Annotated in this window: 48 protein-coding genes and 2 pseudogenes; 32 read left to right on the top strand and 18 right to left on the bottom strand. The window is 45.2% G+C overall.

The annotated features are described in order from the left end of the window. The first annotated feature begins 18 nt into the window (after window positions 1-18). From ABUA47_RS05015 to ABUA47_RS04945, 15 genes and pseudogenes are all read left to right on the top strand, one after another. Window positions 19-294 (top strand): putative quinol monooxygenase, encoded by a 276-nt coding sequence (locus ABUA47_RS05015; protein WP_005826936.1) that lies wholly within the window; start codon window positions 19-21, stop codon window positions 292-294. Between the two features lie 78 nt (window positions 295-372). Further along, window positions 373-2,232, top strand: a complete 1,860-nt coding sequence (locus ABUA47_RS05010; RefSeq protein ID WP_005832990.1) for an SLC13 family permease — start codon at window positions 373-375, stop codon at window positions 2,230-2,232. Between the two features lie 88 nt (window positions 2,233-2,320). After that, complete coding sequence (locus ABUA47_RS05005) at window positions 2,321-5,062, top strand: heparinase II/III family protein (RefSeq protein ID WP_035449061.1); 2,742 nt, start codon at window positions 2,321-2,323, stop codon at window positions 5,060-5,062. Window positions 5,063-5,153: 91 nt separating this feature from the next. Further along, a complete protein-coding gene (locus tag ABUA47_RS05000) occupies window positions 5,154-7,958 on the top strand; it encodes a two-component regulator propeller domain-containing protein (protein WP_178611695.1) in 2,805 nt (934 codons plus the stop codon). Window positions 7,959-8,077: 119 nt separating this feature from the next. Continuing rightward, window positions 8,078-9,205: an ATP-binding protein gene (locus tag ABUA47_RS04995; protein WP_035449057.1), complete on the top strand. Its 1,128-nt coding sequence runs from the start codon at window positions 8,078-8,080 to the stop codon at window positions 9,203-9,205. 194 nt (window positions 9,206-9,399) lie between these two features. Next, the gene (locus tag ABUA47_RS04990; protein ID WP_009038048.1) at window positions 9,400-9,915 is read left to right on the top strand and encodes a sigma-70 family RNA polymerase sigma factor; all 516 of its coding nucleotides are present in this window, start codon (window positions 9,400-9,402) and stop codon (window positions 9,913-9,915) included. Window positions 9,916-9,961: 46 nt separating this feature from the next. Continuing rightward, entirely contained in the window at window positions 9,962-13,048 is a 3,087-nt protein-coding gene (locus ABUA47_RS04985) for a SusC/RagA family TonB-linked outer membrane protein (RefSeq protein ID WP_035449056.1), read from the top strand. A gap of 26 nt (window positions 13,049-13,074) precedes the next feature. Continuing rightward, window positions 13,075-14,913, top strand: coding sequence for a RagB/SusD family nutrient uptake outer membrane protein (locus ABUA47_RS04980; protein WP_035449053.1), 1,839 nt, complete (start codon window positions 13,075-13,077; stop codon window positions 14,911-14,913). 99 nt (window positions 14,914-15,012) lie between these two features. Then, window positions 15,013-16,611 (top strand): alginate lyase family protein, encoded by a 1,599-nt coding sequence (locus ABUA47_RS04975; protein WP_005832978.1) that lies wholly within the window; start codon window positions 15,013-15,015, stop codon window positions 16,609-16,611. A gap of 60 nt (window positions 16,612-16,671) precedes the next feature. Then, a complete protein-coding gene (locus ABUA47_RS04970; RefSeq protein WP_005832976.1) occupies window positions 16,672-18,603 on the top strand; it encodes a glycoside hydrolase family 97 protein in 1,932 nt (643 codons plus the stop codon). Between the two features lie 26 nt (window positions 18,604-18,629). Next, the gene (locus tag ABUA47_RS04965) at window positions 18,630-20,996 is read left to right on the top strand and encodes a GH92 family glycosyl hydrolase (protein WP_034529654.1); all 2,367 of its coding nucleotides are present in this window, start codon (window positions 18,630-18,632) and stop codon (window positions 20,994-20,996) included. 202 nt (window positions 20,997-21,198) lie between these two features. Next, window positions 21,199-22,171: pseudogene (locus ABUA47_RS04960) on the top strand (transposase). 1,119 nt (window positions 22,172-23,290) lie between these two features. Continuing rightward, on the top strand, window positions 23,291-23,875 hold the full coding sequence (locus tag ABUA47_RS04955; RefSeq protein WP_005816332.1) for a hypothetical protein: 585 nt from the start codon (window positions 23,291-23,293) through the stop codon (window positions 23,873-23,875). Between the two features lie 15 nt (window positions 23,876-23,890). Next, entirely contained in the window at window positions 23,891-24,073 is a 183-nt protein-coding gene (locus ABUA47_RS04950; RefSeq protein WP_004319908.1) for a hypothetical protein, read from the top strand. A gap of 829 nt (window positions 24,074-24,902) precedes the next feature. Next, window positions 24,903-25,289, top strand: coding sequence for a single-stranded DNA-binding protein (locus ABUA47_RS04945; protein ID WP_004319910.1), 387 nt, complete (start codon window positions 24,903-24,905; stop codon window positions 25,287-25,289). 355 nt (window positions 25,290-25,644) lie between these two features. On the opposite strand, the gene ABUA47_RS04940 is transcribed toward ABUA47_RS04945, so the two are convergent. Next, window positions 25,645-25,959 (bottom strand): hypothetical protein, encoded by a 315-nt coding sequence (locus tag ABUA47_RS04940; protein WP_224204806.1) that lies wholly within the window; start codon window positions 25,957-25,959, stop codon window positions 25,645-25,647. An 882-nt stretch (window positions 25,960-26,841) separates the two neighbouring features. Between ABUA47_RS04940 and ABUA47_RS04935 the strand changes: the two genes are divergently transcribed. The 6 genes from ABUA47_RS04935 to ABUA47_RS04910 all read left to right on the top strand — a co-directional run bounded on the left by ABUA47_RS04935 (window position 26,842) and on the right by ABUA47_RS04910 (window position 29,679). After that, a complete protein-coding gene (locus ABUA47_RS04935; protein ID WP_005816324.1) occupies window positions 26,842-27,396 on the top strand; it encodes a hypothetical protein in 555 nt (184 codons plus the stop codon). Continuing rightward, window positions 27,384-27,635 (top strand): hypothetical protein, encoded by a 252-nt coding sequence (locus ABUA47_RS04930; RefSeq protein ID WP_007837480.1) that lies wholly within the window; start codon window positions 27,384-27,386, stop codon window positions 27,633-27,635. The genes ABUA47_RS04935 and ABUA47_RS04930 overlap by 13 nt, the downstream gene beginning before the upstream one ends. Window positions 27,636-27,682: 47 nt before the next feature. Then, a complete protein-coding gene (locus ABUA47_RS04925) occupies window positions 27,683-28,039 on the top strand; it encodes a helix-turn-helix domain-containing protein (RefSeq protein ID WP_007837478.1) in 357 nt (118 codons plus the stop codon). Between the two features lie 53 nt (window positions 28,040-28,092). After that, window positions 28,093-28,518, top strand: a complete 426-nt coding sequence (locus ABUA47_RS04920; RefSeq protein WP_005816321.1) for a single-stranded DNA-binding protein — start codon at window positions 28,093-28,095, stop codon at window positions 28,516-28,518. Between the two features lie 119 nt (window positions 28,519-28,637). Further along, the gene (locus ABUA47_RS04915; RefSeq protein WP_005816319.1) at window positions 28,638-29,393 is read left to right on the top strand and encodes a ParA family protein; all 756 of its coding nucleotides are present in this window, start codon (window positions 28,638-28,640) and stop codon (window positions 29,391-29,393) included. A gap of 7 nt (window positions 29,394-29,400) precedes the next feature. Further along, window positions 29,401-29,679 carry a plasmid partition protein ParG gene (locus ABUA47_RS04910; RefSeq protein ID WP_005816317.1) on the top strand — a complete coding sequence of 93 codons (279 nt, stop codon included), beginning with the start codon at window positions 29,401-29,403 and terminating at the stop codon, window positions 29,677-29,679. A gap of 306 nt (window positions 29,680-29,985) precedes the next feature. Here the strand turns inward: ABUA47_RS04910 and ABUA47_RS04905 are convergent, their stop codons facing one another. Further along, entirely contained in the window at window positions 29,986-30,237 is a 252-nt protein-coding gene (locus ABUA47_RS04905; protein WP_225494525.1) for a hypothetical protein, read from the bottom strand. On the opposite strand from ABUA47_RS04905, the gene ABUA47_RS04900 reads away from it, so the two are divergent. Both ABUA47_RS04900 and ABUA47_RS04895 read left to right on the top strand, forming a co-directional pair. Continuing rightward, window positions 30,231-30,797, top strand: a complete 567-nt coding sequence (locus ABUA47_RS04900; RefSeq protein WP_005816315.1) for a hypothetical protein — start codon at window positions 30,231-30,233, stop codon at window positions 30,795-30,797. The genes ABUA47_RS04905 and ABUA47_RS04900 overlap by 7 nt on opposite strands. 3 nt (window positions 30,798-30,800) lie before the next feature. Next, on the top strand, window positions 30,801-31,292 hold the full coding sequence (locus ABUA47_RS04895; protein WP_005816313.1) for an SLOG family protein: 492 nt from the start codon (window positions 30,801-30,803) through the stop codon (window positions 31,290-31,292). A gap of 300 nt (window positions 31,293-31,592) precedes the next feature. On the opposite strand, the gene ABUA47_RS04890 is transcribed toward ABUA47_RS04895, so the two are convergent. The 10 genes from ABUA47_RS04890 to ABUA47_RS04845 form a co-directional block, all read right to left on the bottom strand. After that, the gene (locus tag ABUA47_RS04890) at window positions 31,593-31,772 is read right to left on the bottom strand and encodes a transcriptional regulator (RefSeq protein ID WP_005816310.1); all 180 of its coding nucleotides are present in this window, start codon (window positions 31,770-31,772) and stop codon (window positions 31,593-31,595) included. A 24-nt stretch (window positions 31,773-31,796) separates the two neighbouring features. Then, entirely contained in the window at window positions 31,797-32,033 is a 237-nt protein-coding gene (locus ABUA47_RS04885) for a hypothetical protein (protein ID WP_005816304.1), read from the bottom strand. 9 nt (window positions 32,034-32,042) lie between these two features. Beyond that, window positions 32,043-32,249: a hypothetical protein gene (locus tag ABUA47_RS04880; RefSeq protein ID WP_005816302.1), complete on the bottom strand. Its 207-nt coding sequence runs from the start codon at window positions 32,247-32,249 to the stop codon at window positions 32,043-32,045. Continuing rightward, the gene (locus ABUA47_RS04875) at window positions 32,246-32,683 is read right to left on the bottom strand and encodes a DUF4186 domain-containing protein (protein WP_005816300.1); all 438 of its coding nucleotides are present in this window, start codon (window positions 32,681-32,683) and stop codon (window positions 32,246-32,248) included. Before ABUA47_RS04875 ends, ABUA47_RS04880 begins: the two co-directional genes overlap by 4 nt. A 183-nt stretch (window positions 32,684-32,866) precedes the next feature. Continuing rightward, window positions 32,867-33,112, bottom strand: a complete 246-nt coding sequence (locus ABUA47_RS04870) for a hypothetical protein (RefSeq protein ID WP_005816298.1) — start codon at window positions 33,110-33,112, stop codon at window positions 32,867-32,869. 14 nt (window positions 33,113-33,126) lie between these two features. Beyond that, the gene (locus ABUA47_RS04865) at window positions 33,127-33,702 is read right to left on the bottom strand and encodes a DUF6155 family protein (protein ID WP_007837469.1); all 576 of its coding nucleotides are present in this window, start codon (window positions 33,700-33,702) and stop codon (window positions 33,127-33,129) included. Between the two features lie 10 nt (window positions 33,703-33,712). Then, window positions 33,713-34,012: a thioredoxin gene (gene trxA / locus ABUA47_RS04860; protein ID WP_005816294.1), complete on the bottom strand. Its 300-nt coding sequence runs from the start codon at window positions 34,010-34,012 to the stop codon at window positions 33,713-33,715. 194 nt (window positions 34,013-34,206) lie between these two features. Continuing rightward, a complete protein-coding gene (locus ABUA47_RS04855) occupies window positions 34,207-34,743 on the bottom strand; it encodes a hypothetical protein (protein ID WP_005816292.1) in 537 nt (178 codons plus the stop codon). 3 nt (window positions 34,744-34,746) lie between these two features. Beyond that, window positions 34,747-35,430, bottom strand: coding sequence for a DUF3800 domain-containing protein (locus ABUA47_RS04850; RefSeq protein ID WP_005816290.1), 684 nt, complete (start codon window positions 35,428-35,430; stop codon window positions 34,747-34,749). Window positions 35,431-35,446: 16 nt separating this feature from the next. Continuing rightward, window positions 35,447-36,070: a recombinase family protein gene (locus tag ABUA47_RS04845; protein ID WP_005816288.1), complete on the bottom strand. Its 624-nt coding sequence runs from the start codon at window positions 36,068-36,070 to the stop codon at window positions 35,447-35,449. Window positions 36,071-36,324: 254 nt separating this feature from the next. Here ABUA47_RS04845 and ABUA47_RS04840 point away from each other — a divergent pair, with 254 nt between their 5' ends. The 7 genes from ABUA47_RS04840 (at window position 36,325) to ABUA47_RS04810 (ending at window position 42,969) form a co-directional block, all read left to right on the top strand. Further along, window positions 36,325-37,437 (top strand): hypothetical protein, encoded by a 1,113-nt coding sequence (locus ABUA47_RS04840; RefSeq protein ID WP_211420645.1) that lies wholly within the window; start codon window positions 36,325-36,327, stop codon window positions 37,435-37,437. Window positions 37,438-37,461: 24 nt separating this feature from the next. After that, window positions 37,462-37,908 (top strand): hypothetical protein, encoded by a 447-nt coding sequence (locus ABUA47_RS04835; RefSeq protein ID WP_004319947.1) that lies wholly within the window; start codon window positions 37,462-37,464, stop codon window positions 37,906-37,908. A 54-nt stretch (window positions 37,909-37,962) separates the two neighbouring features. Next, complete coding sequence (locus ABUA47_RS04830) at window positions 37,963-38,400, top strand: hypothetical protein (RefSeq protein ID WP_349825827.1); 438 nt, start codon at window positions 37,963-37,965, stop codon at window positions 38,398-38,400. Beyond that, a complete protein-coding gene (locus ABUA47_RS04825; protein WP_005816282.1) occupies window positions 38,390-38,884 on the top strand; it encodes a hypothetical protein in 495 nt (164 codons plus the stop codon). Before ABUA47_RS04830 ends, ABUA47_RS04825 begins: the two co-directional genes overlap by 11 nt. A 79-nt stretch (window positions 38,885-38,963) precedes the next feature. After that, window positions 38,964-39,848: a hypothetical protein gene (locus ABUA47_RS04820; RefSeq protein WP_005816280.1), complete on the top strand. Its 885-nt coding sequence runs from the start codon at window positions 38,964-38,966 to the stop codon at window positions 39,846-39,848. Window positions 39,849-40,056: 208 nt separating this feature from the next. Further along, window positions 40,057-41,508, top strand: coding sequence for a MobV family relaxase (gene mobV / locus ABUA47_RS04815; RefSeq protein WP_005816278.1), 1,452 nt, complete (start codon window positions 40,057-40,059; stop codon window positions 41,506-41,508). Between the two features lie 54 nt (window positions 41,509-41,562). Then, window positions 41,563-42,969, top strand: a complete 1,407-nt coding sequence (locus ABUA47_RS04810) for an OmpA family protein (protein WP_005816276.1) — start codon at window positions 41,563-41,565, stop codon at window positions 42,967-42,969. A 140-nt stretch (window positions 42,970-43,109) separates the two neighbouring features. On the opposite strand, the gene ABUA47_RS04805 is transcribed toward ABUA47_RS04810, so the two are convergent. Continuing rightward, on the bottom strand, window positions 43,110-44,372 hold the full coding sequence (locus ABUA47_RS04805; RefSeq protein WP_005816273.1) for an ATP-binding protein: 1,263 nt from the start codon (window positions 44,370-44,372) through the stop codon (window positions 43,110-43,112). Between the two features lie 394 nt (window positions 44,373-44,766). Between ABUA47_RS04805 and ABUA47_RS04800 the strand changes: the two genes are divergently transcribed. Both ABUA47_RS04800 and ABUA47_RS04795 read left to right on the top strand, forming a co-directional pair. After that, window positions 44,767-45,060 carry a hypothetical protein gene (locus tag ABUA47_RS04800; protein ID WP_005816271.1) on the top strand — a complete coding sequence of 98 codons (294 nt, stop codon included), beginning with the start codon at window positions 44,767-44,769 and terminating at the stop codon, window positions 45,058-45,060. A gap of 2 nt (window positions 45,061-45,062) precedes the next feature. Continuing rightward, window positions 45,063-45,428, top strand: a complete 366-nt coding sequence (locus ABUA47_RS04795; protein WP_005816269.1) for a DUF2958 domain-containing protein — start codon at window positions 45,063-45,065, stop codon at window positions 45,426-45,428. A 106-nt stretch (window positions 45,429-45,534) separates the two neighbouring features. Here the strand turns inward: ABUA47_RS04795 and ABUA47_RS04790 are convergent, their stop codons facing one another. The 5 genes and pseudogenes from ABUA47_RS04790 to ABUA47_RS04770 all read right to left on the bottom strand — a co-directional run. Then, complete coding sequence (locus tag ABUA47_RS04790; RefSeq protein ID WP_005816267.1) at window positions 45,535-47,457, bottom strand: zincin-like metallopeptidase domain-containing protein; 1,923 nt, start codon at window positions 47,455-47,457, stop codon at window positions 45,535-45,537. Between the two features lie 6 nt (window positions 47,458-47,463). After that, entirely contained in the window at window positions 47,464-48,069 is a 606-nt protein-coding gene (locus tag ABUA47_RS04785; protein WP_005816265.1) for a hypothetical protein, read from the bottom strand. 72 nt (window positions 48,070-48,141) lie between these two features. Next, on the bottom strand, window positions 48,142-48,324 hold the full coding sequence (locus ABUA47_RS04780; RefSeq protein ID WP_005816263.1) for a hypothetical protein: 183 nt from the start codon (window positions 48,322-48,324) through the stop codon (window positions 48,142-48,144). Further along, a complete protein-coding gene (locus tag ABUA47_RS04775; protein ID WP_005816260.1) occupies window positions 48,321-49,877 on the bottom strand; it encodes a glucosaminidase domain-containing protein in 1,557 nt (518 codons plus the stop codon). Before ABUA47_RS04775 ends, ABUA47_RS04780 begins: the two co-directional genes overlap by 4 nt. A gap of 4 nt (window positions 49,878-49,881) precedes the next feature. Further along, window positions 49,882-51,232: pseudogene (locus tag ABUA47_RS04770) on the bottom strand (DUF1738 domain-containing protein); the annotation flags it as partial.

Raw genomic sequence — 51,232 nt, 5'->3', positions numbered from 1 at the left:
CTTAAAATTTATACAAGTATGATTAGATTAAATGTTTTTATTCAGGTAAGTGCGGAGAACCGTGCCGCAGTATTGGAATCTGCCAAAGAACTGGTTGCATATTCCTTGAAGGACAATGGATGCATTGCTTATGATGTGTTTGAGAGCGCCACTCGCAGCGATGTTCTTATGATTTGTGAAACATGGAAAGATGCAGAGTCATTGTCTGCCCATGAAAAAGCAGACCATTTTGTGGCCCTGGTGCCCAAAATCCAGGGGCTGGCTGCCATGAAGTTGGAAAAATTCGAGTTCTGAATCAGTAATTTGAGGTAGTAAGGGGTTGTGTGATCATGCGTAAATAAGTATATTTGTGCATTCTTAATATACATATTTATGCTGATTACCCTTATTATCCTTGTTCTCTCCGCTGCCTTTTTTGTAGCAGGCAAAGTCCGTTCGGACATTGTGGCGCTTTGTGCGCTGATTGGTTTATTGATATTTCAGATTCTTACTCCTGAAGAGGCCCTTTCCGGCTTCTCCAACTCGGTGGTGATTATGATGGTGGGCTTGTTCGTTGTGGGCGGCGCCATTTTTCAGACCGGGCTGGCTAAAATGATAAGTTCGCGCATTTTAAAGCTGGCAGGCAAAAGCGAGCTGAAACTCTTCTTGCTGGTTATGCTGGTTACCTCTGCCATTGGTGCTTTTGTGAGCAATACGGGAACGGTGGCTTTGATGCTGCCTATCGTGGTGAGCTTGGCACTGAGTGCCGGAATGAATCCTAGCCGTCTATTGATGCCTTTGGCTTTTGCCAGCAGCATGGGCGGTATGATGACACTTATCGGTACGCCTCCTAACTTGGTCATTCAGAATACATTGACGGGAGCGGGCTTTGAACCGCTGTCTTTCTTCTCCTTTTTGCCGGTGGGCATTGTGTGCGTGATAGTGGGAACTTTGGTTTTAATGCCTCTGACCAAATGGTTTCTCTCCAAGAAAGGTAAAAAGAATGACGGAACATTGTCGGGCAAATCATTGGACCAACTGGTACAGGAGTACGGACTTTCCAGCAATCTGTTCCGTTTGAGGGCTGTCAATGACTCCCGTCTGATAGGAAAAACCATCATAGACCTGGATGTACGCCGCAAGTATGGTCTGAATATCATTGAAGTACGGCGTGTAGACTCTTCCCAACATAGATTCCTGAAAACCATTACCCAGAAATTGGCATCGCCCGATACGACCATTTGGGTGGGCGACGTGCTTTACATTACGGGAGAGGTGTCGAACGTAAATCGTTTTGCTGAAGACTTTTTAATGGAAATGCTCGACGGGCATACCACTGAAGAAGCCTCCAAAGCCGACAAGTCCCTTGACTTTTATGACATCGGAATCGCCGAAATCGTGTTGATGCCCTCTTCCAATATTGTGAACCGGACGGTGAAGGAAGCAGGGTTCCGTGATAAATTTAATGTAAATGTATTGGGCATCCGTCGTAAGAAGGAATATATATTACGTGAATTGGGACGTGAGCGTATGCATAGTGGCGATGTTTTGCTGGTGCAGGGTGCGTGGCAGGACATCGCACGGATAAGCAGGGAAGATTCCGATTGGGTGGTATTGGGGCAGCCTTTGGCAGAAGCCGCCAAAGTGACGCTGGATTATAAAGCGCCCATAGCTGCCGCTATCATGGTGCTGATGGTTGCCATGATGGTCTTCGACTTTATTCCCGTGGCCCCGGTGACAGCGGTGATGATTGCCGGCTTGCTGATGGTGCTGACGGGATGTTTCAGGAATGTGGAAGCCGCCTATAAAACGATAAACTGGGAAACGATTGTGCTCTTTGCAGCCATGCTCCCCATGTCTCTTGCACTCGAAAAAACCGGTGCCTCGGAATATATATCCAACAGTCTTGTGAGCGGATTGGGCAGTTATGGTCCTATTGTGTTGATGGCAGGTATCTATTTCACCACTTCATTGATGACCATGTTCATCAGCAATACGGTGACGGCAGTGCTGATGGCCCCTATTGCTCTTCAAAGTGCGATTCAGATTGGAGTAAGTCCCGTTCCGTTCTTGTTTGCCGTGACGGTTGCGGCAAGCATGTGTTTCGCTTCTCCGTTCTCTACACCGCCCAATGCACTGGTGATGCCGGCAGGACAATATACATTCATGGATTATATAAAAGTGGGGCTCCCGTTGCAGATTATTATGGGAGTGGTGATGGTATTTGTGTTGCCGTTGCTGTTTCCTTTTTAGATATATTCTTATTAATTGGAAAAAACACACTTATTGGTTGAGTGTAAAGAGGAGATTGTACGTATTAAAAGGAAAAAAGATAGATACTATGAAAAAGATTCTTTTATTAATGGCAATTTTCTTTTCTGTATTATTGCAGGCACAGCTCAACACTCTGTCTATGAATCTTCCCCAAGGGCATCCGCGTTATCTGACTGATGCCGGTGGAAAAGAGACTACTTTGAAGTTGATAAGTAATGAACCGTGGGCGGAAGAAGTGTTCGGAAAGCTGAAAAGCAAGACGGATGTTTATGTCCGGTTGACAGAAGCACAGCCGGAATGGTTGCTTTCGCGACTTGCCATGTATTGGGAATCGCATGCCACGGATGTATATGTAAAAGGTGAAACCTTTGATTATGCCGGTGGAGAAAAAGCTCCAGTTCCAACCGTACGCTATACGGGGACACGAGGGACCTTTGCTACACACAGTCGTCCGAAGTTGGAAGATGTCGTTCCTTACGATGACGCCGGTGGCAATGTTACGTTTTGCAACAACTCTTTGCCGGGACGCCCCATGGAAAGTGTGCACCCTTCCAAAACCGGTCGTAACATAGAAAGCCTGAACCGTGAAATTATGGGCATTGCCCGTGATGCAGCTTTCCTTTACTGGCTGACGGATGATGAGAAATATGCAAAATTGGCAGCCGGAGTTTTTGATACCTACATGCAGGGCATCTATTATCGGAATGTCCCCGTTGACCTGAATCATGGGCACCAGCAAACTTTGGTGGGCATGACTTCTTTCGAGGTAATCCACGAAGATATTCTTAAAGATATAGTTCCTCTTTATGATTTTCTTTACGGCTATTTACATAGCAATTATGCCGATAAACTGGAAATCTATGCCGGAGCTTTCAAGAAATGGGCAGAGAATATCATAGCAAACGGAGTGCCTCATAACAACTGGAACCTGATGCAGGCGCGTTATGTCATGGACATTGGCATGATTTTGGAAGATAATAGATGTTATGCCGACGGTAAGGGGCGTGAGTACTACATTGATTATGTGCTCAACCGTTCCAGTATCCGTCAATGGAGCCTGAAGAAACTGGCGGATTATGGCTATGACTCAAATACCGGTATTTGGGCGGAGTGTCCCGGTTACAGTGGTGTTGTACTTAATGACTATGCCAACTTCACCAATCTGTTCGACCGTAATTTGGGATATGATTTGACTCTGGATTTGCCGGTTATTCCGAAAGCAGTAGCCGCTACTCCCCAATATCTGTTCCCCAACCGGATGATGTGCGGATTTGGTGATACCCATCCCGGTTATTTGAATACTTCTCCAATAATCCGTATGATAGAGAATGCCCAGGTCAATGGCAAGAAAGAGCAGGAGGATTATTTCACGGCTTTGTTGAAGTGCTTGAAGCCGGATATGGGTGAGGCGAACGGGAAACGGAATGCCCGTGTCTCCATCAATTCTTTTTTTGACGATAAACCATTGGTGCTGAATCCTGATATTAAGGCTGGCAAGATAGAAGATTATGTATCACCGTTGTTCTATGCTCCGAATGTGTCATGGTTGGTGCAGCGCAACGGGATGCATCCACGCCACAGCCTTATGGTATCGCTGAATGGCAGTGAAGGCAATCACATGCACGCCAACGGAATCTCTATGGAGCTTTATGGCAAAGGCTATGTTTTGGGTCCCGATGCCGGTATCGGCTTGTATCTGTATAGCGGATTGGATTACTTGGAATATTATTCCCAGTTTCCCAGTCATAATACGGTTTGTGTAGACGGTATATCGAGCTATCCGGTAATGAAGAGCAACCATGCTTTCCGTGTGAACTCTTGCTTTCCGGCACCGGTATCAAAGAAAGGAGAATTTTATCCGATTACATATAGTGAAGTCTACTTCCGCGAACCGGAGAGTTGTGCCGACCAGACCCGTCTGACGAGCATCGTCACCACGGGACCGGAAACCGGTTACTATGTTGACATATTCCGTAGCCGTAAAGTGCAGGGTGGAGACAAAATGCATGATTATTTTTATCACAATCTTGGGCAGACGCTTTCACTGACCGGTACAGACGGTACCGATTTGGGGTTACAGCCTACCGAAGAACTCTCTTTTGCCGGCGCACATTTGTATGCCTATTCTTATATCTACAACAAGAAAGCAGTGCAGACGGCTAAGGATGTAAAGGCCTCTTTCACTATCGACATGAAAGACGGAGATGATATTTCCATGAACTTGTGGATGAAAGGGGAAAAAGGCCGTAAAGTCTTTACCGCTTTGTCTCCCATGACTGAAGGTTATAGCCGTACTCCGGGGATGCCCTATAATATCAAGGAACAGCCTACCCTGACATTTGTTGCCAGACAGTCAGGAGAGGCATGGAGCCGTCCGTTTGTGGCAATCTATGAGCCGTCTTCGGTAAACGAACCGGGACAGATTGAGTCTGTCACTTTTCCGGAGGTGGAATGTAAGGACAAAGGGAGCCATGTCGCAGTTTGCGTTGAACAGAGGAATGGTCGTAAGGATTGTATTTTATCCTCAGACAACGCGTCGCACCCTTGCGGCATGGGGGATATGAAGGCAAAAGCTGTTTATGCTTTATGCGGAAACAAGGCGGGAAAAGAAACTACATTGTTTTTGGGAAACGGTACTTTGCTGCAAACTCCTCGGGTTACTATAAAATCTGAAAAACCTGCAAATGTTTTGTTGGAACATCAACTGGATGGGTGGTATTATGAAGCCTCTGCCGATTGTACGATTACAATAAAGGGACAGACATACAAAGCTAAGGCTACAAAAGGATTGGAATATTTGGGAAGATAGTTATATCATTCCCTCTATTTTTAAGCTTGAGGTAGCTATACAGTTGATGTTTTTCGTTATATTTGCACCATAGAGTAAAGACTACAGTGTAATGAAAAACATAATAAAATACATTTTTCTTTTTCACTTGTTGATGTTCTGTGCATGGGCCTATCCAAGTACATATACCTTGCGTGGCTTGTCGGTATCCGACGGACTGTCTGATTTGCTGGTCAATGCCATTTATAAAGACTCTTTGGGATTTGTCTGGATAGGTACGGGTAATTCTTTGGAGCGTTTTGACGGAAGCCATATCAAACACTATCCGATAACCGGTTCCAATGAGAAATTGAAACGTGTCAATGTTATTGCCGAAATGGAAGATAACCAATTGTGGATGGGGAATGGCATGGGATTGTGGCGTTTGAACAAAGAATTGGATGCTTTGGAACTTATTGTCCCCGATATGATAAATTGTGCAGTCCACTCTTTGCTTCATGATGGAAAAGGGACACTCTATATCGGTAGTGCGAAAGGGCTCTTTTTATACAAGAAAGGAAACTTGGAGCAAATATTACTGGATAAAAATGCCCTTTCTGCTTCGAATGTTGTAACCGGACTTTCATTGGATGAGCAGGGCATGCTATGGATGGCAACCGAGAAGGGACTGTATTCGTTACGATTGTCTGACAGAAAAGTGAAAGCCTATCATAATGTAAAAGACGGCAAGCATGTGTGTGCTTTTAACAATATCACCCGTATCGGTTCTACCATTTATCTGGGTACTATGGACCAAGGGATTATTTCCTTTGACACCCGTTCCGGAGAATTTGAGCATTTTGTGGAGGTGGGGTGCAACATCATCTCTTCCCTTTCCAGCGACGGCAAAAATATGTTGTATGTAGGAACGGATGGCAATGGAGTGCATTTCATAGCCACAGACCGGCGGAAGGTGGTCCGTACCATGCGGCATGAGACGGGTGACAATGAAAGCTTGCGTTCCAATTCCGTTTATTCGCTTTTGGTAGACCGGAACGGAATGATTTGGATAGGGTTCTACCAGTTGGGACTTGATTATACTTTATATCAGAGTGATTTGTTTGAGACTTATGCTTTCCCTCCTTATTTCAATTCCAGAGACATGCCTATCCGTGCCCTTGCCATCAATGGGCATGAAAAGCTGGTAGGTTCGCGTGACGGCTTATTCTATATTGATGAGAAAAGGAATCGTTTCAAAAGTTTCCAGTCGCCCGAAATGCGCTCCGGCATGATATTCTGTATTTTATTTTATGAAGGAGAATATTATGTAGGAACTTACGGCGGAGGAATGTACATCTTCAATCCGGAAAGGTTGACCATACGTGACTTTGCACCTGACGGTGAACAGCAACCTTTTGTAAAAGGACATATCTTCTGTATCAAGCAGGATGCGGAAGGAAATTTATGGATAGGAACTTCTCAAGGCGTTTATTGTTATAAAGACGGCAGGCAGGTGGCTCACTATACCAGTTCCAATTCCAGGCTTCCTGAAGGCAATGTCTACGAAATCTATTTTGACTCTACCCGTAAAGGATGGATTTGTACGGAAAATGGCGTATGTATCTGGGACCCTTCTTCTGAAAAGCTTCGTACGGATATATTTCCTGAGGGATTTATCCATAAGGAGAAAATCAGGGTCGTTTATGAGGACTCCGGGCATAATCTTTATTTTTTTCCGGACAAAGGCTCTCTGTTCATATCCGATTTGTCTATGAACAGCTTCCGGCGTTTGCATCCCGGTACTCCTTTGGAGGGGCGAGACGGGATGTTCATTATAGAAGATCGTAAAAAATGGCTGTGGATGGGGACGAGTGACGGTTTGTTCCATTATGACAAGAATGACAATTTTATCCCTTATAACTTTGTAGACGGTATTCCGAGTTCCATTTTTACCCTATGCCCGCCGGTTTGTGACGCGGAAGGGAATCTCTGGTTTGGAAATTCTAAAGGATTGGTCTCTTTGGATGTTGCTCACATGAATCAGAAGAAGCATGATTTTTATCCGGTCAAGGTAACTGATGTGCATATCAATGGCAAGCCGTCTACTTATCCGATGGTCACCGTTGGAAGTGGTATTTCGAGAATCGGGTTGGAGCCTTCGGAGAAAAATGTCACTTTCTGTTTTTCCGACTTTTCCTATACTTCTCCTGCTTTTATGTCCTATGAATACCAGTTGGAGGGTAGGGATGACGGTTGGATAGCAATTACAGGGCGTTCGGAAGTGACCTATTATGATTTGCCTTCCGGTTCTTATGTGTTTAAGGTGCGCCGTATGGGGGAACCGGATTCGGAAACTCTGCTGAAGGTGGAAATCGCTTCTGTTTTCAGTGGTTGGCTTGCTTGGGGGATTGTTGTAGCAGTACTGTTGGCCGGTGGAGGCTATTATTTCTTCGGGCGTGGAAAAAGACAAGCCCCTGAGCAGGTACAGGTCGTGAAAGAAGAACAATCTGTTGCGGTGGAGACAAAATCGGTATCCGAAGAAAAGTATAAAAGCGTAAAGGTCAGCTCGGAAGAGTGCAGGCGACTGACGGACAAGCTGGAAAAAATCATGCATAAAGACAAGCTTTATAAGCATTCTGATTTGAAGATAGCCGATTTGGCTGCTGCCATTGATACGTCTGCCCATACACTTTCTTATCTTTTCAATCAATACTTGGAACGCAATTATTATGATTATATCAACGATTACCGCATTGCCGAGTTTAAACGTTTAGTCAATACGGAAGAGTATTCCAAATATACGCTGAGTGCTCTTGCCGAACTTTGTGGCTTCAGTTCCCGCGCTTCTTTCTTCCGTTATTTCAAGAAAGCTACGGGAATTACTCCGAATGAATATATCCGAAGCATAGGAGGGAACAACGAATCATTGTCCGACTGACATACTGCTTCCCATGAATTTTATAATATTTGTGGAATTGAATCCGCGAATTTTATAAGATTTGTGGATTTTGTCTTTTGATAGTTGTATCTTTGTCCTTGACCAAATTCTTTAGGATTATGATAGAACGAATATTGAGGCAGAAAATAGAGGGAATGATTGGCTCTGAAAAGGCCGTCATTATCATGGGGCCTCGGCAAGTAGGTAAGTCTACCTTGCTGCATGAGATGTTTGGAGCGTCACAAGATGTATTGTGGTTGAATGGGGATGAACCGGATGTACAAGAGTTGTTTGCCAATGTTACTTCTACTCGTTTAAGGGCAATCATTGGTAAGAAGAAATATGTGATTATTGATGAGGCGCAGCGCATTGCTGATGTAGGAGTAAAATTGAAACTCATCACTGACCAGATAAAGGAGGTCCAACTCATCGCAACCGGAAGTTCGTCTTTTGAATTGGCTTCCAAACTGAATGAACCGCTTACGGGGAGGAAACGGGAGTATAAGATGTATCCATTGTCATTTGGCGAGTTGGTGGAGCATACCAACTTGTTGGAAGAGAAGCGGATGATTCCTCATAGATTGGTGTATGGTTATTATCCTGAAGTTGTGACCAATCAAGGAGATGAAAAGCTGATTCTGAAAGAGTTGGCAGATAGTTATCTTTATAAGGATATCCTTACTTTGGATTCGATAGGAAAACCGGACAAGCTGGTGAAACTGTTGCAGGCATTGGCATTGCAGATTGGTTCGCAGGTGTCATATAGTGAAGTAGGGCAGTTGGTGGGGCTGGATACTAAGACAGTGGACAGATATATTGATGTTCTTGAGAAGAATTATGTAATCTTCCGTTTGAATTCTTTTGCCAGAAACCTGCGTAATGAGTTGAAAGTTAGCCGGAAGATTTATTTTTATGATAACGGAATCCGCAATGCGGTATTGGCTAATTTCTCTATGCTTGAGAGCCGTACCCATGAAGAAGCCGGAGCTTTATGGGAAAACTTCATCATTTCGGAGCGTTTGAAGCGGAATGCTTATTCCGGCAGTTATTGTAATTACTGGTTTTGGCGCACTCAGCAGCAGAAGGAAATCGACTATATCGAAGAAGAGGATGGTAGAATCTCCACCTTTGAGTTCAAGTGGAATCCTCTCGCCAAATACAAATATCCCAAGCAGTTTGTAGAAGCCTATCCGGAAAGTAGTTTTACGGTTGTCACCCCTGCCAATATGGAGATGTTTTTACTGTAATAGTCTCAAATTATTAATTGATACTGTGAGTCTCATATTCTTAAGTCGCTATATATTAGTGACTTTCTTTGTTTTTAGTCTAACCGTATTAGTTGAGATTTGTATGCCCTTCAGAAGTGTTGTTTTTATTGAAATAGAAGTTATTTTTGCATTGTTCAATCGAACGGAAAACATAAATCGTAATCTAATTTATTATGGAAAACTGCATGATGACATCCCCCCAATTGATAGCTGATTCTTATGAGCGTTATCATTTTTCGGTTTACCTGTATATATATAATAAGGTGAATAATAAGGAAGAGGCGGAAGACCTTTCTCAAGATGTATTTGTCCGTCTGATGGACTATAAACAAATGCTCCGTCCCGATACTGTCAAGTTTTTCATTTATACCATTTCGCGTAATTTGGTGAACGACTATTTGCGTCGCTATTATAAGAAACAAGAGATTACCTCTTATATGTATGATAGGACGGAGGTTGGTCATAATGAGGTGGAGTCTTGTGTGGTAGCCGATGATTTATTGGCTTGCGAGAAACGGCGGGTAGAATTTCTTCCGTCGCAGCGTCGTAAGATTTATGTCATGAACCGTTTTGAAGACAAGTCTGTCACAGATATTTCGGAAGAATTGAATCTTTCGCGCCGCACGGTGGAGAACCATCTTTTCATCAGCCGTAAAGAGGTACGCGAATACTTGAAGCAATGTATCTAATTAGGTATTGATAATAATATAGTGTTAATTTTAAATTTATAAATTTATGAAGAATGAATTTCTAAAGTTCTCATCGAGAAGAATTTTATTCTCAGCGGCAATGGTATCAGCTTTGTTGGCGGGGAGTCCGCAGATGGCATTTGCCGAAGCGAACGATGTTCAGGCTGTTATGCAGACGAGTGTAGTTAAAGGTAGGATTCTTGACTCTACTGGTGAACCGATTATTGGTGCAAGTATTATAGAAAAAGGTACTACCAATGGAACAATTACTGATATTGATGGAAACTTTTCATTGAGCGTTTCTTCATCTAAAGCTATTTTAGTTGTTTCTTATTTAGGTTATAAATCTGTGGAATTATCAGCTTCAGATAAAAAATTAAATGAGATAGTGTTGAAAGAAGATACAGAAATGCTTGATGAAGTTGTTGTAGTGGGTTATGGCGCAGTTAAGAAATCTGATTTGACGGGTGCCGTAGCTTCTGTTTCTACAAAAGAATTGACGGCTGCTGGTATCTCCAGTGCAGCTGGTGCTATGCAAGGCGTAGTGCCTGGTGTCAATATTCAACGCTCATCTAATAAGCCTGGTAGTGGGTATAATATCTTGATTCGTGGTTTGAATACAGTTAGTGGTAGTACCAAACCATTGATTGTAATTGATGGTGTTCCTGGTGCTGAATTGGAAAACATCAATCCTGATGACATTGAAAAGATTGATATATTGAAGGATGCCTCTTCTACAGCTATTTATGGTTCCAGAGCTACGAATGGAGTTGTAATCGTGACTACCAAAAGAGGAAAAGCCGGAGCTCCTAAAGTCAGTTATGATGGTTCCGTTGGATTTAAAAATTATATGAATGCTCCCGATATGATGGATGGACAGCAATATGTCCAACTTGCACGGGAATACTCTCGAGCTACTAAAGGTAACGGAGAATATGTTTCGGATGATAAAATATTTTCAGCATCAGAATTGGTTGCTATTGAAAATAATAATTATATGGATTGGTTTGATGCTCTTACTTCTACTGCGTGGATGAACAGTCATACACTTTCAGTTTCTGGAGGAACAGAGAAATCATCCTATGTGGCGTCTGCGGGTTATCATAATGAAGATGGTTGTCTTCAACCTCAGTTTTATAAGCGATATAATCTGCGTGCTGCCGTTGACGTAACGCCTAATGATTACTTTAAGTTCGGGGTAAGCCTTTATGGAACTTTTTCTGACCAAGAAACTGGTAATGAAGATGGTTTGCAGACTATTTATCGTTTACGTCCTACTTATCATCCTACTAATCTTGTGACAGGTGAGCAGGAATTCAAATATGGTAGCGGACAGTTCAATCCTTTTGTAACTCAGAAAAACCAATCATGGAGATATAAGAAATATGATGTTCTGAGTAATTTATTTGTAGAGTTTAATCCTATTAAGAATTTGGCGTTACGCTCTACATTTTCTCCCGATCTTCAATTTATTGACTATGGTATGTATGCAGGTGCTTATACTAAGCGTAATCAAGGTTCACAAGCTACTGCATGGTATGAGAAAACTACCATTTTGAATTGGGTTTGGGATAATATGGTTACTTATAATTTTGATTTGATGAAGGACCATCATTTTGATTTGACAGGTGTTTATTCAATGACCGAATATCAGAATGAATTTATGCGTGGTGACGGTGCCGGTCTTTCTTATAATTCTTTATGGTATGCTTTGCAAAATGGTGCAAAAACGAATAAGACTCAATCTAAGTACACTAAAACATCATTGATGTCGTATTTGGCACGTTTGAACTACAATTATAAAGGCAAGTATTATGTGACTGCAAGTATGCGTTATGACGGTTCTTCCAAATTGGCTGAAGGACATAAATGGGGAGGTTTCTTCGCTGGTGCATTGGCTTGGAGAATCACTGAAGAAGAATTTATGAAAGATATTGATTGGCTGAATAACTTGAAATTGCGTGTAAGTTTCGGTCAGTCTGGTAATGATAATGTAGGTGCTTATCAGACACAAGGTTCTATCAGTGGCGCTCAGTACTATTCTTTTGGAACGAATGATGTAATTGGCTACGTGCCTAACAATTTGCGTAATATGGAATTAGGTTGGGAGAGAACAACAGAATATAATATCGGTGTTGATTTTGGTTTCTTGAACAACCGTATATCAGGTTCTTTTGAGTACTATAACCGTTTGACAGAAGATTTGATTATGAACAAAACTCTTCCCATTACTCTTGGTTATTCTTCAGTAAAGGCTAATGTTGGTTCTGTTCGTAATAAAGGTTTTGAATTTGTATTGAATACGGAAAATATCCGTACAGAAGACTTTTCATGGAGAACTTCATTCAATATAGCTTATAATAATAATAAGATTGAAAAGCTGCAATATATAGAAGATCTGACTTCAAGAGGTAAGTCATTCGAAGGAATGAAGGGTGATTATAGCAATCTTTGGGTGGTAGGACAACCTATTGACATCAACTATAATTTGATGACTATTGGCGTATGGCAGTTGGACGAAGCAGAAGAGGCTGCTAAATATGGATGTAAACCTGGCCAATATAAAGTACTGGATCTAGATAAAAATGGTAAAATAGATGATGCTGACCGCGTAATTGATGGTAAGCGCACCCCGGATTGGACCGGTGGTATGGTTAATACTTTTAATTATAAGAATTTTGATTTATCGGTAGGTACTTCTTTCCAATTGGGCGGTCGTATGCGTAATCAATTCTATGTGTCTTATGCACTTGAGAACAATAATATGAACTTAAATAATATGGTGAAAGATTATTGGACCCCAGAGAATCCTACTAATGAATCGGCTCAACCCGGTAATATGGGAACTTATCGTGGCAAAGCAGGTTCGTGGGGAAATCAGAAGTCGGACGTTTCACATACAATGTCATCATCAGATTTCTTTAAAATAACTCATGTTAGTTTGGGATATACATTTGATAAGAAATTGATTTCTAAATCATTCTTGACCAATTTGAGATTGTATTGTACGGTTCAAAATCCGATGATTATTTGTGCTGATAATGTTATTGTTCCCGAACAGTTACCTACAAATGTATCTAGCACAGACCTTATGACACGCAATGTGATGTTTGGAGTGAATGTTTCTTTTTAACAAATCGAAATTAAAGAAAGAATAAAATGAAAACTAAGAATATAATTAAAAAGGGCTTATTGCTTATTTCCGTAGCTACTTTCGCAAGTTGTTCGTCTTTTCTTGAAGAAGAAAATTGGACTAGTCAGTCAGCTGAAGACTATTACAAAACAGCCAAAGGTTATGAATCATTAGTTAATGGTGCGTATGCCTCTTTGAAGTCTGTATATAATAATTATAGTTACCATAAACTTACTCAATTGGGTACTGATATTGGCACACAGCCTAACGGTACTGTTACTAGCGACTTGAATCAGTATGTAGTGACTTATGATAAATCAAACGGAACTGTATATGAGCAGTGGTCTAAACTTTATGTAGCATTAAAAGATGTAAATGCTGCTATCGGCCGTGCTACAAATGTGACTCTTAAAACAGAAGACCCTATTGAAGGAATTGATCCGAATCAACGTGACTTGAGGGTGGCAGAAGTCAAATTTCTTCGTGCGCTTTATTTGTTTGAAATTGTGAAGAATTGGGGGCAAGCTCCTTTGGTACTGGAAGAAGCTCAATCAACAGCAACAACTTCTAAACTGAACAGTGGCGCGGAATTTTATACTCAGATTCTGAAAGACTTGCAAGATGTGTTATCTTCTTCATTGCCCGAAAAACAAGGAGCTTCCGATTTTGGACGTGCTTCAAAAGCAGCAGCTCGCCATTTGCGTGCTTTGGTTTATTTGACTCGTGGATATCAGGACTATGCAGATGTGAATGACTTTAAAAATGCATATGATGATGCGATGTATGTAATTGAAAAGACGGGGCATAGTTTACTTGAAGACTATGCTATGGTTCACCGTCAGTCTAATGAGGCTAATGATGAGGTTATTTTTGCTGTAAACTATAACAATAGTACAAATAATAATAATAATCAACAGAGTACTTATTATCTATTCTCTTACCGTGAAGGTTGGGAAGGTTTGGCCAAATCAAATTTCTACGCCAATGACTACGGAGATGTGATGCCCTCAAAGTATCTTTATACCTCTTTCGATTGGAAAAAAGACCGTCGTGCGGAAGTTACTTTTATGAGTCCGTTTAATGGAGATCCTGCTACTTCGGTGGATGGACGTACTTATGGACGTAATGCCTTTATGAATACTACTCAGCTAGGGTCTTCAAGTACAGGTGTTGCCGATACGGTGATTCATTTTCCTGTACCTACAGAAGAAGGCTTTAGAGTGTATTCAAAAGCTGAGCAAGATGCGGCAAATGCTGCTTCTCCGATGAAGTTTATTTATAATTATCCTTCCGGTTCTTACAAAGATTGCTCTGAAGATGATTACTTTATTACCGGTTTGCAAGGCAATAGTTCAACCACTCGTGCTTGGTTGCCGGTATATAAGTTCAAGGATGCAGGTACTCTTTATGGCGAAAGTGGTGGTAGCCAGTATGGAAGTCGTGACATCGTGTTGTTTCGATTGGCTGAAACTTACTTGATTGCAGCCGAAGCAGCTGTAATGAAAAAAGACAATGTGAATGCTTTGCTTTGTATCAATGCGGTTCGTGAGCGTGCAATGCATAATGCGAAGGAACAAGGTTTGGCTAAATATGAAGGTACAGTCACTATTGATGACGTATTGGATGAAAGAGCACTTGAATTATTTGGTGAAGCACCTCGTTGGAATGATTTGACTCGAACTGGTAAGTTGGCCGAAAGAGTTTTAGAGTATAACTGGGACGTAACCCATATTACAGGTGGTTTAATCCAAACTCAATTAAGTGCAGCCACCAATGCCAAATATAGTCTTCGTCCTATTCCGGTGAATTGGCTGAATACCCTATCTAACGGACAAGAATTGGGAAACAACCCTGGATGGGAATAATAGTAAATTGAAACTATAAATTAATAGGGCTTGCCAGTTTGTTATTTGCAATAAATTGTGCAAGCTCTTTGTTCTTTTAATCTTAAAAGAGTATTTGTTATGGATATATATGAAAAACTACTTAAATGTGCAAGCGTTTTAGTGATGCTATGTTCGATATTTTCTGCTGCTGCCCGAAACTTTATTCATCCCGGTTTGCTTCATTCTCAAGACGATTTAAAACGTATTACTCGACTTGTGAAAGAGAATTCCTATCCGGCTATGGGTTCGTATGATTTATTGAGAAAAGTGCCGGGTGCATCCTTTGAGTATGAAATGAAGGGGCCGTTTGAGAATATCAGTCGTGCCGGAAAATATGGATACACCAAAGCTCCTTGTGAAAGCGATTGTAATGCGGCTTATTATAATGCTCTGATGTGGAACATTACCGGTGATGTACGTCATGCCGATAAAGCTATGGAAATTCTTCGAGGATATGCATCCACATTACAGAAAATATATGGACCTGATGATCCTCTTTGTGCAGGTCTTCAGGGATTCATGCTTATAAATGCAGCTGAAATAATGCGTTACACTTATCAAGATAATCAATATGTGAAAGGTTGGAGCGAAGCTGATACAAAGAGTATAGAAGGTATGTTCCGTAATGTATTTCTTCCAGTACTTACCACTTTTGTTCAAGCCAAACCTTATGCAAATGGTAATTGGGGAGGATCGGTTAACAAAATGGTGATGGCAATTGGTATTTTCTGTAATGATGAACCTCTTTACAATCAGGCTGTAGACTTCTTTTATAATAGTCGGGATAATGGAAGTTTGCCTAATTACATTGCAGAAACTGGCCAATTGCAAGAATCGGGACGTGATCAAGCTCACTGTATGCTTGGAGTAGGTGTTTTGGCTGAATTGGCAGAATGCGCTTGGAAACAAGGGGATAATCTTTATGCGGCTTTAGATAATCGTATTATGAAAGGATATGAATATCTTTCTAAAGTTAACTTGGGCTATACGGATGTTCCTTTTGAAGTTTGGAAAGATGCTACAGGTAAATATTGTAACTGGCAAAATATGGGAGAAGCAGAATTGGGCAAATTCAGGGCTGTTTTTGAAATTGCATATAATCATTATGTGGAACGAAGGGGAATTGCAATGCCTTATACGGAAAAGGTGCTAAAGCGTATTCGCCCTGAAGGCATAGGATGGACGTGTGATAATCCGGGTTTTGGAACATTACTCTTTTACTTAGGAAAAAACGAACCGGTTCCTCTTGAAGGGCAAATTTCAGAACAACTTAAATATGGCTGGAAAGGGTGGCAAATTGCAGCACCTGATTTAGAGCCTGTCGGCAATGAATTCTTATTGGTGAACAAAGGTATCTCAATGCAGAAAAACCGGATACACTATAATCCTTCAGAATTCCCTTATATAAAAGTGACATTCAGCCATAAACCCGAAGAGGTTAAAGATGGATGGCTTCGGTTGAGCTATAGCGTACAGAGTGCTCCTGAATTTTGGACTTTTTATGAGAAGGATGCGGTGAAAGTGGATGGTAATACTTATTGGTTTGCTGTGAAAGACGCACGTTCCAATAATGGAACATTATTTGGTACACGTGACAGGCATATTTCGTTGTTGCTCGATTTTGGAGACATAAAGGCTGTCGGTGTTGAAAGTATCGTTTCCGAGAGTCATTTATAAATGTGTGTGACGGATAGGTGTGGAGCTAAACAAAATAACAATATTGTAATTAGAATTGATATGAAGAAGAGATTAACACTGACGTTTTGGGGTATGTTGGTTGCGTTTTCTGTTATGGCAGAAGCGGTGAAGGTTACATCGCCCGACGGCGAATATGAGTTTACGGTGAGCGATGACGGACAATTGAGCTATTCGCTTTTCTATCAACAGAAAGAGGTGATAGAACCTTCTCGGTTAGGAATCGAATGGAACGAAAATTGGTATGATGGAATCCGAATAGTCACTTCGCGTAACAGCCGGATAGATAAGAATTGGAAACCTGTCTACGGTGAACGTGCCGTTGTGAAGGAATTATATAATGCTTGCGAGATAGAGTTGGCTAAAACTGGTTCGCGGAAGAGAATGGTGCTGGATGTGCGAGCTTATAACGAAGGCGTTGCATTCCGTTATCGTTTTGTAGGAGGTGAATATTTGAAGATTGAAAATGAGTTTACCCAATTTACACTTCCTAAAGGCACTCTTGCTTGGCATACCGAACGGGCACAGACCCCTTATAATCTTTTGCCACTCGAAGGGTGGGAAAATGAGTCGGATCGTCCGTTGATGCTTCAATTGCCAGAAGGCCAATATGCTTGTCTTGCCGAGGCTCAGGTCGTGGATTATGTGCGTACCAAATTTAAACTTTCGGATGAGAAACCTTATACTTTGCTTACTTCAATGTATGGAATAGTGGAGGATATAGCTCCATATCATACGCCTTGGAGAATTGTGATGTGCGCTTCCCGGCCAGGAGATATTCTCGCTAACAATGACTTGTTGCTTAATCTGAATCCTGATTGTAAAATCGCTGATACATCCTGGATTAAACCGGGGAAGGTAATGCGGGAGGTTACACTTACCACTGAAGGTGGTAAGGCTTTAGTGGATTTTGCAGTGAAGCGCCGCTTGCAGTATATTCATTTTGATGCAGGTTGGTATGGTTTTGAATATGACAAGTCTTCTGATGCTACTACCGTAACGCTCGACCCACGGCGCAATGAGCAGATTGATGCGCTTAATCTGCAAGAAGTGATTAGTTATGCCAAGTCGAAAGGAATAGGTGTTATCCTTTATGTAAATCAACGTGCTCTTCAACAACAACTGGACGAGATACTTCCTCTTTACAAATCATGGGGTATAGCGGGTATTAAGTTCGGTTTTGTACAGGTCGGCTCTCAAATATGGACAAGGTGGATGCACGAAGCGGTGAAGAAATGTGCGCAATATGGCCTTATGGTGGACATTCATGATGAATATCGTCCAACGGGTTTTAGTCGTACTTATCCCAATCTGATGACCCAAGAAGGTATTCGAGGAAATGAAGAATTCCCTGATGCGACTCATAATACCATTCTTCCCTTTACGCGTTTTGTTGCAGGTGCCGCAGACTATACTATCTGTTATTATCGTCAGGACTTCGGGCGTTTGCATACGGATAAAGATAGTTATGGGGTACCTCGTTCTCGTACTATTCAAACAACTCCTGCTCATCAATTGGCTCTTTCTGTAATCTATTACAGCCCTCTTCAGTATATGTATTGGTATGATAAACCCTCTGATTCACAAGATGAACCTGAATTGAAATTCTTTGATGATGTTTATACTACTTGGGATGATACGCAGGTGCTTCAAGGTAAGATAGGCGAATTCGTTACCATAGCTCGCCGCAAAGGTGAAGAGTGGTTTGTTGGTGCCATAACCAATAATGATGCTCGCGAACAGGAGATTAGTCTCGATTTTTTGCCGCAAGGAAAGTCTTATATAGCTGAGATTTATACAGATGGAGATAAATCAGTAAAAACCCGTACTCGTGTGCGATGTCAGCGGTATCTTGTGAATGCCCAGTCGGTGCTTCGTTTCTCTCTTCGTGCTTCCGGTGGTGCCGCTATTCGGTTGGTGCTTGATACAGGTGATAACCGAAATGTTCGCAACTATAGGAAGCAGAAATTATAAAGATTTAATTTTTAAAATCCAGTATGATGAAATGTGATAAGAAGAAGTGTTTATTGGCTTTAGTATTTCTGTCATCATTGTTAATGTCGTTAAAGGTTTATTCTAATGAGCCCGAAACAAATTGGAAGTATGTAGAACTGGTAAATCCATTCGTGGACAGCCATCGTTCTCGTTGGTTCTTTTTTAGTTCTGCTTGTCGCCCATTTGGTATGGTCAGTCTGAGTCCTGATACAGATACGGAACATTCATGGGGATCGGGTTATATGTATGGCTCTAAGTATATACGATGTTTTAGCCATATTCATAATTGGCAGATGTCCGGTGTTGCTGTAATGCCTACGGTTGGTCCATTTAAAGGGCATTTGGGCATGGACTCCTATCAGTCTGAATTTACTCATGAGGGTGAGATTGCCAAACCTGGGTTTCATAAGGTGAAACTTACAAATTATGATGTGACTGCTGAATTAACGTCGACAATGCGGGTAGGCTTCCATCGTTATACGTTCCCCCAAAGCGATTCGAGCTATGTCCTTTTTGATACTGGCGCTTTTTTGGCTCACAGTCCTACCGCTTATTCGGAAGTCTGGAAGATTAGTGATACGGAAATAGCTGGTTGGGAAATAATGGAGCGTACAGGGCGTCGTCCTAAGGATACACCTGTCTATTTTTATGCACAGTTGAGCAAGCCGGTGGAGCAGATAGTGACTTGGCGTGAAGGGAAAATAGTGCCTAATACCAAACCTGAGCGAATTTCAGGAAAGAATGTGGGATTGGCTGTGAAGTTTCGTACCAAGGCCAATGAAAAAGTACTACTGAAGGTTGCCATTTCATACGTTAGTGTAGAGCAGGCTCGTAAGAATCTTTATGCGGAACTGGAATCATGGAATTTTGAAGAGGTAAAACATGCTTCGTTTGATGAGTGGAATACTTGGCTTGGTAAGATAGAAGTGGAGGGCGGTAGCCGTGAGCAACAGATAAAGTTCTATACAGATCTTTGGCACGCATTATTGGGACGTAAGGTAGTGAGTGATGTTGATGGGTGTTATCTTGACCAAACGTCTGACTTTCCCCGTATTTGCCGTATTCCTTTGTCTGCAAGTGGTAAACCTCTCTACAATCATCATAATTTTGATGCGTGGTGGGGGAGCCATTGGTCGCTTGATATTCTTTGGTCTATGGCTTATCCGCATCTGATGGATGATTTTTGCAATACAATGTTGGATATGTATCGTAATGGGGGACTTATTCCTCGCGGACCTTCGGGGGGGAATTATACCTATGTAATGATAGGTGATCCTGCTGTGTCTTTCTTTGCAACTGCTTATAACAAAGGTATTCGTAATTATGATGCTGATTTGGCCTATGAAGGGCTACGCAAGAATGCATTTCCTGGAGGTATTCGTGACCATGCCGGTTACGAACATAGTAAGGATGCTCATTCAGGTGGAATGGAATATTATATTAAAATGGGATATGTGCCTGATGGACGTGCGAATGTGGTAGGTATGCATACTACAGGTGCATCTATGACCTTGGAGTACGCATATCAAGACTGGTGTCTTGCCCAAATGGCCAAGGCAATGGGCAAGCAAGCTGATTATGAATTGTTCTTTGAACGCTCAAAAAATTATAAGAACCTTTGGAATAAAGCATCAGGATTCATGCAACCTAAAGGGACGGATGGAGAATGGTTACCTGATTTCGATCCACTTGAGTTGACGGAGAAAGGTGGTTTTTGTGAAAGCAATTCGGCTATATATTCTCATTATGTTCCCCACGATATGCAAGGTTTAATAGCACTTTATGGTGGTCATAAGAAATATGCCGAGCGTTTGAATGAGAACTTTGTCAAGAGTGAGCCTTATGGTTTTTTCCGTTCAAAAGATACCAAATCTGGTAATTGGACTGATTACGGTAACCAACCAGGCACGGGCATGGCTCATCTTTTCAATCATGCTCGGGCACCATGGCTGACACAAAAATGGGTGCGTAAGGTCAAAGCGGCTTATGCTGATGTTACCCCGTATGGTGGGTATCGTGATGATGAAGACCAAGGGCAGATGGGAGCTTTGGGCGTTTTAATGGCGATGGGACTGTTTGAAGTGGACGGAGGCTGCGCTGTAAAGCCTTATTATGAGATAACCTCTCCTATATTTGATAAAGTGACCATACATCTTGACAATAGGTACTATCCGGGAAAGACTTTCCAAATTGTAACTACGGGCAATTCCGACAAAAATATGTATATCCAACGGGCTACGTTTGATGGAAAACCCTGGGATAGGTGTTGGTTCTATCATGAAGATTTTGCTAACGGTGGTGTTCTTGAATTGCATTTGGGTGATAAGCCTAATAAGCAATGGGGAATTGGTAAATTGCCGCAGGATGATTAAAATGCGGAGGTTGCGTCAAAACGTTGACACAACCTCCGTATAGCTTTTCTTATTTGAATAGGTCTTTAATTGGGGATATTCCTAAAATAAGGAAATTTAAGGCAACTCATTCATTGCGAGTTGGTTGCCTTTTTGTCTCTTTAAGCATTCCCCCAAAAAACGGTTTGACGGCCAAAACGGGGGTAATCTAAACTAAAAACACATGGTAAAGATACAAAAAATCTCAGAAATCGAACCTCGTTTGGGTTTTACTGAGTTCGATATGCTAAAAAATATCGTCAAAGTTTTGCAACGAGTGAATTAGGCCGCCTCCATGCTCTGTTTCCTTTCTCGGAATTGGCCCGACAAATGCATTTGAAGTCCTCTGCTTTGGGGCGTAAAAGTTATTTTTCTCCCGAAGGTAAAATAGCCTTGATGGTCTTGAAGTCCTATACCAACTTTTCCCGATGCCACCTGTTATGAAAGCCATCTTGATGTAGGCCGTGCCTACCTTGCTTATAGTAAACTACGTAAACGCAGGAAATCGCAGATTCGTATGATTAAACGCAGGTCACTTACTATCCTCTGATTACCAAAGACGCTTTTCGGTCATACAGACAATCCTTGAGCAAGGGAAGAGTTTATTTGCAGGCAAGAAAGTATCTAACCGTATTGTGAGTATCGACCGGCATCACCTTCGCCCCATCATCAGGGGCAAGGAAACCAAATCCGTTGAATTCGGAGCCAAAGTCAACAATATACAGATAGATGGAATCTCTTTCATAGAACATATCTCTTTTAAGGATTTTAATGAAGGAGTACGTTTGAAAGACTGTATTCGTCTGCAACAACAACTGACCAGGGTTAGGGTCAAGGCGCTTGTGGCAGATTCAATCTATGCCAATAATGCCAACCGGAAATTTTGTACTAAATATCATATAAGTACTTCCTTTAAGCGTAAGGGCAGAGCTGCCAAGGATGAGCCGCTTCGTAAGATTTTACGGTCGGAACTCAGCCGTGAAAGAGCTACCCGCTTGGAAGGAAGTTTTGGAACGCAGAAGCAACATTACTCACTGGCCAGGATAAAAGCCAGAACCAGGAAAACGGAAGTACTTTGGATTTTCTTTGGGATACATACAGCCAATGCGGTATGTATGATAGAAAAAGTAGAGAGGAAAAAAAGGATGGCTGCATAATCAGACTAAAATAAGAAGAAAAGAGGGGAGGTTTTTAACTTCACCTAAAAAAGGCATGTACATAACGCATGGGTGGGAAGAAAAGAATAAGTATATGTAAATAATATTCTATGAAAAAGATAGAAGACCGGGAGAGTTGAACGGAAAAATCAAGAGAAAAGCTCACGTAAAGTAAAACTTTTCTCTTGATTTATTAGAAACGGGAACATTTACTGAATATCCCCAATTTATTCAATGTGTTTGCCTACGAACTGTACGTGTTTCACAAAGTCATTCATTTGTACTTTTTCGCTTAGGGCGTTTATCGGTTCACCGTAATAACTTACATTCTCAAATATAAAGTATATTGATAATCAGTTAGTTACTGTTATCAAGATACAAATGATATGCAAATGTAAGTATAAAACCATATAGAAAAAGTACAAATGGACATTACTTTGTATGATAACATCCTTTTCTACAGATTAAGGGTTAACACAATGTTATACTACTGATATTCAGCATATTGAAGCTGTTCTTCCTTGCATTCAACAAAGAGTGTTAAATTATATTAAATCCTACAGGGCAATTATGATTCGTGCAAAGATAATATTTTGCAGTCAAAGGAAGAAAGACTTCTTGAACCACTTCTATGGTTCTATACTTCTGTTTCTGACGTAAGCTGACCCGTACGGTTTTCGGGTTTTAGACGGACATATATACAGTTTACTTTAGGTTAGCATATATATAAGAGCTAACCAAGGTAAACTAAAGTGTTTTTGTCCTGTAGATACTGCACTTTGTGGACTCTTTTCTCCTTTGACTGCAAAAACCTCTTATAGCCTTATCTCCACCTATAACGTCACTTCACACTGCTGTACCATGCAGTCTGCCATGTACCACCCCATCGGGCTTTGATAAGAATTGTGTTGCAAAGGTACCTGTCATGGCGTTCATCCTGCAAGGTCGGTGCCTGTGGTTTGTCCGTGAAATCTCCACGCTCTGATTGTGGCAGAGGTAGTATTTGACGGCAAAACCTTGCATTGATGAGCCATAACACCTTTTGGGGCAACATAATTCTTTAATCAATCCCGATGGTAGTTGGTTCTACATAAGGGAAGAAAATAAAAATTTTATCTTATGGCTAACATTTGCGACACTCAGTACAAGGTGACAGGCTCACGCAAAGCCGTGGCAGACCTTTGGAACACACTCCAAGAGTTGGAGGTGAACAGTAATAATGTGTATCTGTATCTCTTGGCAGAACACTATGGCATTGACTACGAGAAGAAAGGCATCTCGGTGAGAGGACACATCTATTGGGCAGAGTATGAGGAGAACGTGGAAGACGATTATGCCCTCTTGTCCTTTGACACCGAAAGTGCTTGGTCTTCATGCGACTTGTTCTTTGAGGAGGTGAACAAGGCACTTGGCGATGAACTTTCAATCAGTTGGCGAGAGGTTGAGCCAGGTTGCGACATCTTCTATACGCACGATGAGAACGACTTCTTCCCCGAAGAGTGCTACGTCACTGCATACGGAGAACTCTTTGAGGATTGTGAGGGTGCTTACTCCACCTTTGGTGATGCTATCAAGTTGTGGTGTGAGAAGACTGGTGTCTCACAGGACGGAAGAAGCGAACAGAAGATGATTGACTTCATCAATGAATACGAGTATGAGGCAGAGGACACGAATTTCTGCATCAATCCAATCACATTCGGCTAACAAGGAGGAACGGATATGGCAACGATAGACATGGAGCAGTTGGACGGCGTTGTAGGGTGTTTCTGCACCTTGCTTTATCCCCGAAGAGGTCAGACAGAGGGAACGATTGTCGAGGACTTGGGTTGTGAGGTCATTGTCCAGCTCATCAACGGCAAGGAAGTGACGGAGTACAAGGATGATGTTGTCATCTGTGAATAATCAGGAGAGAGTCTGTTGGCTATGTGGCTTGCAGACTCTTTCTTCCTTTGACTGCAAAAACTCTTTTAGGACAATCCTCCAATGAGGTTATGGCTGTTGTAACTGAAATACCTTGGGAGCAAGTTGTGCGGTTTGCTCACTTGCTCCAGTCCTGTTATAGAAGCGATGCTTCGACACCTGTATAGCGATACGTCGCCAAAGTCCCTTCGCCGTTTTAAGCGTCTCTGTACCTTGTTATAGGAATGGTCATTTCGCCTTTTGGTTTTACTCGTCTGTCTTTTGCGACTCTTCCTTGTCGGACACAGAACTTGGTCTTAGCATGATGACAGTGCTATCGCCAATCCTCTGATGTCTGTCCTCTTTTGGCTTGATGCCTCTATTGCTAAGCTGACCCTTAGGCTTGTCGTTCATCGTGCATCAGTGTTCATGCTCCTCACTCTTCTGATGATACAGCTGTAAGGTCGGATTTCCCGCTTCGTTTCTCCAGGCATACAGCCATAGCAGTGCCCCTGTCTGTTGCATACGGATTGCCTCCTTGCTTACAACCTTTGTTCCATTGTTTGGCCCCGTCTTTTTCTGAATTGAGCTATTTGAAAGCCACTTATTTTTACCATGCAAAGGTAGCGTGATGCTGCGAAGGACTTCCTCCTTCTTGTGTGGCCGCTATCGCTGTGACCAATAAAATAGTGCGTAATCTTCCTTTTTCTCCCTTACCGCCAACGACAAAAAGAGTATTGCGAACGATTTTCATGGTGCTTCCCACATGGTGCCACATCCCTGCTTTTGAATGCATGTAAAAATTAAGTTTCACTTTTAAATTCAATTCAAAATGAAAAAGATCGAGAACAACTTCACAGTTTCAGGTTTCGTAGGTAAGGATGCAGAAATCCGTCAGTTCGCAAACGCCAGCGTAGCACGCTTCTCGTTGGCAGTAGGCCGTCAGGAGAAGAACGGCGAGGAAACCAACCGCGTATCGGCTTTCATGAATATGGAGGCATGGCGCAAGAACGAGCACACCGAATCATTCGACAAGCTCACCAAGGGCACGTTGCTCACCGTCGAGGGTTTCTTCAAGCCAGAGGAGTGGACAGACAAGGATGGCGTGAAGCACTCCAGAATCATCATGGTTGCAACCAAGTTCTACGAGTGTCCCGACAAGGAGGAGACTCCTGCGGAAGAGCCGGCCAAGCCAGCAACCAAGAAAGGCAAGAAATAGCCTTTCCTCTCCATAACAAGGCGACCTTCGGGTCGCTTTTGTTTTGCTCAGGGACATCAATCTGCTGTTATAGCGTGTGATAATCTTCTCTAATAACAACCATGTGCATTTATTAACCATAACGGCAACGCCGTCTTCCTTTATTCTAACCACTTCGTCCCTCACCATTTGCGAAACGTCACCAAGATGGTTGGCATACAGATATTCCCGGCTGATGGCGACAAAGTCGCTATTAGCCAAGAAAGACAGTATGCCAAGGTCTGAACGCGAGAGGACTGCCATCTATGCCACAAGATGCCGAAGCCGAGGCTTCTGATAATTGTGTCCTTTACTGGCTATCCACTCGCCTTGATATTCAGACCGTCAATCTTGCGACAGCTTCACTACCCACCCACACCTGCTTTACTATTCTTCTTCTCTTTGACTGCAAAATATTTTCTGTTATAAGCGGTGGTTTCGTCCAAGTGCGTTGTATCGCTTCGCCCCACACCTTCAGAACGGCATTACTGTACGGACACCGCACGAATCCCATGTGACAGGCAGCCAACAATGTCACTATCAGAAACTGACACTTCTGATAACTGCCTTTATTGCTGTCTGGCTGTCCCATTATCGGGCTTCGGCAATGTCCGTGTAATGCCATTCTGCCCACCCATACCACCTTTACCACTAATCAACTGTTTTACAATTTCTCTTCTGCTATACAAGAGGCAGTTCTTGTCCACTCAGGCATATTGAATGTGGCAGACATGTCTGCTACGTCCAATCTGCCTCAGTGTCCTGCGGCAAGGACAAGGCACATTTGTCATGCTGACAGGAGTGCCCGATTTGTCCGTTGCGCAACTGTCTCTTCTTGCCTGATATACGTTACTATCTACTTCTAAATTATACTGCTTTGCCCCACGCCTTTGCGAAGCGTTACATGGTCTGTCGTCATACAGACATCCTTGGCTGATGGCAACACGTTGCTATTAGCCAAAGCTGACAGTATGCCGAAGTACCGACGCGAGAGAATTGTCTGTCCGTGCTACAAGCTATCAAGGCTGAAGCTTTGATGACTTGCATCCCGGTCAGCCAACACACTCGCTTTATGTCGGTACAGCAGACCTGCAAACACTTCACTGCCCACCCTTACTGTTTCAATCTTTCTTCTTACCTCTTTATATATAACACATCATTCCTCTTGCAGCCAATATCAATAATCTTCTTCCAATCAGCGCAGTGGTAGGCATATTTCCTGCAAAGTTAGCCGCGTCTGAGACAATCGTCAAATTCTGCTTGAGGTCTTGTGACTGTGAACAATCTTCCTTTTCCTCGGAAAAGAGTATTCTTCACACATAATTTGTCTTTATGTCTTTTCTTGCGGCTTGTGGGAGCAGAAAATATCCCTCCACAGGCTGAAAGGTCTCGAAAGGAGGGAAGAGAAAGAAACGGTTAAGCGAACGCAGAGGGAATTTATTCACTATGCTGAGCGTAAGTTTCTTCAACGTAGTTAAACAAGTCCAGCGACATGGGCGACAAACTTATTTGTATCACTAAAAATAGAAAGGCAATGAAGATTATCATCCTGCATGATGCTGACGCACGCATCGAGTATCTTGACGTAGCCGACCACCTTCTCGGCTCAGACATCGAGGAGTTCCTCACCAGACAGGGCTTCTCAGTGAACAACATCACATGGCTTGTCACATCGGCAGACCATATCCCAGTGGTTTACCACAAGTATGACATCGACTGCAAGACCGGCGAGGCAACCCACACCAAACGAGAGGCAGAACTGCAAGACCTCACTATCCACGGACAACTCCAGGCATTGCAGCACCGGGAGCAGGACGAGCTGAAAGCGGCTCTTCGCAAGTACGGCACGGAGGTGGACGGAGGCTTTGAGGTGCATTTCGAGGGAGAGCAGCCCATCGTGGCAGGTTATCTCTTTGACGAGCCTCGTGACATCGTCATAGACGCAGCACGTTTGGATGCCGACGGAAACTTGTCGCTTCTTGGAGAGGACAAGGAAGTGAGGGATGGACAATACGACATAGAGCCAAGCGACATATTTGGCGGTCAGTTGGACTATGTCACGTCGAGTATAGGTGCATGGATGAAGTAGGAGCATGTATGACCCAGTGCATCGTATATGACGAGACGACCAAGGAGAGCGAGACCTTTTGCTCATTGACCGCAGCCAAGAAGTGGATGCGAGAGCGCATCAAACAGAAGCATGAGGTAAGCGGACAGAAGTACAGAGTCTATTCCGACGGAGAGTTTGTTAATTGCGGCTCTATCAGTCTCACAGGCAGCAACAAGTCTTTTGTCGCCAATACAAGGCAGACGAAGAAAGGATATTAATAACAAGGTAACGGCAAGCCTAACCAACTTGCCACACATATATTGATATGGAAAAGCAAATATTGAGTTTTAATGACTTGCCATCAGCATTGTCATTAGTAATAAACAAGCTGGAGATTTTAGAAGAAAAGTTTTCCACACTAATGACTCAAATTCAGCCCGATAAGGGATTGGAATGGCTTAGTGTTTCCGAATTGAGTGAGTATCTCCCTACCCATCCAGTTGAACACACAATCTATTGTTGGACAAGCAATAAACAAATACCATTCCATAAGAAGGGGAAACGTATCATGTTCCTCAAATCTGAAATTGATGAGTGGATGCAAGATAACAAGAGTAGGTCACGAGCAGAAATTATGAATGAAGCAATAGCTTATGTTCAATCAACAAGAAAAGTCATTTAAATAACAAGGTAACGGCAAGTCTAACCAACTTGCCACTATAACATTTTCACATTATGATTTACACTCACACTATCGGACGCATCGGAGCAAAGGATTGCCGCGTCATCACAGGTACACACGGAACATTCATGGCTGTTGACATCGCAGTGGACGACTACAGTAAGGGCAAGCAAATCACCACTTGGGTAAGGGTGAAGAGCAGCAAGGAGAACCATATCCGTTTGGCTGAATACCTCACCAAGGGTCGTATGGTGCTTGTGGAAGGCACACTGACTTCTTCCATTTGGACAGACCGCAACGGAGAGAACCACATACAGCATAGCATCATAGCTGACTCCATCGCCTTTGTCAATGCAGGGAAGAAGGATGCAACCGACACACCTGCAACAAAGGCACGCAAGGCAGCCAAGGCAGAGGGCGAGGCTCCCGTACCGCCAGCCGATGCACCGCAGGACAAGAGCGAAGACCTTCCCTTCTGAGGGTAGTATCAACTGAGAGTAGTACGTACTAATCGTAGTAAATCCGCTTTTACTATGGTTAGTATGTACTATCAGTAGTAGAATAGTAAAGTAGTATTCACTAATAGTAGTATCATGTTATGACACAGATAATTGCAGTATTAAATCACAAGGGTGGTGTAGGGAAAAGTACGACCGCAGTAAGCCTTGCGGCAGCTCTGCAACTGAGTAAGAAGAACGTCTTGGCTATTGACATGGATGGACAAGCCAACCTCACGGAAGCCTTGGGATTGTCCATCGAGGAAGAACAGACAGTCTATGGCGCAATGTGTGGACAGTACACCTTGCCGTTGGTCAAGTTGCACAACGGCATCACCGTCTCACCCTCATGCCTTGACCTGTCTGCGGCTGAGTTAGAGCTTATCAGCGAGCCGGGACGGGAGCTTATCTTGAAGGGACTTATCACCAAAGCCATCGCCAAAGAGCATTTCGACTACATCATCATCGACTGTCCACCGTCATTGGGCTTGCTGACCTTGAATGCCCTCACCGCAGCCGACTACATCATCATCCCTGTTCAAGCGCAATACCTTGCCATGAGAGGTATGGCAAAGTTGATGGACATCATCCGCATCGTTCAGGAGCGGCTCAACTCCAACCTTAAAGTGGGCGGCATCGTCATCACCCAGTTCGATCGCCGCAAGACGTTGAACCGAAGCGTGAGGGAAATCGTCAATGACAGTTTTCACGAGAAGGTTTTCAAGACCGTCATCCGTGATAATGTGGCTTTGGCAGAAGCACCCATCAACGGCAAGACTATCTTTGAGTATAATCCCAAATCCAATGGTGCCAGTGATTATATGTCTTTGGCAAAAGAAGTGTTAAACTTAAAATAGCATAGCCATGAGCAAGAGCAGTATGTTGAAAGAGGGAATGAAAGGCGGTCTCAACGGACTCCTTTCTTCCACAAAGAAGCCGAGTAAGGAGCAGATAGTCACAGAAACTACACCAGCACCACCTGTGTCTGTTTCTGAGACTACCGAAGTGCCGGTGCATTGCAATTTCCTTATCAACAAGAGCATCCACACGAGGATGAAGTACCTCGCCATCAAGAAAGGGATGTCCTTGCGTGATATTGTCAATGAGGCAATGACAGAATACCTAAAGCGGCATGACACATGAGTGCCGCGCGGTATCATCGCCGAACAGACGATGATACCGCTATCTCTTCTATAAACAGACTTTACTATCCGTAGTATGGTAGTAAAAACTATTCGACTATTATACTATTCGTAGTCGATACTACTTTTAGAAAATACTATCCAACTCATTTTTAGGGCAATAGTTTTCTCTGCTTGTAGGACTGTCTCCATGCTGATAAAAGGCAATGTCGTTCCCTATTACAAGATTTTCTCTTTTTCCCTCATATCAACTATCGTCCTTCCCCATATACAGCTTCGCCCCACGCCATCCCGCCCGTTTCCTCTTTTACATAACAGATTTCTTTTCGCCTGCCTTGCCGCTGCGGATATTGTTTTGCAAAGGTAATGCTGGCGATTGTTCAAACACCAAATCGTCCATTGCATTTGACCGAAAAATCTTCCTCTGCGTGCAGAGCGTATTTTTCGCTCCCGATTTGGCTTTTTGATCGCCATCACTCTTGGAAAGCAAAAAATATCCCTTGGGCAGGCAGGAAAAGCCTCCGAAATAAGGGAAGAAAAAACATAAGAGCAATGGCACACAAGAATGACTATCAAATCCAAAAGCAGTTAGACAAGCCTCAGACTTGGTTCTGCAAATACTATCCCGCACGCATCCGCAATGTGGGTGAGAAGGAGATTGCCGACAGACAATTAGTGTTTGACTTCAAGGACGGAAGAGCCTACGAGGAAGTGGCGCAGCGCACCGCAGAGAATATGCTGACACTCTACGGCAAGGGTTGCGTGAACATCGTCTTCGCCCCCGTTCCAGCATCCACAAGCGAGAGCAACGAACTCCGCTACAAGGCTTTCTGCCACAGGGTGTGTGAATTGACAGGAGCGGAAAACGGCTACGAGCACGTGAGGGTATGCGGAGAGCGTAAGACCATCCACGATAACCGCAAGAACGAGGATGAAGTCCGCAAGGCGAATGTCGTTGAGTTTGATGAGCCGTTCTTCGACAACAAAATGGTGTTGGTCTTTGACGATGTGATAACCAAGGGTCTCAGCTATGCCAAGTATGCCAACCAACTCGAAAGGCTCGGGGCATGTGTTATTGGCGGTATGTTCCTCGCACGCACACATTATAAAGTAAGGTAAAGTATGACAAAGTACGACAAGGCAGTGTCCGTATGCTTCAGCGGACACCGCAGCGTACCTTTCGCCAAGCGGAGGGAGTTGAAGCAATGTCTCAAATCGGAGATAGCCAAGGCGTATGCCGACGGCTACCGGTATTTCTATTGTGGCATGGCAATGGGATTTGACCTGCTGGCGGCAGAAGCCGCCCTTTCGTTGCAATGCGAGTTGAAGGACTTGCAGGTGATAGCCGTTGTGCCGTTCCGTGGTCAGTCTGACCGGTGGAGCAAGGAAGAGCAAGCCAAGTATGATGCCATCCTGCGCATCGTGGATGACGTGGTCGTATTGAGCGAGCAATACTACAATGGCTGCCTTCTGAGGCGCAACGACTATATGGTCAACCGCAGTTCACGTCTCATAGCCTACTTCGATGGCAATCCCAAGGGCGGCACGTTCTACACCGTCAGAGAAGCCAAGAGGCAGGGATTGGACATAGTGAATCTTCATAATAGTGTATAACCCATAAAACAGAAAATGCTTATGGACGATATTGTTGCAATCATCGTTTGCTACTTCGTGTTCGGAGCTTTGGGCAATGTGCTCAGAGCTTTGTTCGGCGGAGAGAGACGAAACGACTTCCGCCGTGACCGCTAAGCGTCTTTAAACCAAGATACGCTGACAGCCATACGTCTGCACCTTACCCCAAAAAGATGCAGCGGATAATTGTGTCCGTAGGCAAGGATATTCAGATTCCTCACCTTAACATTTTGATAAAAATAAAGATACTGCTGCCTATATTTCAAGACAGCAGTATAAACCTTACTCTGCAGGTGCCCATTTGCAACGCACAGGAGAGACGATTGCACCCTCTGCTTTCAGCTGCTTCATGGCTGCATCTACCTCTTTGCGGTCGAGACCGCTGAGTTCTGCGATTTTACCTGCGTTGAGAGGCTGACCAGCCTCTTTCATTGTTGCCAATACTTTTTCTTTTGCGTCCATTGTTTTGATGATTTGATGTTTTGTTTATAATCTTGTTATTAACTCTTGTATTTTGTCTTCCCTTATAATCTTCGGTTGTGCCTTACCTGCCAGAACGAGAATTTTCTTCCCGTTTCTGTAGATGTGCAGCTGTCTGCTTCGTACCACTGCTGTCAAGGTCTCATCATCCTGCATGGCTTGCCATATAGGATAATACACACCTTCTGGTTCAAACAACTTCTTCTGAAGGTGTGAGCACATGTTGGTTGTATCTATTGTCATATCGTTACGTCATATCATTAACATGATTCTGCCAGCTTCTTTTGTGAACATTTCAGGGAAACGGCAGATTGTTGCATACACCTGCTTGCTTGTCACAGGCTGACCGTCCTTTCTCAGGTGCAGCCTATGACGATTGATGGCATCGGCAATCTGGTCGGTTGTCATGCCGCCATTTCGCTTTACCATCACATATACTATGGCTTCTTCTATCTTCATCCTTTATTCATCTGTTTTTCAATCCATGCCATCAATACGGCAACAGCATATTCCTGTTCTTCCTTGGTCAGTGCCCTGCCTGCTGAGATGTGATGCCACTTGAAGAAGCATCCCCGGCAACAACAGCCAGTGGCATGTTGAGCCAGGAAAACAGGATGCCCACGCATGGGAGTCTGCTTGCCGTCGTTCGGTATGACAGCCGGAGCAAGTCTTTTTGCCACAAAGTCCTCTGCGTGTTTTCGTATCGTCGGCAATCCCTTTTCCATTACATACTCCCTGTCTTGCTTGGACAGATGGAACCGGCTGCGAAAATCAGACTTTGCCAATCTCTCAAAGAGATTCGTCAGGTCATACTCTTTCTTATCACCAGGAACGCTTTCTTGCGGCTCTTCCTCTTGGAACAACGATGGATATATGTATTTCTGTGACATCATTATCTGTTGCTTCTGATTTCTAATGTTATATCCATATATGACCGCTTGCCGTCTATATAGTCTGCATAGAGTATTTCTTCGCTTCTGCCTTTCAGAATATGGCACTTACCGCACAGCTCACAGTTGTGCAGACATCTCCATTCATTCAGAACGTAATCCAAACGTTCCTCTCGTGTAGATGATTCAATAGAGGGTGTGCTCATAATCAGTGTCTCCCACAGCGTGGTCAATCAGTGCCTGAAACTCTTCTTCCGTATAGTCTTCTTCCCAACCATACGTTACGTCCTTTATGCCCAAAGTAAACCCTAATGCCTCAGAATAGGATATGCCAATTTCAGCTGCAAGGTCTCTTGCCGCTTGAAAAATCTGCTCTTCTTTGCTTAAGGGCAGTTGTTTCGCTTTCTTATGTTTTTTCTTTGGTTTCCCCATTTGAGTATATTCGTTTAATAATCAGCGTTGATGGGCATCTTGAAATTCCTGTATTTCTTTCGGAGTTCCTCATTTTGCGCCTTCATTTCCTCATACATATCATTCAGTGCGTCAGGAAATCCCCATCCACAAGGGCTTGCCCAACGAAGGCATTGCTTGATTCGGGAATCATACTTGTCCCAAAGGTCATAAAGCACGATGTGGCGCAATGTCTTGTCGAAATTACTCTCAACAGAATCATAGAATTGCTCCCACATGTCTCCATAGTCATAAGTGAACTGACAGGCATTCTCCATATAGAACACCATCAATTCTGCGACTGAATCTTCCGAAGGCTTCAGTTTCTTGAAGTCGGACAATGCCTTGCGGCACACTGAGAAGCGTGTCTTTGGCTCTCTGTTTCTGCTCGGATAGAACTCTTCCCGTATGATGTGCTTATACTCTTCCAGCTTCTGGCCCTCATTCGGCTCTGCATAGAAGTCAAGATATTCCTTTGCCTCTTTCCGTGCAGAATAAAGTTCCAATACCATTTTTATTATTTCACTCTTGTCCATGGACATGAGGACAGACTTTAATTTAGATTTTGACATTTCTGCTCTTTTATCTTAAAAACGGGTCAATCGTTGCCAGCAACTCTGATTTCTGCATCACACCGCTCGTCCTCCACAACACTTCGCCGCGTCTGAACAGCATCAATGTGGGCACAGACTGTATGCCATACTGACTTGCAGTCACCCCATACTTGTCCACATCTACCTTGATGATGCGGATTCTGTCACCCAACACTTCCTTCACCTGCTCAAGGATGGGGTGCATCATCTTGCATGGCTGGCACCAGGTGGCGAAGAAATCGACCAAGACAAGTTGGTCACTTGATATAACGTCTTTGAATGTTTCCATTACGATTTTCTGTAAAATTATGCTATTTTCTTTCCTGTTATCTTACAATACTGCCCTGCAAATGTTAAAATCGAGAAGAATTCAATGAAAAACCTTCGTTATTTCAAAGAATATTCGTACCTTTGCAGCGCTCATCTATAGATAGAAGGAGTTTCGAGACCCGGTTGCCTTTGATGCAATTCGGGTCTTGCGTTTTATAGTGGTGTCTGCAATCTCTTTTTCATCTTCTTTTCCAAAGCCTTTAGTCCATACTCTTTGTTAAGATGGTATGCTGTCAACAGATAGAATCCGTTGCTACGTTGTTGTTCCAAGACAATAACATACTTTTCCACTTTATCATAGATGTATGTTTTCTTGACCTTACGCTTTTTGCCGTCCCTCTCTTCTATGGTAAATACATCCAGATTGTCTGGTGTCAATTCTCTCACATGGTGATTTATCCAATGAAGCCTTTGTGAACGAGCCATCTCGAATACTCGCTTTGGATAAGTCGTACCGTCTTCGTTCTCAACCATGATTTCTTCACAGGTAAGATGCTTGAACAATCTTGCCATGTCAATCTCGCCATCTGTCTTTATAGGATAGATGCGCCACCCTCTGAATGAGAATTGACAGTTATCTTCTATATCACGCTTGAATATTGCATGAAGATCATGCTCTCTTTCTCGTTCACTGAGATATGCCAGTTCCAGCAGCTCAGGGTATTTCTTGATAATATTCAAACTGCTCATTGGCTATTTCAGTGCGATAAAAAACAAATTAAACTTCTTTCTAAATTTGGGAGTTGTGGTGTTGAGACTGATATTACTGTGTTTTTTTATCTTTTCAATCAGCTTCATTTTGGCTCTCACCCTTCCTTCAACTTCTCCCTTTTCATATCTAAGGTTGTAGTTGATGGCTCCCATTAGAACATCTGCCAATTGGATGAAGACACTTTCGTGTGAACGTATAAACTGAAACCTGCCAATGGAAGAGTTGTATTCCATTATTTTTCTGAGCCTCTCCAGCTTATCGCTACTGCATGTGTCCTTGATATCCATATATATGTTATATGTATAATCCATGTCCATCTTGTGATGCAGCAATTGGTAGTACATGCGAAAGTAGAAATCATTAAACGTATAGTCTTCTCGTTTCTCGTCAATCTGACTCTTGTCAACAACCACAGCCCTAAATTCCATGTCATTCATAAAGAACCAGTCTATAAGCTCTGCATAGACTTTATACGTGGCCTCGTGGACATTTGTCCATTTCAGCTCATCACTATAGCCGTGCTTCTTCTTAATATCTTTTATGGCATCTTTTGCCATGCGGATTTGTGTGTATGCTATACTTGTACATCCCAAAAGCATGTAGGGATGACCGTCATGCACCATGTGGGTGCTTTCATCACAGTAGATGTTGAATGTCTTATTCATTGTATCTGTTTTTTGTTTATTCTTTATTCCTTTTCTTCAGCGGTCCACTATGAGGTCCACGGTTCAGCGTCACACCATGCTTGTTGAGTATGCGGAACACGGAACTTCGGCTTGTGAAGCCGCTGATGGCAAAGATGTCATCTATGCTGTGCCCCTCGTTGTACATGTTCACGATATTCTTCTCACGCTCCAGTTTCGACAGTGCCCTTTCCGACTTCTTGGGCGGCCGGATATTCTGTTGCAGATGGATGATGTGTGCCGATGCCTTGCGCAGCACGGCACACTCCTCAGAGAGTGACCCGAACATACGGATGACCTGTGAGGGCTTGGTGTCGGGGAAAAGTTCGTCAAACGTATCGATGCGGTCTTGGATGGAGATGATGCGAACCACCTTCACACGGCAGTATTCTATGAATGTAGCCAGTTCACGGGTGCCACGCAGTGCGTTACTGAACCTCGACACCACCAGCTCGTCGCCGCGCTCCAGACTCGATATGAGCTGCTTCCACATCGGGCGCAGCCTCTCGTGTTCGGACAGTTCCTCTATCACCTGAACACAGCCGTATTGCTGCATCCAAGCCTTGTCTTCTGCATACTCTTCGCCATTGGTGGCGATAAAGATGTAACCTACTTTTGCCATACTGTTGTACGCTATTAAATGAAATCAAGTGCAAAGGTACACTATTTTTCCGAGAAACAATCATACTTGAACGAAAAATCATACTTAAACACGATAATTTGCCATTTTCTTTTCACTTGATTTCATTGAAAATCATACTCGCAAGTATGATGCACAAATAAGATTAAACTTACTGTCATTCTTGCAAATATATCGCTGAAACGCATTAACTTTGCACCGTCAATTTCAAAATCAGACTCAAAATAATGACAACAATGAAATATGAACCCCAACTTTTCAGAGGACAAACCAACCTCCATTGCATGAAGCAAATATTGCATAATGCAAAATCAAACTCGCATGGCGGTATCAGACTTGCCATTTGTATTGCCACTGCGTTTGCCGTAATCATGCTGACAGCATGTTCAGACGGAAACGGCACGAAGTCGTTCCATTCAAGCGATGAAGCCATCAGAGAGTATCATGGCTTTCTGACCACTCTTCGGCAGAGCGACAAGGTCACCATCCAATCGTTGGCAAAGACCATCAATGAATGGCGCGTGTTGAACGATTCCGTGACATCGTGCATCTCACGTGACACTGTCAGGAAAGCCCACTCATACCCGTTCACGGTATATCATGAGTTGAACGACTCCATCCACATCGAGCTGTGCCGTATGGCGATGTCTAAGCAACGCACCTTTCACGACCTGCTCTATCTCAGAGAACAGACCTCTTCCCATGTTGGTGATGAGGAACTACAGCAAGCCGTGAAGGAAGCACAGCCATTCTTCGCTTCCTTGGATAGCCTGCCTATATATAATAAAGGTGGTAAACAGGCGGTACTGAAGCGTTACCTGCTGTTCCTGCAAAAATCCGCCAAGCAAGGCATTCACGGCAAGGAAGACCTGCTCGCTTTCATCAAGGAAGAGCATTTGTATTTCAAATCCTTCCTGCAATACCTGCCGGATTTTGCTGACGATGACATCGGTGACATCAGACGAAACACCGAACACTGCTGTCGGGAGATACTCCGTGCCGCCGACCGCAAGGATTTGTCCCACAAGGATGCAATGATATACCTCTCCATGCGCACCAACCACCGTCTGCTGCGCAACGCACAAGCGGCTATCGAGGATCTGAATAGTGGCAGGGTAAAGGACGAGCACACCATGCACGCCTACCTCCTGATGATGATGCAGCCGTTCATGACGATGGATGACCTTTCCGTGAGCGTGCTCTCCGACAAGGACAAGGCAGACCTCTACAAAATAGCCGATGCGCTCCCCAAGGAGATGGACGGTCTGGCCAAGAAACTGCACCTCGACAAGCAACGCCTGTCGGATATGCCCATGCTCATGATGAAGATTTATGTCACAAGATTATAAACACCCCAAACAGAGAATACGATTATGTTAGAACAGTTTTGCGATGATTTCCTTGCCGTCGTGCCTTTGCAGTTGCCAGAACTGCTGGACAAGCGCAAGATGGAGAAGCCTGTCAAGTATGACGATTACGTGCTTCTTACTTTCCAGTTGAACACCCCTTTCACGATAGAGGAGGTGATGGATATGCTCGAAGACGAGATGGAAATGATAATCCTCTATCACCACATTCCAAGCCGTCATACGGAGTTCGGACACAGCTGCTGTGCCTATTCCAACCCTTCTTTCGGACGGATGTTCAAGGTCAACGGCTCCACAGATGAGCGTGGCATGGTCAGCCAGATAAAAGTGACCATCTATGACTCGCTGGAGCACATGTCGGCAGATGTATGCCTCGACCTCAGTCTGCATTGCAAGAACGGGTTCTTCAAATACATGAAGCCCAAGGAGGAAGTCCTGCTCGACTTCATTTGAAAGTTACATTTGCCAGATGACAGTCCTGTTCTACCGCAACAACGCTCCATTCTGTTGTCCACAACAAAGGCCAAAGTCATGCCACAAGCTCCCGACCATCTGATGAAGGAAACGCTTTACATGAAGATTATCCATCTTCTCGACCGTCACCGCACATGGCTGGAGATTGAGAGCATCGCCACTGTCCGCAACCACACGATAGTCAGGAACGGCAGAATGACCGACATCCTCAGCCGTGTGCTTGTGGTCAAGGCCATCCACCATCATTTCCCCTACACGAGAGGGCAAGTGTGGCAGATAGCCGAGTACGACTTGGAACAGGCTATCAAGAGCCTTCGGACAACCGACGGAGCTTTCCGTCAGAGAATAATCAAGGGAGAACTGACACTGGAGGATATGGAGCGTATCATATCCACTGCCACACACGGTGTCGTCCAGCCCGACCTGAGTCCACTTCCATTATTCACATGCTATACATATTATGACAAGTAAGATACTGTTTCTCATCCTGATGTCAGCGTTCTTCTTTGTGACGATGATTCTGCACAGAAGCCGCAGACAGTTTATGACACGGTTCTATCTGCGCATGACCGCGCTTGTGACAGCAAGGAAGCTCTACCGGTTGATGCTGCTCATCCTGCTGTACGTGTTCCACTTCCTCTACCTCTGTGTACACTATAACGACATAGGCGTAGTGGCTTCCACCATAGCGTTTGCCATATTCTTTGTCTTTATGGATGTGGAGAGGTGGCTACAGCGTCTGCACGAGGAGCGGACACCCTTCTGCATCGCCGCGTTGGCGGCAGTGGTGTTTGTCTTCACTCCTCATCTGTTCACGCTTGCTGTCACCATCTCCTTTGTCCTTCTGGCATCACTGTTCTATCCCTCGCGCATAGTCATATCGCTGTGGAAGAACAAGGCTGACCGCAAGATGCTCCTCGAAGACACAGAAATGCTCATCATATACTACTATTAAGTATCACCTGTATCATGCCGTTCCTTTTGTATAATGGAGCTGGCGACAAACAACAGTATTCACCAAACAGATTATTGAAATGAAGAAACAGAAACATAGAACGAGTTCCGGCAAGATGTCTGAACGGATGTCCCTGTTGGAGTTCTTGAAAGAGAGGTCCGGGATAAGGCTGTCGAAGCTCGAAGCCTACCTTGACCTTGTAGACAAGGCTTCTGTACAGTACATCCCCAAGGATCTGTGCAAGCAGGAGTTCAGCCTGTCCAACGGGCAGTTTGTAATCACCATTACCGAACTGGCAGGATGCTGGCATTGGCACCGCGCCACTGTCCGCACCTTCATCGAGCAGTTGGAGAAGATGAACCAGATTTCCGTCACCCGTCTCACGAAGAGCCAAATCATCACCATCCCGATGTTGGCTGAGACACCTGCCGTTTCTCCGATTGACGCAGCCTTGGATGTGTTCCGCCAGAAGATGTGTACCGCATTGGACGAATGGCGAAGCGGCAAGATGTCCGCATCGGCTTGCGCCTCGGAATGTGAACAACTCTACGAAGATGCAACAGAGGAAGTAGCCATTATCTTGCAGAAAGCCGACAATGGCAATTCAATTGGCAAGGTGCCATGCGGAAGAAACATTCCCGAATCTGTAGGACACGCCTTTTGTATGACTGCACTCACAGCTGTCTGCGAAGCCACCTTCCATCAGGTGCTTTCGCAGGAAACAGATAACGCCCTCGTTACCTCCCTTCTTCCCTTCTTTTACAAAGACCTGGGAGGAGACTGGCTCTCATTCATCGAGGCGGCAAAGGCAATATCAGAATTGGCATTGGATGGCAGCTCACCAGCCTTGCATCAGGAAAGCGCAGCCATCAAGTCACAGTTTCAGTCACTCTGCCGACCGTTCCTTGCCATTGTAGCCAACCAAGAGGGCTCCTGTCCATCAAAAGGCTGTATTAACCTCTAATAATCACCGTACAACGCTTCTTCTTTTCTACTGGCACAGTGTTTACACGTCTGCCATTGCTGTAAAATAATCGGGCTTGCCCGTTGGTCGGAAATGAGGGAATTTGGGTAGCCTAATACCCCTCTTGGTCTCCGACCATCGGGAGGCTGTCCTTACAAGCAGCAAGCTGGAGACAGGAGAGTTGTACACACATAAAAGGAAATAGGTTATGGCAACACCAAAACAGGTTATGGATTTCCGACCATCTAAGGGAATCACCACAGCACAGAGCAACGAGCACCAACGCCGTTGGACGGAAAAGGGTTGGGGATCCGCTGAATCAACAGGCAACTACGACCGCAGCCGTGAGCGGCTCAACTTCGAGGTTCGGGGCGGCAAGGTTTGTCCTATAGACAAGAGCCGAAGCATCCCGGAGCGCATGGCAGACATCCTGCGGAGCCGTGGAATCAAAGACCCCAACGAGGGACTGGCAGAGCCACGCTTCCGCACAGTGGTCAATTTCATCTTCGGAGGCTCACGAGAACGTATGACAGAATTGGCATTCGGTGACCAGAAGGTGAATCTCACTCACGGAGCGGACAATTCGCATCTAACCCGATGCAAGGACATTGAGGAATGGGCAAAGGATGTTTACCGCTTTGTTGCGGACAAATACGGTGAGGAGAACATCGTCGCTTTCATCTTACACTTGGACGAAACCAATCCGCACGTTCACTGCACCCTCTTGCCAATCAAGGACGGCAAGTTTGCATACAAACAGATATTCGCCGGAAAGGACAAGTACGAGTTTTCTGCCAGGATGAAAGCCCTGCACAGCGAATTTGCCGATGTCAACAAGCGTTGGGGCATGGAGCGCGGAACTTCCGTCTCAGAGACGGGAGCACGCCACCGCACCACCGAAGAATACCGCCGCCAGCTGTCAGAACAGTGCACCACCATTGAGCAGTCCGTCGCCACCCATCAGCGGACACTCGCCTCGCTCCAATCGGACATCCGTCTGGCAGAGCGGAGAGTAAAAGGACTCACCTCAATGGTCAACAACCTCTTGCAGGAGAAGGCTGAGAAGGAGGCGGCACTTGCTGAATTGCATCGGCAGATTCTTGCAGGTCACGACAATCCTGATGCTCTCCGTCAGCAAGTCCAAGAGCTGGAGCAGGAACTGTCCGCTATCCAGTCGAAACTGGACGACAAGCAGGAGAAGCTCTCAGAGGCTGACCGCAAGCTCGATGCCCTGCGTGAGGAGATGACCGCCATGAAGGAGCGCACGGAGGAGTTGCGGCAGGAGGCACACAGATATTCCGATACTATCCGACAAGGTGCGGACACCGTTCTCAGAAATGCCCTTCTCGAAAACATGGTCAGCGAGTTCTCCGAACGTGTGGCACGGCTTTCCAATGAGGGCAAGGACGTGTTTGACGGTTCCCTGCTTCAGGCCTTTGCGGAGAATGGAACGGAGGTGATGTACTGTGCCACGCTTCTATTCCTCGGCTACGTCGATGATGCCACCACCTTTGCCGAAGGTCATGGCGGTGGCGGCAGTTCGTCCGACCTCAAATGGGGACGTGACGATGACGAGGATGAACGCGCTTGGGCACGCCGTTGCATGATGAAAGCTGCACGCATGATGCGCCCCTCTTCCGGCAAAAGGAAGAAACGATAAGCGGCACTGTCACGTATCACCTGTTATAGTATTCACCAGATTAAATTGAACAACATGAGAAAAATACTTATTCTATCCCTTGGCTTCGCCCTTTCATTGGGTGCGCAAGCCAAAGACTATCACCGCACGGCGGACACCACCACCGTTGTATGCAGACTTTCGGCAGACGGTATGCTTCGTCCGCTTAAACCTTCCTACATGAAAGGGGCATTGGTAGCTTCGCCATGGACGGACAACTGGTTTGTCCAAGCGGCAGGAGGAACTACGGTCTTCCTCGGCAAACCGCTCGGATGCAACGACCTATTCGGTCGCATGAAACCGGCATTCTCCGTGTCGATCGGCAAATGGTTCACACCTTCCGTCGGCGGTCGTCTGAACTATGGCGGTATGCAGTTCAACGACTGCAACAACTCCTCGCAGGACTACCAGTACCTGCGTGCTGATTTCATGTGGAATGTCCTCGGCAACCTCTACAAGGACGATGTACACACTCTTGCCAGATGGAGTGTCATTCCATACGTGGGCGTGGGTATGCTGCACAACAAGGTGAATGCCCACAAGCCCTTTGCCATTTCCTACGGCATACAGGGGCAGTATCATCTCTCCCCACGCATTGCTGTTACGGCAGAGATAGGCAACATGACCACCATGCAGGATTTTGACGGCTATGGCAAGGCACACCGCCTTGGCGACCATCTGCTGTCCGCATCCCTCGGCCTCTCTGTCCGCATCGGCAAGACTGGCTGGAAGCGAGTGATAGACGCTCGCCCGTACATCGCACAGAACGAATGGCTTTCGGCATACGCCTCATCCCTTTCTGACAGCAACAGCCGCTATCACGCCCAGCACGATCGAGATTGTCAGACTCTGGAGCAGCTGCGCAAGATTCTTGCCATCGAGGGACTTCTGGACAAGTACGGCCACCTCTTTTCTGACGATGCCGCTTCTTCCGTCACAAATGGCTATCCTCGAAACGACTACAGCGGTCTCAACTCGCTGCGTGCAAGAATGAGAGACAAGTATGGTAATGGTCAAAAGACAAAGGTCATGGAGTCCGCCTCTTGTACAGAAGAATATGGCAATGCTGAAGGTGAGCCGGAAGACGATTACCTATCGCTCATCCACTCAGGAAAGGCTTGCATAGGTGCGCCCATCTATTTCTTCTTTGAACTTGGCACTGACAGGTTGCTCAACAGGTCACAGCTCGTCAATCTCGACGAAGTAGCACGCATCGCCAAGAAATATGGCTTGAAAGTTAAGGTCATCGGCGCTGCCGACAGTGCCACAGGCAGTGAAGCCATCAATGATAACCTCAGCCGTTCCCGTGCCAGATTCATTGCAGAGGAACTGATGAAACGTGGTATGGAAAATGGCACCATCTCTCAGATTTTCGATGGCGGCATTGACGATTACTCGCCCAATGAGGCGAACCGCCATACCAGAATCCTGCTGTATCTATAGCCAGACATACAGCTCCGAACAAGAGCACTAAAACTTTTTTTTCATTGATAAATTTTAGAAAGGGAGGGCTTGTCCGTGATGGATAGGCCCTCCCTTAATCATATATGTATTAACGCATATTCTATGCGCATATCTTTTTTTTATCCGTGTTTCTCAGTACTTGACCAGTCAAGCAGGAAGTCATATATACTCATTATCTGTATGCCGTTTTCGTCGCTCCACTGCTTGGTATGTTCTCCCACGATCAGCAGTTTGCGGAAAGAGTCATCTACAAGACGCAACGACCGTTTCTCCTGTTCCATCTTTTCTGCATCGGGCATACGCCACGCCGACTGGATGTAGATCCGCTCGCTCCCTTTGTTGCAGACAAAATCCACTTCCAATGTCACCCTCTGCTGCTTTCCTTCCGTATTCCTCACTCGATGATAGACGTTACCCACATCCACGAGCCATCCTCGCATACGCATCTCATTGTAGATGACGTTCTCCATGATATGTGTCGGCTCGCTCTGACGGAACGACAGAATAGCATTCCTCAGACCTACGTCCTGATAATAATACTTGGACAACGAACCTATGTATTTCCGTCCTTTGATGTCGAACCTTTCGGATTTTTCGATAAGGAAAGCATCCTGCATATATTCCAGATAAGCCGACACTGTCTTGTCGGTTATGCTCTGCACATTGCTTACGGACTTGAACGTATTGGCTATATTCAGTGCATTGACAGGTGCTCCTATACTGGATGCTACGGTCTTCGACAATTCTTCAAATTCAGGTCTCAGTTCTATGTTGTTCCGCTCGTAGATGTCACGTAGATATACCGTGCGATAAAGGCGACGCAGGAAATCAGCCTTCTTCTCATCCCCAACCTGTGTAAGTAGTTGCGGCAAACCTCCGTACAGTCTGTATTCAGCCCAACCGTCTTCTTTCGAACCATCATACACCGTCATGAACTCCTTGAAGGATAGTGGCCACACATGTATCTCGTCACCTCTGCCTCGGAATTCCGTCACCAGGTCAGAGGACAGGAAACGCGAGTTGGAGCCTGTGACATACACATCCGCCCCTTCGGTAACTGACAAGGAAGAGAGCACCTCTACAAAGTCTTCCACCTCCTGCACCTCGTCGATGATGATATAATAAGTCTCATAGTCAATCATCATCTTTTCCACCCAGTCCAACAGGTAGTCCGGGTTCTTGAACTCTCTGTTCTTCCTACTCTCCATGTCGATGACGAGAATATGGTCTTCTCTCACGCCCTCATCCAATAGATGCTGATGAAAGAGTTTCTTCAGAAGGAACGACTTGCCTGAACGTCGCAATCCTGTGATTATCTTTATGAGCCCGTTGTTCTTTGAACGGCTCAACTGTTCTATGTATCTATATCTGTTTACTATCATATTTTACGAAAAACTGTCACTTGTGACACTTTTTCGGAGGCAAAGTTATATATTTTATCCTAAATCAAAGAAAGAAATAAAGAAAAATGCACTAAAAATCAATGATTTTCCTGTTTTGTAGTGTCTATTCCACTTGCCGATGCCCATTTTTCTTTGCAAAGTTACTGCCCGGGCGAATGGTCAAGTACCGCCATGCTAACAGGCAGAGGACTGAACGACAGCTTTCCGCAAATCAAAGATTTGGGTATTTCATTAACTCCTCCGTCTGTTTTCTTGCCTTATCGCCCTCATTCCGCAGTCTTTTGATGCACGAAAAATCAGTTCCCGACAAGAGGAGCCGAAAGGCTTCAAAAGGAGGGAAGAAAAACAAGTTGAACAAATAATTTCTTTGCGTATGGAATTACACAGATTATCAGAAAACGAGCAGGCATTTGTCGAGTGCTTCTCACGGTTCGTAAACGGTCAGATGGGGTCAGCCGCCAAGGTAGGCAATGCCCTTGCAGATGACCATCGCTATCTTATCAACGAAAAGGGCAAGGTGGTGTTTGCCTTCTTGGAACGCCTTGCCAACGACTATCAAAAAGGTCGTTATGACCAGCGTGACGAGTGGGTGTGCCGATTGGCAGCAGAGGCCATCGAACACCTTGTAGAGAACAGAATGTATTACAGAACACTTAACAACGATTGACTATGGCAAGCAGATTGATTACACCCGTATTGGAGGAGATACTGAAATCCTATCCTCTGTATTCACAGGACGGCAAAGGCAAGGATGCCGTTTGTGTGGCAATATTCTTCATCGGACACGTCCGTTGGTTCGTACTTGAAGGACAGCCGGAAGGTAACGACACCACGTTGTTCACCATCGTATGCGGTCTGCATGAAACGGAGTATGGCTATACCTCCGTCAATGAAATGGAGAGCGTAAAGGTGGATGGCTCCAAATATGGAGTGGACGAGATATTTCAAGTGGAGCAGTTGGACGGCTTCAAGCCGGTGAAACTGAAGAGCATTCCAGACGAGGATTTACAAGCATTCCTTCATAATATGGAATGACCCCAAATTAAATCAGCCGCAGGGACATTACTCCTTGCGGCTGACTATTGTTAGTACCTACTATGAGTAGTAAAGCCTACGATTAGTATATACTACGATACTACTCTCATCTTCGGAAAGCGGACTTGGCAACGTGCTCCTCTTGTACCTCTTCCTTCTGGTACTCCTCCATGTCAAGCAGTTGCTCATACGCAGAGCTGATGTTTGCGTCCATAGAATGGTTGTGGCTGAAAGGGAAGGTATGCTTCACAGAGAGTCCTGCATTGGTCACAGTCCCCACATCCAGGCTATCCTTATCCTTGTTATATTGCAGGTTCAGCAAACCACCATTCGGCATTTGGAATATCGGCATTTTTCGCTGCGCCAATTCCGAAAACTCTTCGGCGGTCATCTCCCTCGCCACAGCCTTCACGTCCTCACTGGCACGTCCTATGCCATAGCGAGTGATATGGTCACGCACTTCTTGCTCCGTATGCTTCAGGAACACCTCATACGTACCGCCGACACTCCCGTTATAGACCACTGCAAAGTCCTTGTCCTCTATTAGCAGGTCATCGCCTCTGTTCTGGCACGGCTTCCTGTAGGTCTGCTCCTCGTCCATGCCGTTCCCGTCATAGTATTCCTTGGCAAGCGTCAGCAGTCCTTGATAGTCACCTTTCTCCTTTAGCTTATCCAGTTCCGATGTGTCATCCGTTGATTGGAGATAGGCGATGGAGGCATAATAGACGTTTTCTTTCGATTGTGAAGGCTCTGTCAGGCTTTTGTACTGGGCAAAAGCCTCCTGATAATTGGTGTCAAGGTCTTTGCCGTGGTCGTAAGGAACAGAGAGTTTCACTTCCAGACCGTTACTCGTCGGCACAGCAATCTTTACAGAGTCCTCCTTCTCATGATGCTGGATATATACAGCAGAACCATTATATGCCAAGACTGCATGGTCGCCGTCATCTATGGATAGATAACTTTTCCCTTGCCCGTTTTCCTGCTCAGCCTTTTTCTCCTGGTCTATCTCCATAGCAATCTTGTCGATATGCTGCGTGAGCATTGAGGTAGCTTTTTTCACATCGAGTAGCGTGGTCTTGATGAACTGCGGCGACTCCTTCAGCGAATCCAGCCAAGACTTCAAATAGGCAGCCGAATCTCCTTTCAGATGCTTTGTCATGCCATACCGCTGAGCGGTCAGCGCAGCCGTCAGTTCTGCCACCAGTTCCTCGCGTGCATACTCTGCCGAGCCGAAGGTAGCGGGCTTGATGCGGTCTAACTGTCCCTCCGCACCCGTGGAGTGTCCCATCTCGTGGAAAAGGTTCGAGTAGAAAGACTCCCCATCCTTGAACTGCCTTTTCTCAGGCATCACAATCTCATTCTTGCTGATGGAGAAATAGGCGGAATCACCGAACATCGGTTTGATGGGACATATCCAACGGTTGTCCGCTATCATCCTATCCACGGGTTCAAAGGCAAACTGCTCGTCCTTCTCTACCTTGGGCATCGAGTATTCCTGTTCCAGTTTCTCCCAAAACTCTGGTCTGACCTCCTTCAGGTTGGTCTGCGCCACATTGAAGACATGGTAAGTCTGAAGCTTTGGATATACATTGTACTTTTCGCGCTCTTCCTGAGAGAGCAGTTTGTAGTCCTCCCACTTGATGTGTTCCTTTGTTTCCTTATTGACCACCGTAAACGTGGTGAGCATCACGGGGAAAGAATGCTCACCTTTCAGTACTGACACACGGGGCTTCTGTTCCTCGTCTTTCTTGCCAGTTTTGTTAAACTGCTGTATGCGGTCGAAGGTACAGAAGCGAGGAATCTTGTAACCCTCCTTCTCGCAATGCAGGAGCAACATCATAGCGTTCATGCCATTATATTCTCGTCCGTTCAGGTTTTTCGGCCATTGCAACGCACCTTCAGTAAACCAGGGCTTTTTCCATCCGTCTTTGCCCGACAGCGACTGAATACGCTCAATCATCATATCGGCAAACAGGTCGAGTGCCTTGTCTTCGGCACTCGGACCTTCCTTAGCATAAGGCTTTCCCATAGTCAATTAACCATTATAGGGCTGCGGAACATATTCGCTCATTTCAGACACTCGGCAGGAGAAGTCCAGTTTGTCATTGAAGACACTGACAGACAATGCCCCTTTGATGTTCGCTTTCACGCCTGGTTGCAGCCATGCCTCGCATTTGCCATCGAATAGGAAGAAACTTACCCAGATGTATTCAAATCCGTCCTGTACTTTCTCTGCGCTGAAAGCGGAGAACTGGCAGTACGGCACACCATTCTTGTCCGTCTTGTCCTCAATGCTCTTGCCCACCTTGCCGCGGAACTCCATCACGCCCTTGATGCAGTCCTCTGCCTCGTCAGGCTGGTGGCTGATGCTGCTTGCCGACAGGTTGAAATAAAGGACATCGCCCCATTTTCTTGGTACCAATACACCGGCTACCTCAATGCGTTCGCCGATGTTGCAGCTGCCCACCTCCGTCAGTGTCCCATCTTTGATGACCGACACCTCGATGGTCTTGTTAATCCCGCTCTTCGCTGGAATGACTACGTTCATGGCAAAGCTCACGAATGCCTTGCCCTCCTTGTTCGTGCGGCAGGTCGCAGCCTTGCTGACCGTTCCGCACACTGTTACATTACATTTGATCATTGCTCGATACTATTTGAATTATACATATCCATCGTCCAAGTGAAATGTCTTAGCAATGACAATAATCTCTTTTCAATCATCATATACTAGCGCACGTATCAGTTCATAGACTATCCACGCTGCTATGATAAGTTGGAAGCCGAGATAGATGATGGCCACGGTCTGACCGAAAAGCCATTGGGTAAGCATGAAGTGTCCTGCCACAGCTACCATACCCACCAGCAATGTACACAGATGACTTGCTATCCTTTTCATTTCCTTTGCAGATTTTGTTGTTGACTCTCAGCCTCCATCCCTTGCTCGAAGTTCTGCGAAGCCTGCTGTGTCGCCACGATGCCTGTCACCATTCCCGCAATCTTCGTCCGTTTGCTTTCTTCCGACAGATTGGCATTGCCCAAAATGAGCGACAGGCGGTTCATCTCCGAGGAGGTCAGTTCACGGTCAATCTTCACCGTACCGCTCTCTGCATGAAGCACAGTCTTGCCGTTCTCACCCACAGTAATGGTGCATTGCCTCATGCCTGGAACAAGCGAGGTCAAATCTACGAGCCGGTTGGCTGCCATGGCAGAGATAAGTCCTTTTTGTCGTTCCTCATCATTGCTGTCAATCTGCGCTGCCAACATCATCAGCGACATGAAGGTGGTCATCGCCATGTCGAGTATAGGGTCATTCGTTCCCGAAATGCCCACGCCGCTGTCCTCCGAGGAAAGGATTTTCTTCATCCAGTCCTCCGACGAAACCTTCTGCTCCTGTGGCGCATTGCTCTTGTATTTTGCCAACAGGTCATTGCCGTTATGCAGGGCCTGTAGCTTGATGTTGCCTTTCTGTCCGATTTCTGCCAGATAAGCGGCTGGATCCATATCCCTTTTTGAGCCGTCAGCCGATACACTCTTCACTCCGAAATGCAGATGCTCGCCAGTGGTTCTGGTGCCGGTATTTCCCGACACCCCCAACTTCTGACTGGCATTAACCACGTCACCTACCTTTACTGCTATGTCAGACAGATGCAGGTAGGAGCATTGCACCTTGCTGCCATCCTCACGGCTGTATTCCACGGTGACGGATTTCCCTCCTGCCGTGTTCGCATTATGGTTCACCGCCACCACCTTGCCGCCGTTCTCCGTGGCCAACACCGCCTCATGGTTCGTCTTGATGTCAATGCCCTTGTGCATCTGCTGCTTGGTGGCATCCATCGGATCCTGGCGATTGCCGAAAGGCGAGGTGATGAAGAGAAACTCCTCTCGCTCCACAGGAAAGGAATACCCGGCAGACTGCGGTACATGGGCAGCAGGCATTTCTCTACGAGGATTATTCTCCACCCCGAACGACCGACCTTCTGCCCGCATCTCAGCCATCACCTCACTGTCATACTTGTCCAGTCCGTTGGCTTCAATGATGCGCTGCAGACTTGCAGCATAACCGCCGCCCGTGGCATAGCCGGCACGCTCAATGCCCTTCGTCCATCCCTTGTAGTCGTCAGGCGACAGCGTGAAGCACTGCGCATAACGCTTGTTCTGCTTCAGGAACTGCGAGTGATGCTCATAACTGTCACCCACGCTTTTGTACTTACAGAATTTCTCGTTGGGCCTATCATCCGTATAGACTCCATACTCTCCGCCATTCTTCAACCACGATGCCGTAGCCTTGATGCCAAAGTGGTTGTTGCATTCGCGCGACAGTTGGCTCTGTCCGTTGCTGCTCTCCAGTATGGCTTGCGCCAAGATGACGGAGGCAGGAATCCCATACATCCGCATCTGTTCTTTGGCTTCCTCCGCATATTGTGCGGCATACGCTGCGTTCTTTCCCATAAGCCTATCTCCTTAGACTGGTGTGTTGTTCTGTTTCTTGACTTTCCTGTGCCATCTGCTTTCCTGTCTCTTTTCCAGGTGACACCATCTCCGTAATTCCACGCTTCGATGATGTTGTCTGCTTCGGCATTTCCAACTGGTCACAGATGGCCACCCGTTCACCAGCACGAATGAGCTTCGGCAGATAGGTGTCGAGGGCATGATATGGGAATCCTGCCATTGCCAACGGCTTGCCTTCATCATCCTTGCGCCCATTGCTCTTTGTCAGCGTAATACCCAATATTTTGGATGCCTTCACCGCATCATCCTTGTAGGTCTCATAGAAGTCACCGCAGCGAAACAAAAGAATGGCATCAGGATGCTTCTTCTTCAAGTCAAGATATTGTTGGACAAGGGGAGAGACAGCAGCCTTGACAGCCTTTTCATCCTTCTTTTCTTCTTTCTTTTCCTCTTGTTTCTTCTCTTCCCTTTGTTCAGAGCTTTTATCTTCCTTAAGTACCACTTCCTTCTGTTCATCATGCTTATCGACAATTGCCGTCTCCGCTTGCTTCACCTCCGTCGCTTCTTCCTGCTTCTCTTGTGTACTTTGCTCGACATTGTTGTCTTTCTGCAATACATCAGCAAACAGCGAGGCGGCAAGGTTCTGCTTGTAGGAATCCCTGTCAGGAGCCACCCACAATCGTTGCCATTGTGACGGACTGACACTTCTCGGCTGCAACTTCTTGCCGTCAATAGTGGCTGCACACAGGCATTCGCCCGATTTGGCACGGAATACTGCCACACGCTGGATGCGGTTCAAATCAACCTCCTGCTCATTACCTCCGAAGATGTCCACCTTCAGGTCGGGTTTCGCCTCTGCCATAGCATAATACTTCTGTGCCAGTTCCTCACGCACACGCTCGATGTTGTCCATCGACTGCTTCAAGGTGGTGAAGAAATGATTGAGGTCTCCTTTGTCGGGATAGACGGCAAAGCCCTCCTTACCTTCGGGCTTGATGTACAATGCCCACCGCTCCTTGTCATCCTTTACCAACTGCACATTGTCGAAACCGATGTCACGGCTGTGGGTTACGGCCTCAGAAGCATCCAACGAGGATAGGTCTTCGATAGACCAGTTGCGCAGTCTTGATACCGTGATTTTCTTGTCGGCGAAATAACTGTCGTCGGGACGGAAGCCCAAGGCTCCGTCGGGATTGTAGAAACGCACGTTGTCATAACCCTCTTTCTGCAAGGCATTGGTGAAGCGTTGCTTGTTCATGCCCTTGATCTCGTTGTTCACCTCCAACGATGCACCCTGTGGCAGCACCACATCGGCGGTCTTGCTGGCATCATCACGCACGATGACCACAGTCCGC

Origin of the sequence: Bacteroides sp. RTP31139st1_H2_RTP31139_211217 (assembly GCF_040227615.1) — a bacterium.
In the GTDB taxonomy this organism is placed as follows: domain Bacteria; phylum Bacteroidota; class Bacteroidia; order Bacteroidales; family Bacteroidaceae; genus Bacteroides; species Bacteroides uniformis.
This window is presented reverse-complemented; position numbering and strand designations above follow the sequence as displayed.

What these genes read in the sequence shown, in the direction of transcription:
- ABUA47_RS04805 (WP_005816273.1), bottom strand. Translation starts at nt 44,372, where the DNA reads ATGATAGTAAACAGATATAGATACATAGAACAGTTGAGCCGTTCAAAG.
- ABUA47_RS04845 (WP_005816288.1), bottom strand. Translation starts at nt 36,070, where the DNA reads ATGGCAAAAGTAGGTTACATCTTTATCGCCACCAATGGCGAAGAGTAT.
- ABUA47_RS04920 (WP_005816321.1), top strand. Translation starts at nt 28,093, where the DNA reads ATGATTTACACTCACACTATCGGACGCATCGGAGCAAAGGATTGCCGC.
- ABUA47_RS05005 (WP_035449061.1), top strand. Translation starts at nt 2,321, where the DNA reads ATGAAAAAGATTCTTTTATTAATGGCAATTTTCTTTTCTGTATTATTG.
- ABUA47_RS04865 (WP_007837469.1), bottom strand. Translation starts at nt 33,702, where the DNA reads ATGTCAAAATCTAAATTAAAGTCTGTCCTCATGTCCATGGACAAGAGT.
- ABUA47_RS04885 (WP_005816304.1), bottom strand. Translation starts at nt 32,033, where the DNA reads ATGACAATAGATACAACCAACATGTGCTCACACCTTCAGAAGAAGTTG.
- ABUA47_RS04995 (WP_035449057.1), top strand. Translation starts at nt 8,078, where the DNA reads ATGATAGAACGAATATTGAGGCAGAAAATAGAGGGAATGATTGGCTCT.
- ABUA47_RS04835 (WP_004319947.1), top strand. Translation starts at nt 37,462, where the DNA reads ATGTTAGAACAGTTTTGCGATGATTTCCTTGCCGTCGTGCCTTTGCAG.
- ABUA47_RS04825 (WP_005816282.1), top strand. Translation starts at nt 38,390, where the DNA reads ATGACAAGTAAGATACTGTTTCTCATCCTGATGTCAGCGTTCTTCTTT.
- ABUA47_RS04810 (WP_005816276.1), top strand. Translation starts at nt 41,563, where the DNA reads ATGAGAAAAATACTTATTCTATCCCTTGGCTTCGCCCTTTCATTGGGT.
- ABUA47_RS04935 (WP_005816324.1), top strand. Translation starts at nt 26,842, where the DNA reads ATGAAGATTATCATCCTGCATGATGCTGACGCACGCATCGAGTATCTT.
- ABUA47_RS04900 (WP_005816315.1), top strand. Translation starts at nt 30,231, where the DNA reads ATGGCACACAAGAATGACTATCAAATCCAAAAGCAGTTAGACAAGCCT.
- ABUA47_RS04955 (WP_005816332.1), top strand. Translation starts at nt 23,291, where the DNA reads ATGGCTAACATTTGCGACACTCAGTACAAGGTGACAGGCTCACGCAAA.
- ABUA47_RS04785 (WP_005816265.1), bottom strand. Translation starts at nt 48,069, where the DNA reads ATGATCAAATGTAATGTAACAGTGTGCGGAACGGTCAGCAAGGCTGCG.
- ABUA47_RS04855 (WP_005816292.1), bottom strand. Translation starts at nt 34,743, where the DNA reads ATGAGCAGTTTGAATATTATCAAGAAATACCCTGAGCTGCTGGAACTG.
- ABUA47_RS04980 (WP_035449053.1), top strand. Translation starts at nt 13,075, where the DNA reads ATGAAAACTAAGAATATAATTAAAAAGGGCTTATTGCTTATTTCCGTA.
- ABUA47_RS04890 (WP_005816310.1), bottom strand. Translation starts at nt 31,772, where the DNA reads ATGGACGCAAAAGAAAAAGTATTGGCAACAATGAAAGAGGCTGGTCAG.
- ABUA47_RS05000 (WP_178611695.1), top strand. Translation starts at nt 5,154, where the DNA reads ATGAAAAACATAATAAAATACATTTTTCTTTTTCACTTGTTGATGTTC.
- ABUA47_RS04820 (WP_005816280.1), top strand. Translation starts at nt 38,964, where the DNA reads ATGAAGAAACAGAAACATAGAACGAGTTCCGGCAAGATGTCTGAACGG.
- mobV (WP_005816278.1), top strand. Translation starts at nt 40,057, where the DNA reads ATGGCAACACCAAAACAGGTTATGGATTTCCGACCATCTAAGGGAATC.
- ABUA47_RS04795 (WP_005816269.1), top strand. Translation starts at nt 45,063, where the DNA reads ATGGCAAGCAGATTGATTACACCCGTATTGGAGGAGATACTGAAATCC.
- trxA (WP_005816294.1), bottom strand. Translation starts at nt 34,012, where the DNA reads ATGGAAACATTCAAAGACGTTATATCAAGTGACCAACTTGTCTTGGTC.
- ABUA47_RS04945 (WP_004319910.1), top strand. Translation starts at nt 24,903, where the DNA reads ATGAAAAAGATCGAGAACAACTTCACAGTTTCAGGTTTCGTAGGTAAG.
- ABUA47_RS04780 (WP_005816263.1), bottom strand. Translation starts at nt 48,324, where the DNA reads ATGAAAAGGATAGCAAGTCATCTGTGTACATTGCTGGTGGGTATGGTA.
- ABUA47_RS04950 (WP_004319908.1), top strand. Translation starts at nt 23,891, where the DNA reads ATGGCAACGATAGACATGGAGCAGTTGGACGGCGTTGTAGGGTGTTTC.
- ABUA47_RS04895 (WP_005816313.1), top strand. Translation starts at nt 30,801, where the DNA reads ATGACAAAGTACGACAAGGCAGTGTCCGTATGCTTCAGCGGACACCGC.
- ABUA47_RS04930 (WP_007837480.1), top strand. Translation starts at nt 27,384, where the DNA reads ATGGATGAAGTAGGAGCATGTATGACCCAGTGCATCGTATATGACGAG.
- ABUA47_RS04870 (WP_005816298.1), bottom strand. Translation starts at nt 33,112, where the DNA reads ATGGGGAAACCAAAGAAAAAACATAAGAAAGCGAAACAACTGCCCTTA.
- ABUA47_RS04925 (WP_007837478.1), top strand. Translation starts at nt 27,683, where the DNA reads ATGGAAAAGCAAATATTGAGTTTTAATGACTTGCCATCAGCATTGTCA.
- ABUA47_RS04800 (WP_005816271.1), top strand. Translation starts at nt 44,767, where the DNA reads ATGGAATTACACAGATTATCAGAAAACGAGCAGGCATTTGTCGAGTGC.
- ABUA47_RS04775 (WP_005816260.1), bottom strand. Translation starts at nt 49,877, where the DNA reads ATGGGAAAGAACGCAGCGTATGCCGCACAATATGCGGAGGAAGCCAAA.
- ABUA47_RS04790 (WP_005816267.1), bottom strand. Translation starts at nt 47,457, where the DNA reads ATGGGAAAGCCTTATGCTAAGGAAGGTCCGAGTGCCGAAGACAAGGCA.
- ABUA47_RS05015 (WP_005826936.1), top strand. Translation starts at nt 19, where the DNA reads ATGATTAGATTAAATGTTTTTATTCAGGTAAGTGCGGAGAACCGTGCC.
- ABUA47_RS04985 (WP_035449056.1), top strand. Translation starts at nt 9,962, where the DNA reads ATGAAGAATGAATTTCTAAAGTTCTCATCGAGAAGAATTTTATTCTCA.
- ABUA47_RS04850 (WP_005816290.1), bottom strand. Translation starts at nt 35,430, where the DNA reads ATGAATAAGACATTCAACATCTACTGTGATGAAAGCACCCACATGGTG.
- ABUA47_RS04915 (WP_005816319.1), top strand. Translation starts at nt 28,638, where the DNA reads ATGACACAGATAATTGCAGTATTAAATCACAAGGGTGGTGTAGGGAAA.
- ABUA47_RS04965 (WP_034529654.1), top strand. Translation starts at nt 18,630, where the DNA reads ATGAAATGTGATAAGAAGAAGTGTTTATTGGCTTTAGTATTTCTGTCA.
- ABUA47_RS04910 (WP_005816317.1), top strand. Translation starts at nt 29,401, where the DNA reads ATGAGCAAGAGCAGTATGTTGAAAGAGGGAATGAAAGGCGGTCTCAAC.
- ABUA47_RS04970 (WP_005832976.1), top strand. Translation starts at nt 16,672, where the DNA reads ATGAAGAAGAGATTAACACTGACGTTTTGGGGTATGTTGGTTGCGTTT.
- ABUA47_RS05010 (WP_005832990.1), top strand. Translation starts at nt 373, where the DNA reads ATGCTGATTACCCTTATTATCCTTGTTCTCTCCGCTGCCTTTTTTGTA.
- ABUA47_RS04875 (WP_005816300.1), bottom strand. Translation starts at nt 32,683, where the DNA reads ATGATGTCACAGAAATACATATATCCATCGTTGTTCCAAGAGGAAGAG.
- ABUA47_RS04975 (WP_005832978.1), top strand. Translation starts at nt 15,013, where the DNA reads ATGGATATATATGAAAAACTACTTAAATGTGCAAGCGTTTTAGTGATG.
- ABUA47_RS04880 (WP_005816302.1), bottom strand. Translation starts at nt 32,249, where the DNA reads ATGAAGATAGAAGAAGCCATAGTATATGTGATGGTAAAGCGAAATGGC.
- ABUA47_RS04990 (WP_009038048.1), top strand. Translation starts at nt 9,400, where the DNA reads ATGGAAAACTGCATGATGACATCCCCCCAATTGATAGCTGATTCTTAT.
- ABUA47_RS04840 (WP_211420645.1), top strand. Translation starts at nt 36,325, where the DNA reads ATGAAATATGAACCCCAACTTTTCAGAGGACAAACCAACCTCCATTGC.